The following is a 57,671-nucleotide window of genomic DNA, read 5'->3' as shown; positions in this document are numbered from 1 at the left end:
GAGCGCCTCTCCGACGCCCGCCGCCACGGCCACCGCGTGCTGGCCGTGCTCCGGGGCAGCGCGGTCAACCAGGACGGCGCCTCCAACGGGCTGACCGCCCCCAGCGGGCCGGCCCAGCAGCGGGTCATCCGCCAGGCCCTGGCCGACGCCCGGCTCACCGCCGCCGAGGTGGACGCCGTCGAGGCGCACGGCACCGGCACCTCGCTCGGCGACCCCATCGAGGCCCACGCTCTGCTCGCGACCTACGGCCAGGACCGTCCGGACGGACGGCCGCTGCTGCTGGGCGCGCTCAAGTCGAACATCGGCCACACCCAGGCGGCGGCCGGCGTGGCCGGGGTCATCAAGATGGTGATGGCGATGGAGCACGGCCTGCTGCCCGCCACCCTGCACCTCGACGAGCCGTCCCCGCACGTGGACTGGTCGGCGGGCGCCGTCCGGCTGCTGACCGGGGCCGTCGCCTGGCCGCAGACCGGCGGGCCGCGCCGGGCGGGCGTCTCCTCCTTCGGGGTGAGCGGCACCAACGCCCACGTCATCCTGGAACAGCCGGCCCCCGAACCGGCCCCCGAAACCGTCCTCGAACCGGCCCCCGACGTCGTCCCCGTCCGGCCCCCGCTCCTGTGGCCCCTCTCCGCCCGCACCCCGGAAGCCCTGCCCGAGCAGGCCCGACGGCTCGTGGCGTACGTACGGGAACACCCGCACGCCGAGCCCGCCGACATCGCCCACGCCCTCGCCACCACCCGCGCCCGACTGCCCCACCGCGTGGCCGTGGTGGGCGGCGACCGCGAGGAGCTGCTGGCCGCCCTCGACGCCTTCGCCCGCCGCGAGCCGACGGGCCGTGCCTTCGAGGGCAGGGCCCGCAAGACCAAGACGGCGTTCCTCTTCTCCGGGCAGGGCAGCCAGCGCCTGGGCATGGGCCGTGAACTGCACACCGTCTTCCCGGTGTTCGCCGAAGCCTTCGACAAGGCGTGCGCGGCGCTGGACCCGCATCTCGAACTCCCGCTCCGCGAGGTGGTGTTCGGAGAGGACGCGGAGCTGCTGCAGGAGACGCGGTTCACCCAGCCGGCGCTGTTCGCCGTCGAGGTGGCGCTGTTCCGGCTGGTGGAGTCCTGGGGCGTACGCCCGGACTTCCTCGCCGGGCACTCCATCGGCGAGTTCGCGGCGGCGCACGTCGCGGGCGTGTTCTCCCTCGAGGACGCGGCCAAGCTGGTGGCCGCCCGCGGCCGGCTGATGCAGGAACTGCCCCCGGGCGGCGTGATGGTGGCGGTCCAGGCCTCCGAGGAGGAGGTAGGGGCCCTGCTGCCCGGATTCGAGGACCGGGCCGCCGTCGCCGCCGTCAACGGACCCGCGTCCGTGGTCCTTTCGGGCACCGAGGACGCGGTGGCGGAGCTGGCCGGGAAGCTCGCGGCCGAGGGCCGTAGGACCAAGGCCCTGACGGTTTCGCACGCCTTCCACTCCCCGCTGATGGAACCGATGCTCGACGCCTTCCGCGCGCTCGTCGAGACCGTCCCCTTCGCCGCACCGGCCCTCCCCGTGGTCTCCACCGTCACGGGCCGCCGCCTGACCGCCGCCGAACTGGCCGACCCCGCGTACTGGGTGGACCAGGTGCGCGAGGCGGTCCGGTTCGCGGACGCGGTCCGGTACCTAGCCGACGCCGGGGCCTCGGTGTTCGTCGAGATCGGGCCCGGGGGCGTACTGTCCGGCCTGGCCCAGCCCCTGCTGGACGAGGACTCCGCCCACGCGGTACCGCTGCTGCGCACGGACTCCGCCGAGGAGACGGCCGCCGTCTCCGCGCTGGCCCGGCTGCACGTCCACGGAGTCCCCGTCGACCCGACCGCCCTGTGCGCGGAGCGCGGCGGCCGGCCGGCCCTCCACGACCTGCCCACCTACGCCTTCCAGCGCCGCCGCTACTGGCTGGAGTCCACGGCCTTCTCCGGCCGGACCGCCCCCGACGCCGCCGGGGCCGCCGACCCGGCGGAAGCCGGATTCTGGGACTCCGTGGAACGCGCCGACCTCGCGGCCTTCGCCGAGCGCCTCGGCCTCGCCGACGACGCGCCCCTGAGCTCGGTCCTCCCCGCCCTCTCCCTCTGGCGCCGCGACCACCGGGAGCGGTCCACGCTCGACGGCCGGCGCTACCGCATCGCCTGGCAGCCCGCCACCGCCACCGCCCCCGGCCGTCCCGGCGGCAGCTGGCTGGCCCTCGTCCCCGCCACCCGCCCCGCCGACGACCCGTGGACGGCCCACGTCCTGCGGGCCCTGGAGGAGCACGGCGCGACCGTACGGCCCGTGCCCGTCGCGCCCGGCGCCGGCCGGGAGGAACTCGCGGACCTGCTGCGCACCGCCGCCCACGAGCACACCGCCGACGGGATCCTGTCCCTGCTGGCCCTCGACGAACGGCCGCACCCGGCCCACCCCGTGCTGGCCGAAGGCCTCGCGGCGACCCTCGCGCTGATCCAGGCCCTCGGCGACGCGGGCGTCGACGCCCCCCTGTGGTGTGCCACCCGGGGCGCCGTCTCCACCGGCACCGCCGACCCGCTGCGCAGCCCCCGGCAGGCCGCCGTCTGGGCCCTCGGCCGGACCGCCGCACTCGAACACCCGGGCCGCTGGGGCGGCCTGGTCGACCTCCCCGAGCTGCTCGACGACCGCGCGGCCCGGCGCTTCGCGGCCGTCCTCGCGGGCGCCCACGCGGAAGAGGACCAGCTGGCCGTGCGCGGCGCGGGCGTCTTCGTACGCCGTCTGCTGCGCGCCCCCCAGGGCGGCTCCGGGCGGTCCGCGCCCGCCCCGCAGCCGCACGGCACCGTCCTGATCACCGGCGGCACCGGGGCCCTCGGCGCCCACGTGGCCCGCTGGCTCGCCGGGGCCGGAGCACGGCACCTGGTCCTCACCAGCCGCCGGGGACCGGCGGCGGCCGGCGCCGACGCCCTCCGCGCCGAACTGGAGGAACTCGGCGCCCGCGTCACCATCGAGGCCTGCGACGTCGCCGACCGGGAGGCCGTGGCCCGGCTGCTGGCCGGCCTCCCGGGGGAACACCCCCTCACCGGTGTCGTCCACGCCGCCGGAGTCGGCACTCCGGCCATGCTGGCCGACACGACCGCCGAGGAGTTCGCCGCCGTCCTCGCCGCCAAGGCGGCCGGCGCCCACCACCTCGACGAGCTGCTGGCCGACCGGGACCTGGACGCCTTCGTCCTCTTCTCGTCGATCTCCGGCGTGTGGGGAGCGGCCGGACAGGCCGCGTACGCGGTGGCCAACGCCTCCCTCGACGCCCTCGCCGAACACCGCCGCACCCGCGGCCTCACCGCCACCGCCGTCGCCTGGGGCCCCTGGGCCGGCGGCGGCATGGTCGAGGACGGCGACGCCGAGGACCGGCTCCTCCAGCGCGGACTGCCCGCCCTCACCCCGCCGGCGGCCATCGTCGCCCTGCGCGCCGCCCTCACCGGCGACGAGACGGCGGTGACCGTCGCGGACGTCGCCTGGGAGCGCTTCGCCCCCTCCTTCACCCTGCTGCGGCCCAGCCCGCTGCTGCACGGAGTCCCCGAAGCCGTCGCCGCCCTCGCCGGGGCGGCCGACGGCGAGGCCTCCGACGGCCGGGGCGACGGCGAACCGACCGAGTTCGCCCGCCGGGCCGCCGCCCTCACCGGCTCCGAACGGGCCCGGGCCGTCCTCGCCCTGGTACGGGCCGAGGCCGCCGCCGTACTCGGCCACCCCGACGCCGGCGCGGTCCCGGCCGACCGGGCCTTCCGCGAACTCGGCTTCGACTCCCTCACCGCGGTGGAACTGCGCAACCGCCTCGGCCGGACGACGGGGGTCCGGCTCCCCGCCACCCTCGTCTTCGACCACCCCTCCCCGGCCGCCCTGGCCGCCCACCTCCTGACGGAACTCACCGCGGCCGTCACCGGCCGGACCGCCGCCCCCGCGCCGGCCGCCGCCGCCCGCGCCGCCGCCGACGACGGCGAGCCCATCGCGATCGTCGCCATGAGCTGCCGCTACCCCGGCGAGGTACGCGGCCCCGAAGACCTCTGGCGGCTCGTCGCCGAGGGCCGCGACGCGGTCGGCGGCTTCCCCGCCGACCGGGGCTGGGACCTGGACTCCCTCTACGACCCCGACCCCGACCGGCCCGGCACCACGTACGCCAGGGACGGCGGCTTCCTCTACGACGTCGCCGACTTCGACCCCGCCTTCTTCGGGATCTCCCCGCGCGAGGCCCTCGCCATGGACCCCCAGCAGCGGCTCCTGCTGGAGACCGCCTGGGAGGCCTTCGAACGCGGCGGCCTCGACCCCACCTCCCTGCGCGGCACCGGAACCGGCGTGTTCATCGGCTCCGGCTACCAGGACTACGCCTCGCGCCTGCTGAGCGTCCCGCAGGACCTGGAGGGCTACATCGGCACCGGCAGCTCCGCGAGCGTCGTCTCCGGCCGGATCGCCTACTCCTTCGGCCTGGAGGGGCCGGCGCTGACCGTGGACACGGCCTGCTCCTCCTCCCTCGTCGCCCTCCACCTCGCCGCGCAGGCCCTGCGGCGCGGCGAGTGCGACCTCGCCCTGGCCGGCGGGGTGACCGTGATGTCCAGCCCCAACGCCTTCATCGAGTTCAGCCGCCAGCGCGGGCTGGCCGCCGACGGCCGCTGCAAGTCCTTCGCGGCGGCCGCCGACGGCACCGGCTGGGGCGAGGGCGTCGGCCTGCTCCTGGTGGAGCGGCTCTCCGACGCCCGCCGCCACGGCCACCCCGTGCTCGCCCTCGTACGGGGCTCCGCGATCAACCAGGACGGCGCCTCCAACGGCCTGACCGCCCCCAACGGCCCGGCCCAGCAACGGGTGATCCGCCAGGCCCTCGCCGACGCGGGACTCTCCCCGGCGGACGTCGACGCGGTCGAGGCGCACGGCACCGGCACCACCCTCGGCGACCCGATCGAGGCCCAGGCGCTCCTCGCCACCTACGGTCAGGACCGGCCGGAGGACCGGCCGTTGTGGCTGGGCTCCCTGAAGTCCAACCTCGGCCACACCCAGGCGGCGGCCGGGGTCGGCGGCATCATCAAGATGGTCGAGGCCATGCGCCACGGCCTGCTGCCCAGGACCCTGCACGTGGACGCCCCGACCCCGCACGTGGACTGGTCGGCGGGAGACGTCCGGCTGCTGACCGAGCCCGTCGACTGGACACCCGGCCCGGAACGCGTCCGACGGGCCGGTATCTCCTCGTTCGGGGTGAGCGGCACCAACGCCCACGTCATCATCGAGCAGCCCCCCGTGGAGTCCCCGGCACCCGCCGAGGCCCGGCCCGAACCGCGGCCGGTCCCGTGGCTGATTTCCGCGAGCGGCCCCGAGGCCCTGCGCGAACAGGCCGCACGCCTCCTCGACCACATCGAGCAACACCCCTACCTGGAACCGGCCGACGTGGCACGGTCCTTGGCCACCTCGCGCGCCGCGCTGGAACACCGGGCTGCCGTCCTCGGCACGCTGCGGGAGGACTTCCTGCCCGCCCTCCGCGCCCTGGCCGCGAACGACGCGGCCACGGCGGGGGATTCCGCCATCACGGGCACGGCCGGTTCCCGGTCCGGGACGGCGTTCCTGTTCTCGGGTCAGGGGAGTCAGCGTCTGGGGATGGGGCGTGAGTTGTATGAGGCGTTCCCGGTGTTCGCGGATGCGTTCGATGCGGTGTGTGCGCGGGTGGACGGGTATGTGGACCGGCCGTTGCGGGAGGTGGTGTTCGGCGGGGACGCCGGGTTGCTGGAGCGGACGGAGTTCGCTCAGCCGGCGTTGTTCGCGGTGGAGGTGGCGTTGTTCCGGCTGGTGGAGTCCTGGGGTGTGCGTCCGGACTTCCTGGCGGGGCATTCCGTGGGTGAGTTCGCGGTGGCGCATGTCGCGGGGGTGTTCTCGCTTGAGGACGCGGTGAAGCTGGTGGTCGCGCGTGGCCGGCTGATGCAGGCGCTGCCGGCGGGTGGGGTGATGGTGGCGGTGGAGGCCTCGGAGTCCGAGGTCCGTGAGCTGCTGGCCGGTTCCGAGGGCGAGGCGGGCATCGCGGCCGTCAACGGTCCTTCCTCGGTGGTGCTTTCGGGTGCGGAGGGGGCCGTCTCCCAGGTGGTGGCCAAGCTGGTGGCCGAGGGTCGCAGGACGAAGGCCCTGACGGTTTCCCATGCTTTCCATTCCCCGTTGATGGATCCGATGCTGGGCGATTTCCGTAAGACGCTCGAATCGGTGTCGTTCGGGTCTCCGGCCTTGCCGGTGGTGTCGACGTTGACGGGTGCCGTGGTGTCGGCGGAGGAGTTCTGCTCCGTGGACTACTGGGTGAGTCATGTCCGTGAGGCGGTGCGGTTCGCTGACGCGGTGGAGGCGTTGGCGGTGGAGGGTGCCGGTGCGTTTCTGGAGGTCGGTCCGGGGGGTGTGCTGACGGCGCTGGCCGCATCCGTCCTGGACGGTGACCGGACGGCGGTCGCGGTGCTGCGGGGTGACCGGCCGGAGGAGACGGCGGTCCTGACGGCTGTGGCGCACCTCCACGTTCAGGGGACGCCGGTGGACTGGACGGCCGTCCTGGCCGGCCGGGGTGCCCGCAGGGTCGACCTTCCCACCTACGCCTTCCAGCACGACCGCTACTGGCTCGAAACCGGGACCGCCGCCGGGGACCTCGCCGGCGCCGGCCTGGGCTCCGCCGGGCACCCGCTGCTCGGCGCCGCCGTCGCCCTCGCCGAGGGCGAGGGGCTGGTCCTGACCGGCAGGCTCTCGCTCTCGGCCCAGCCCTGGCTGGCACAGCACCAGGTCATGGGGGCGGCCCTGCTCCCCGGAACGGCCCTGGTGGACCTCGCCATCCGGGCCGCCGACGAGACCGGCTGCGACCGGGTCGAGGAGCTCACCCTCCAGGCCCCGCTGGTCCTGCCCGCCCAGGGCGCCGTGCGGATCCAGGTCACGGTGGCCGGCCCCGACGAGACCGGACGCCGGAACGTCAGCGTCCACTCGCGGCCGGACGGGACCGGCCCCGAAGGGACCGTCCCCGACGGGCCCTGGACGGCCCATGCAACCGGCGTGCTCGCCCCGCCGGCCGGCGCCACGACGGAGGAGGACCTCGCGCAGTGGCCGCCCGCCGATGCCGAGGCCGTCCCCGTGGAGGGCTACTACGAGCGCCTGACCGAACTCGGCTTCGGGTACGGACCCCTCTTCCAGGGGCTGCGGACCCTGTGGCGGCGCGGCGACGAGGTGTACGCGGAGGTCTCCCTCCCGCAGGACACCGAGGCCGAGGCCGAGGCCGCGGGCTTCGGCGTCCACCCGGCGCTGCTGGACAGCGCCCTGCACGCCGTCGGCCTCGGCGGGCTGCTGCCCGACACCGGCCGGGGCCGCATCCCCTTCGCGTGGAGCGGCGTACGGCTTCAGGCGACCGGTGCCACCGAGCTGCGGGTGCGGCTGACCTCGCCCGCCCCGGACACCGTGTCCCTGTTCGCCGCCGACGGCACCGGCCGGGCCGTCGTCACCGTCGACTCCCTCGTCCTGCGGACCGTGACGGCCGATCAGCTGCCCGACGCCGGCCCGGTCGACCACCAGGACACCCTCTACCGGCTGGACTGGCCCGTGCTGCCGCTCGACCCGCAGGAGGACGCCGACCGTACCGCCGGACCCCTCGTCCTGGCCGGGGACCACGCGGGCCTGCTCGCCCTCCTGGACGGCCTCGGCGACCGGGACCGGCTCGCGGACACCGTCCTCGTCCCGGCACCGAGCGGCCCCCTCGGCGCACCCGAGGCGGAGCGGGTCCACACCGTCACCCGGGAGGGCCTCGCGCTCCTGCGGACCTGGCTCGCCGACGAACGGACGGCGGGCTCCCGGCTGGTGCTGCTGACCGGGGGTGCCGTCGCCCCCGAGCCCGGGGCCACCGTCACCGACCCGGCCCACAGCGCCCTGTGGGGGCTGGTCCGCTCCGCGCAGTCGGAGAACCCCGGCCGGCTGGTCCTCGCCGACCTGGCCGCCCCGCAGGCACCCGCTCCCGGCAGCGCGGAGGAACGCCTCCTGGCGGCCGCGCTGGCCACCGGCGAACCGCAGTTCGCCCTGCGCGGCGCCACCGCCCACGTCCCCCGCCTCGCCCGCCGGACCGCCGCCGACGCCCTGCGCCCCGCCCCCGGTGCGGCGGGCTGGCGGCTGACCACCGGCACTGCGGGCACCGCCGCCGGCACCCTCGACGCCCTCGCGCTCACCGAGAACCCGGCCGCCACCGCCCCGCTCGGCCAGGGGCAGGTCCGCATCGCCGTCCGCGCCGCCGGGGTCAACTTCCGGGACGCCCTGATCGCCCTCGGCATGTACCCGGGCGAGGCCACCCTCGGCAGCGAAGCGGCCGGCGTCGTCGTCGAGACCGGGCCGGGCACCTCCGGCCTGGCGGTGGGGGACCGGGTGTTCGGCATGATCCCCGAGTCCTTCGGCCCCCTCGCCGTCGCCGACCACCGGATGGTGGCCCGGATGCCGCACGGCTGGACCTTCACGGAGGCCGCCTCGGTGCCCATCGTCTTCCTGACGGCCTACTACGCGCTGGTCGACCTGGCAGGGCTGCGGGCCGGGCAGACGCTGCTGGTGCACTCGGCGGCGGGCGGCGTCGGCATGGCCGCCACCCAGCTCGCCCGCCACCTCGGTGCCGAGGTCTACGGCACCGCCGGACCCGGCAAGTGGGCGGCCCTGACCGCAGCCGGCGGCCCGGACTCCGACCACCTCGCCTCCTCCCGCGACCTCGGTTTCGAGGAGCGGTTCCGGAGCGCGACGGCCGGCCGGGGCGTGGACCTCGTGCTCAACTCCCTGGCCGGGGAGTACGTGGACGCCTCCCTGCGCACCCTGGCCGACGGCGGCCGCTTCCTCGAAATGGGCAAGACCGACGTCCGCGACCCCCGGCAGGTCGCCCGGGAACACCGGGGCGCCGTCTACACCGCCTTCGACACCATCGAGGCGGGCCCCGACCGGATCGGCGCCATGCTCCACGAGCTCGTCGCCCTGTTCGAAGCCGGGGCCCTGCGGCCCCTGCCCGTCACCTGCTGGGACGTCCGCCGGGCCCCCGAAGCCCTGCGCCACCTGAGCCAGGCCCGGCACATCGGCAAGCTCGTCCTCACCGTCCCCGCCGCACCCGACCCCGAGGGCACCGTCCTCGTCACCGGGGCCACCGGGGCGCTGGGCGGGCTCGTCGCCCGCCACCTGGTCACCGGCCACGGTGCCCGCCACCTGCTGCTCACCAGCCGGCGCGGCGCGGCCGCCGACGGGGCCGCGGCGCTGCGCGAGGAACTCCTCGCGGCCGGCGCGACGACCGTCACCCTCGCGGCCTGTGACACGGCCGACCGGGAGGCGCTCGCCGCCCTGCTGGCCGCCGTCCCCGCCGGCCGGCCGCTGACCGCCGTGGTCCACGCCGCCGGAGTCCTCGACGACGGCCTGGTCACCTCCCTGACCCCCGACCGGCTGGAGGCCGTCCTGCGCCCCAAGGTGGACGCCGCGCTCCACCTGCACGAACTGACCCGGCACACGGACCTGGCCGCCTTCGTGCTGTTCTCCTCGGTCGCCGCGACCCTGGGCAGCGCGGGCCAGGGCAACTACGCCGCCGCCAACGCGTTCCTGGACGCCCTGGCCCAGCGCCGCGCCTCGGCCGGCCTGCCCGCCACCTCCCTGGCCTGGGGGCCCTGGGCCGACGGCGGCATGGCCTCGGGCATGGACGCGTCCGGGCAGGACCGGATGGCCCGCTCCGGCCTGGTCCCCTTCCGCCCGCAGGAGGGCCTCGCGCTCTTCGACGCGGCCCGGGCCGGAGAGCGGGCCGTCGCCGTACCCGTACGGTTCGCCACCGCGGCCCCGGCCGGACCGGGCCCGGATGGGCAGCCGTCCGTACCGGCGGTCCTGCGCGGCCTGCTGCGTCCCGCCGCCCGGCGCACCGTCCGGGAGGCCGTGGCCGGCGGGGGCCCCGACGCCCTGCGCGAGCGGCTGGCCCGCCTGTCCGGGCCCGAACGGGACGGCGCCCTGCTGGACCTGGTGCGCACCCAGGTGGCGGCCGTCCTCGGGCTCGGCGGCCCCCGCGAGGTGGACCGCGACCGGGAGTTCAAGCTGCTGGGCTTCGACTCCCTCACCTCGGTGGAGCTGCGCAACCGGCTGAACTCCGCCACCGGACTGCGGCTCCCGGCCACCCTCGTCTTCGACTGCCCCACCCCCGTGGCGCTCGCCGCCCGCATCGGCGCCGACCTCGCGCCCGAGGCGGCCCCGGCGCCGTCGGCCGCGTCGGTGTTCGGGGAGATCGACCGGCTGGAGCGGGCCCTGGCCGCCGTCGGGGCCGACGACGAACAGGTCCGCTCCCGGATCAGGACCCGCCTGCACGGCGTGCTCGCCGCCCTCGCCGAGGACCCCGCCCCCACCCCCGGCGCGACCTCCGACGAGCGGCTCCGGAGCGCCACCGTCGACGACATCTTCGCGCTCATCGACGAGGAGCTCGACGGCTCCTGAGCACCCGGAAGCGCCCGGACCAGCAGGTGCACACGACCGCGGCCGCACCACCGCACCCCTTCCCGACACTTCTCGACGGGTGAAGAGACATGCAGAGCGAACAGAACGAACAGCACGCGAACGAACAGCGCGCGAACGAACAGAAGCTGCTGGACTACCTCAAGCGGGTGACGGCGGACCTCAAGCAGACCCGGCGCCGGCTCCACGAGGTGGAGGCCAAGGACCAGGAGCCGATCGCCATCGTCGCGATGAGCTGCCGCTACCCCGGCGGCGTCGACAGCCCCGAAGCCCTGTGGCGGCTGGTCGACGGCGGCTCCGACGCGGTCACCGGCTTCCCCGGCAACCGCGGCTGGGACCTGGAAGGGCTCTACGACCCCGACCCGGGCGTCCCCGGCAAGTGCTACACCCGCGAGGGCGGCTTCCTCCACGACGCGGGCCGCTTCGACCCGGGCCTCTTCGGCATGTCCCCCCGCGAGGCGCTGGCCACCGACCCGCAGCAGCGCCTCCTCCTCGAAGTCGCCTGGGAGGCCTTCGAGCGGGCCGGGATCGCCCCCACCTCCGTCAAGGGCTCCCGCACCGGCGTGTTCGTCGGCCTCGCCTACCAGGGGTACGCGGGCAGCGGCGACACCCGGGAGGAGCTGGAGGGCTTCCTGCTCACCGGCACCGCACCCAGCGTCGCCTCCGGCCGCCTCTCCTACACCTTCGGGCTGGAAGGCCCCTCGCTGACCGTCGACACGGCCTGCTCCTCCTCCCTGGTCGCCCTGCACCTGGCCGTCCAGGCCCTGCGCCGGGGCGAATGCTCCATGGCCCTGGCCGGCGGCGCCGCCGTCATGGCCGCCACCGGCATGTTCACCGAGTTCAGCCGCCAGCAGGGCCTGGCCGTCGACGGCCGCTGCAAGTCCTTCGCGGCCGGCGCCGACGGCACCGGCTGGGGTGAGGGCGTCGGCATGCTCCTCGTGGAGCGGCTCTCGGACGCCGTGCGCAACGGGCACCCGGTGCTCGCGGTGGTCCGGGGCTCCGCGATCAACCAGGACGGCGCCTCCAACGGCCTCACCGCCCCCAACGGCCCCGCTCAGCAGCGGGTCATCGAGCAGGCCCTCGCCGGTGCCGGACTCTCGCCGGCCGACGTCGACGTGGTCGAGGCGCACGGCACCGGCACCACCCTCGGCGATCCGATCGAGGCCCAGGCGCTCCTGGCGACGTACGGCCGGAACCGGCCGGAGGAACGACCGTTGTGGCTGGGCTCGTTAAAGTCCAACATCGGCCACACGCAGGCGGCGGCCGGCGTCGGCGGCATCATCAAGATGGTCGAGGCGATGCGCCACGGCGTCCTGCCGAAGACCCTGCACGCGCAGGAGCCCTCCCCGCATGTCGACTGGTCCTCCGGCGCCGTCCGCCTCCTCACCGAGCCCGTGGAGTGGACGGGTGACGGGCGGCTGCGCCGGGCCGCCGTCTCCTCCTTCGGGGTGAGCGGCACCAACGCCCACACCATCATCGAGCAGGCCCCGCCGGTCCCCGAGAGCCCGGAGGAGCCCGCCCAGGCCCCCGCCGAGCCGCTGCCGGTGGCCTGGACCCTCTCCGGCCGCGACACCACCGCCCTGCGCGAACAGGCCGAACGCCTCCTGCGGCACGTCCTCGGCCTCGGCGAGGTCAGTCCTCTGGACGTGGCCCACTCCCTGGCCACCTCCCGGGCCACCCTGGACCACCGTGCCGCCGTAGTCGGCACCGAACTCCCCGACCTCCTCGCCGGAGTCGGCGCCCTGGCCGCCGCCGGGACCGCCCCGCAGCTCGTCGAGGGCGTGAGCGGGCGCGAGGCCGCCACGGCCTTCCTGTTCTCGGGCCAGGGCAGCCAGCGCCTGGGCATGGGGCGTGAACTGTACGAGACCCGGCCGGCGTTCGCCGAAGCCTTCGACGCGGTCTGCGCCGCCGTCGACCCGCACCTCGAACTCCCCCTGAAAGACGTGGTGTTCGGGCAGGACCCGGAGCTGCTGGAGCGCACCGAGTACACCCAGCCGGCGCTGTTCGCCGTCGAAGTGGCCCTGTTCCGGCTGCTGGAGTCGTGGGGAGTGCGCCCCGACTTCCTCGCCGGACACTCCGTCGGCGAGTACGCCGTCGCCCACGCGGCGGGCGTACTGTCGCTGCGGGACGCGGCGAAGCTGGTGGCCGTGCGCGGCCGGCTGATGCAGGCGCTCCCGGCCGGCGGGGCGATGGCCGCCGTCGAGGCCTCCGAGGCGGAGGTGCGGGAGCTGCTGGCGGGCCTGGAGGACCGCGCCGGGATCGCCGCCGTCAACGGGCCGGCGTCCGTGGTCGTCTCGGGCGCCGCCGGCGCCGTGGCCGCCGTCGCGGACCGGCTGTCCGCCCAGGGCCGCAAGACCAAGGCCCTCGCCGTCTCCCACGCCTTCCACTCGCCCCTCATGGACCCGGTGCTGGCCGAATTCCGGGCCGTCGTCGCCGCAGTGGACTTCGCACCGCCACTGCTGCCGGTCGTCTCCACCCTCACCGGAGGCCCGGTCACCGCAGAGGAGTTCTGCTCCGCCGACTACTGGGTGCGCCACGTCCGCGAAGCGGTCCGCTTCGCCGACGCCGTGGGCGCCCTCGCCGCCGAAGGCGCCGGCACCTTCCTGGAGGTGGGGCCCGGCGGCGTCCTGACCGCCCTGGCCCAGCACGTACTCGACGACACCCGCGTCCTCGTCCCCCTGCTGCGCGCCGACCGCCCCGAGGACCTGGCCGTCACCACCGCCCTCGCCCGGGTCCACGTCCACGGCACCCCCGTCGACTGGGCCGCCGTCCACTCCGGACGCGGCGCCCGCCGCGTCGACCTGCCCACGTACGCCTTCCAGCGCCAGGACTACTGGCTCGAACCCGCCGCCCCCGCCTCCCGCCGCTCCGCGGTCGAGGACCGGCCGTACGAGATCACCTGGAAGCGGCTGCCCGTCCCCGCCGCCGGCCCCGCCGACGGGCACTGGCTCCTGCTGGCCCCCGCCGACGGCGCGGACCCCGCCGCCGCGGACCTGACCGCCGCGCTCCGGGACGCGCTCACCGCCCGGGGGGCCGGCGCCACCGTCCTCACCGTGGACGCCGCCGAGGACCGCGAGACCCTCGCCGGCCGGCTGCGGGAGGCCGCCGCCGGCGCCGTCCCCCGTACCGTCGTCTCCCTGCTGGCCCTGGACGAGCGGCCCGCCGCCGGACTGGCCGCCCTCGGCAGCGGCGACGCCGCCACCCTCACCCTCATCCAGGCCCTCGGCGACGCCGGGCTCGAAGCCCCCCTGTGGTGCGCCACCCGGGGCGCCGTCACCACCTCGCCGCAGGACGGGCCGACGGCACCGGCCCAGGCCCGGATCTGGGGCCTCGGCCGGGTCGCCGCGCTGGAACACGCGGCCCGCTGGGGCGGCCTCGTCGACCTGCCGGCGGACTGCGACACCACCGCCCTGGACCGGCTGCTCGGCGTCCTCACCACGGCCGGCCCCGAGGACCAGCTGGCCGTACGCCCGGACGGGGTGTTCGCCCGCCGCCTCACCCGCACCCCCGACGCCGAGGCGCGGCGCGGCGGGACATGGCGGCCGCGCGGCACCGTCCTGATCACCGGCGGCACCGGCGCCCTCGGCGGGCACGTCGCCCGGCTCCTCGCCGCACGCGGCGCCGCCCACCTCGTCCTCGCCGGCCGGCGAGGCCCCGCCGCCGAGGGCGCGGCGGAACTGACCGCCGAACTGGAGGCGCTGGGAGCCCGGGTGACCGTCGCCGCCTGTGACGTGGCCGACCGGGAGGCCCTCGCCCGGCTCCTCGCCGAACTGACCGGACCGGAAGCCGGCCAGCCGCTCACCGCCGTCGTCCACACCGCCGGCGTCGACACCCCCGGACTGCTCGCCGACACCGGCCCGGCCGCCTTCGACGCCGTCCTGGCCGCCAAGGCGGCGGGCGCCGTCCACCTCGACGCCCTGCTGCGCGAACTCCCCGCCGGTCACGAACTCGACGCCTTCGTCCTGTTCTCCTCCATCGCCGGGGTGTGGGGCGCCGGCGGGCAGGCCGCCTACAGCGCCGCCAACGCCCACCTCGACGCCCTCGCCGCCGCCCGGCGCTCCGCCGGCCTGCCCGCCACCGCCGTGGCCTGGGGCCCGTGGGCCGGCTCCGGCATGGCCGCCACCCCCGAGATCGCCGACGGCCTCCGCAAGCGCGGCCTGGAGCCCCTGGACGCCGAAGCGGCGCTCACCGCCCTGGAGCGGGCCGTCGGCCGGGGCGCCGCCGCCGTGACCGTCGCCGACGTCGACTGGGCCCGCTTCGCCCCGACCTTCACCATCGGCCGCCCCAGCCCCCTCCTCGACGGGCTCCCCGAGGTCCGCGACGCCGCGACGGGCCGCCCCGCGGGCTCCGGCGCGACCGGCGACGGGGCCGACGACACCGCCCGCGCGCTGCGCCGCACCCTCGCCGAGGCCGAGCCCGCCGACCGGGACCGCACCCTCGTGGAACTGGTGAGGCGCGAGGCCGCCGCCGTCCTCGGCCACCCGGGCCCCGAGGCCGTCGAACCGGGCCGGGCCTTCCGCGACCTCGGCTTCGACTCCCTCACCGCGGTGGAACTGCGCGGCCGGCTGGTCCGCGCCACCGGCCTGGACCTGCCCACCACCCTCGTCTTCGACCACCCCTGCGCCCTCGACCTCGCCGGCCGCCTCCTCGCCGAACTCCTCGGCTCCCGGGAGCCGGACGCGTCCGCCGCCACCCGCGCCCCCGCCGACGGGGAACCGATCGCGATCGTCGCGATGAGCTGCCGCTACCCCGGCGGCGTCCGAACGCCCGAGGAACTGTGGCGGCTCGTCGAAGAGGGCACCGACGCCATGTCGGTCTTCCCCGACAACCGGGGCTGGGACCTCGACGCCCTCTACCACCCCGACCCCGACCACCCCGGCACCACCTACGCCCGGGCCGGCGGCTTCCTCTACGACCTGGCCGACTTCGACGCCGCCTTCTTCGGCATCTCGCCCCGCGAGGCCACCGCCATGGACCCGCAGCAGCGGCTCCTCCTGGAAACCTCCTGGGAGGCCTTCGAACGGGCCGGCCTGGACCCGGCGACCGTACGCGGCAGCCGCACCGGGGTCTTCGTCGGCTCCGGCTACCAGGACTACCTCCGGCGCGGCCTGGCCGTCCCCGAGGGCGTCGAGGGCTACCTCGGCACCGGCAACGCCGCCAGCGTGGCCTCCGGCCGCATCGCCTACACCCTGGGCCTCGAAGGCCCCGCCGTGACCGTCGACACCGCCTGCTCCTCCTCCCTCGTCGCCCTCCACATGGCCGCCCAGGCCCTGCGCCAGGGCGAATGCGAACTGGCCCTCGCCGGCGGCGTCACCGTCATGTCCAGCTCCGGCGCCTTCATCGAGTTCAGCCGCCAGCGGGCCCTGTCCGCCGACGGCCGCTGCAAGGCCTACGCGGCCGGCGCCGACGGCACCGGCTGGGGCGAGGGCGTCGGCATGCTGCTCGTCGAACGGCTCTCCGACGCCCGCCGCAACGGCCACCCCGTGCTCGCCGTGATCCGCGGCTCCGCCGTGAACCAGGACGGCGCCTCCAACGGCCTCACCGCGCCCAGCGGCCGGGCCCAGCAGCTCGTCATCCGCCAGGCCCTCGCCAACGCCGGCCTGACCACCGACGACGTCGACGCCGTCGAGGGACACGGCACCGGCACCCGCCTCGGCGACCCCATCGAGGCCTCCGCCCTGCTCGCCACCTACGGCCGGGAACGCGAAGCCGGCCGCCCCCTGTGGCTGGGCTCCCTGAAGTCCAACATCGGCCACACCCAGGCCGCCGCCGGCGCCGGCGGCATCATCAAGATGGTCCAGGCGCTGCGCCACGGCCTGCTCCCCAGGACCCTGCACGCCGACGAGCCCACCCCGCACGTCGACTGGAGCGCGGGCGCCGTCCGGCTCCTCACCGAAGCCGTGACCTGGGAGCCCGACGCCGACGGCCGGCCCCGCCGCGCCGGCGTGTCCTCCTTCGGCATGAGCGGCACCAACGCGCACGTCATCATCGAGGAGGCACCCCGCCCGGACCCCGCCCCCGAGACGGACCCCGACCCGGCCGCCCCCGCGCCCCGGCCCCTGAGGTCGCCGGCCACCGCCCTGCCGCTCGCCGCCCGGACCGTCCCCGCCCTGGAGGAACAGGCGGCCCGCATCGCCGCCCTGCTGCGCGAGGACCCCGGCACCGACCCGCGCGAGACCGGCCACGCGCTCGCCACCACCCGCACCCCCTTCGCCGAACGCGCCGTGGCCGTCGGCGAGGACCGCGACGAGCTGATCGCCGCCCTCGACGCGCTCGCCTCCGGCGCCTCCCACACCGGCGCCGTGCGCGGCACCGCCACCGCCCCCGCCCAGCCCGTGTTCGTCTTCCCCGGACAGGGCTCCCAGTGGGCCGGCATGGCCGTCGGACTCCTCGACACCTCCGAGGTCTTCCGCGACCGGATCGCCGCCTGCGGCCGGGCCCTGGCCCCCCACACCCACTGGGACCTCGAAGAGGTCCTGCGCGGCACGGACGGCGCCCCGGCCCTGGAGGCCCCCGACGTCGTCCAGCCCGTGCTCTGGGCCGTCATGGTCTCCCTCGCCGAACTCTGGCGCTCCTGCGGGGTCCGCCCCGCCGCCGTCGTCGGCCACTCACAGGGCGAGATCGCCGCCGCCGTCGTCGCCGGATCCCTCACCCTGGAGGACGGCGCCCGCCTCGTCGCCCGCCGCAGCACCCTCCTGCTGCGCCTGGCCGGACAGGGCGGCATGGTCTCCCTCCCGCTGCCGGAGACCGAGGCCGCCGCACGCATCGCCCCCTGGGACGGCCGCCTCGCCGTGGCCGCCGTCAACGGACCCCGCACCGTCGTCGTCGCCGGGGACCGCGAGGCGCTGGCCGGACTCCTCGCCGCCTGCGCCGCCGACGGCGTCCGCGCCAAGCGGGTCCGGGTGGACCTCGCCTCGCACAGCGCCCAGGTCGAACCCCTGGCCGAGGACCTCGCCGCGGAACTCGCCGCCCTCGCCCCCGCCGCACCCGGGATCCCGTTCTACTCGACGGTCACGGGCGAACCCCTCGACACCCCGCCGGACGCCGCCTACTGGTACGGCAACCTGCGCCGCACCGTCCGCTTCGACCAGGCCGCACGCAGGCTCCTGGCCGACGGGCACCGGGTGTTCATCGAGATCAGCCCGCACCCCGTGCTGGTCTACGGACTCCAGGACACCATCGACGACGCCCCCGGCGAGATCCCGGCCGCCGTCCTGACGACCCTGTCGCGGTCCGAAGGCGGCGCCCGCCGCTTCCTCACCTCCCTCGCGGACGCCCACGCGCACGGCGTCCCCGTCGACTGGCGGACCGTGCTCGGCGACGACGGCGACGGCGCCCGGCGCCCCGGCCCGGCCGTGGCCCTGCCCACCTACCCCTTCCAGCGGCAGCGGTACTGGCTCGACGCACCCGACACGGCCGCCGAACCGGCCCCCACGGCCGCCTCCGAGGCCGACGCGGGCTTCTGGGCGGCCGTGGCCGGCGAGGACCTCCCCACCCTCGCCCGGGAACTGGGCGTCGACGAGGACGCCAGCCTGCGCACCGCGCTCCCGGCCCTGAACGCCTGGCACCGCGGCCGCCGCGACGAGGCCGCCACCGACGCCTGGCGCTACCGCATCACCTGGAAGCCGGTCGCGGATGCGGCGGCGCACCCCGCCCTCACCGGCGCCTGGCTCGCCGTCGTCCCCCGCGACCTGCCCGGCGACCCCGCCGTGGAGCTGGCGCTGGACTCCCTCGCCGCCCACGGCGCCGAGATCATCCGCCTGGACGTGGCGGCCGACGCCGACCGGCACGCCCTCGCCGACGCCCTGCGCGCGGCCGGCCGCGACGCGGCCGGCGTCCTGTCCCTGCTGGCCCTCGACGAACGGACCCACCCCGAACACCCGGCCGTCCCGCTCGGCCTGGCCACCACCCTGCTCCTCGTCCAGGCGCTCGGCGACGCGGGGCTGAACGCCCCCCTGTGGTGCCTGACCCGGGGCGCCGTCTCCACCGGCCCCGCCGACCCCGTCCGCTCCGTCCGGCAGGCAGCCGTGGCCGCCCTGGGCCGGGTCACCGCCCTGGAGCACCCCGGCCGGTGGGGCGGGCACATCGACCTGCCCGACGCGGTACGGGCCACGGACGGCCGCACCGGCCGCAGGCTGGCCGCCGCCCTCACCGGCGCCGGCGGCGAGGACCAGCTCGCCCTGCGCCCCGGCGGAGTCCTCGCCCGCCGGATGCTCCGCGCCACCGGCGACGGGGCGCCCGCCGGCCCCGGCTGGCAGCCGCGCGGCACCGTCCTGGTCACCGGCGGCACCGGCCACATCGGCGGCCACGTCGCCCGCTGGCTCGCCACCGCGGGCGCCGCCCACCTGGTGCTGGCCGGCCGCCGGGGCCCCGACGCCGAGGGAGCCGCGGAACTGGCCGCCGAACTGGAGGCCCTGGGCGCCGGCGTGACACTGGCCGCCTGCGACCTCGCCGACCGCGAGGAGGTGGCCCGGCTCCTGGACTCCCTCGACGCCCTGCCCCCGCTGAGCGCCGTCGTACACGCCGCGGGCACCGGCACGCCCGCCATGCTCGCCGACACCACCGTCGCCGAACTCGCCTCCCTCCTCGGGGCCAAGGCGGCCGGCGCCGCCCACCTCGACGAACTCCTCGGCGACCGGGAACTCGACGCCTTCATCCTGTTCTCCTCCGGAGCCGCCGCCTGGGGCAGCGGCGCCCAGGCCGGTTACGCCGCCGCCAACGCCTGCGTGGACGCCCTCGCCGAGGACCGCCGCGCCCGCGGACTGGCCGCCACCTCCGTCGCCTGGGGCGCCTGGGGCGGCGGAGGCATGGTCGACCGGGCCGCCGAGGAGCGGCTGCGGCTGCGCGGCCTCGACCCCATGGACCCCGGCCTCGGCGTGCTGGCGCTGCGCCGCGCGGTCGAACGGGGTGACACCACCGTGGTCGTCGCCGAGGTCGACTGGGCCCGGTTCGCCCCCGCCTTCACCGCCGCCCGGCCCAGCCCCCTGATCGCCGACCTGCCCGAGGTGCGCCGGCTGACCGCCGCCGAGGAGACCGGTGCGGACGCCCCGGCCGACGGCGAAGCCCCCCTGACGCGCCGCCTCGCCGCGCTCGCCGGGGCCGACCCGGCGCCGGTCGTGCTGGAGTTCGTACGCTCCGAGGCGGCCGCCGTACTCGGCCACCCCACCGCCGACGCGGTGGGGGAGCGGCAGGTCTTCCTGGAACTCGGCTTCGACTCGCTCACCGCCGTCCGCCTGGCCAAGCGGCTCGGCGGGGCCACCGGCCTGAAGCTCCCCGCCACCCTGGTCTTCGACCACGCCACCCCCACCGCCCTGACCGCCCACCTCCTCGGGCTCCTCGCCCGGCGCCCCGGGACCCCGGCCGCGGCCGGTACCACCGCCGAGGAGGCCGGCGAGGACCTGCTCGTCGGCCTCTACCGGCGGGCGGGCGAACTCGGCCGCCTCGGCGACGGCATCGAGATGGTCACCGCCGCCGCCCGGCTGCGGCCCGTCTTCGACGCCGCCGACGCGGACGCCCACCGGCCCGTCCCGGTCCGGCTGGCCCACGGCGACGAAGGCCCCCACCTGGTCTGCTTCGGCCCCTACATGGCCCCCTCCGGAGTCCACCAGTACGCCCGCTTCGCGGCGGCGTTCGGCGGCCGGCGCAGCATCTGGGGGCTGCCCGAACCGGGCTTCGCCCCCGGCGAGGCGCTGCCCCGCGACGTCGAGGCCCTCGTCGAGGTCCACGTCCGGTCCGTCACCGCGTGCGCGGGCGAGGAACCGGTGGTCCTCGTCGGCTACTCCTCGGGCGGCTGGGTGGCGCACGCCGTCGCCTGCCGGCTGGAGCGGCTGGGCCGGCCCGTCGAGGGCATCGTGATGCTCGACAGCTTCACCCGCGCCGAGGGCATGGGCGACCGGTTCCAGGCCGCGGTGGTACGGGAGCAGTCCGACCGCTTCGAGTTCATCTCCGCGCCCGGCACGCAGCTCACCGCGATGGGCGGCTACCTCTCCCTCTTCCAGGACTGGGACGCCCCCGGGACCGCGGTCCCCACCCTCGTCGTCCGCGCCGCCGACGCGATGGCGGACGGCGCGGGCCCGCGGGCCGGCGGGACCGACGACCGGCCGGCGGCCCCCGAGCACGCCCAGACCGTCACCGAAGTCCCCGGAAACCACTACACGCTGATGGAGCGTCACGCCGAGTCCACGGCCACCGCCGTCGACGAGTGGATCCTCAAGCTCCCCTGAACCGCCCCGAGCCCCCTCACCGAAAGGACGCGGTCCGCACCGTGAACACCCCGAACACCACCACCGACGAGAGCCTGTGGATACGCCGGTTCCAGCCGAGGCCGGACGCCTCCGTACGGCTGGTCTGCCTGCCCCACGCGGGCGGATCCGCCAGCTTCTACCTGCCGGTGGCCCGCGCCATGCCCGAGTTCGCCGACGTCCTGTGCGTCCAGTACCCCGGCCGGCAGGACCGGCGCGCCGAACCCCTCGTCGACAGCATCCCCGAACTCGCCGACCGGATCTTCACCGCCCTGCTGCCCTGGGCGGACCGGCCCCTGGCGTTCTTCGGGCACAGCATGGGCGCCTCCGTCGCCTTCGAGGTCGCCCGCCGCTTCGAACGGGACAAGGGCATCGTGGCGGCGGCCCTGTTCGCCTCCGGCCGCCGCGCCCCCTCCGCCCACCGCCACGAGACCGTGCACCTGCGCGACGACGACGGACTGATCGAGGAGGTGAAGAGCCTCAGCGGCACCGACACCCGGTTGCTCGGCGACGAGGAGGTGCTGCGGATGGTCCTCCCGGCCGTCCGGGCCGACTACCGGGCGGCGGAGACCTACGCCCCCGAACCGGGGGAGCGGCTGCGCTGCCCCGTGACGGCCATGATCGGCACCGGCGACCCGAAGGTGACCGAGGCCGAGGCCGCCGCCTGGGCCGAGCACACCGAAGGCCCCTTCGAACTGCGGGTGTTCTCGCCGGGCCACTTCTACCTGGTCCGTGACCACGCCGAGGTCATCGAGGCCATGGCCGGCCGGCTCCGCACCTCCCTGACGGCGAACTGACACCCGGTCACGGAGCGGCGCGCCGCTGGCCGTTCTCGAAGTAGGCGGCCAGCGGCGGATCGAGCGGCGGGACCCTGCGCGGGGTCCCGCCGTCCCGCAGCGACTGCGTCGCCCCGTACCCGGCGGCCACCGCCATCCGGGCGGCGACCGGCGAGGTGTCCGTGGGCCCGCCCTCCCGGACGAACCGCAGGAACTCGTCGATCAGCAGCGGGTCCGCCCCGCCGTGCCCGCCCCCCGACGGGGCCGCCGGTACGGGGTGGCGGGCGTCCGGCTCGGCCCGGTAGCCCGACCTCCGGGCGTTCCAGACCCGGACCTCGCCGCCCGGGCCGTCCCCGAAGTTCTCCAGCCGTCCCGCGTCCCCGATCACGGTGTAGTTGCGCCAGTAGTCGGGGGTGAAGTGGCACTGCTGGTAGGCGGCGAGGACCCCGTTGGCCAGGCGCAGGTTCATCAGGGACACGTCCTCGACGTCGATCACCGGGTTGAGGTCCCGCTGGGTGCCCGGCGGCCAGTGCCCGTCCTCGGTGTACCAGTCGGCGGTCTTGGGTTCGCCCGCCGCCCGCCGGTGCGGGATCCCGCCGTAGACCATCAGGTCGCCCATCGCCTGGACGTCCTCGGTGTAGGAGCCCGCCAGCCAGTGCAGGACGTCCAGGTCGTGGGCGGCCTTCTGGAGCAGCAGCCCGTGGGTGAAACGGCGTTCGGCGTGCCAGTCCTTGAAGTACCAGTCACCGCCGTAGCCCACGAAGTGCCGGATCCACACCGTCTTCACGGTACCCACCGCGCCCTGGGCGATCAGCTCCCGCATCAGCCGGACCACCGGCATGTGGCGCATGTTGTGCCCGACGTACAGCCGGCTGCCCGTCTCGTACGCCGTGCGCAGCACCTCGTCACAGCGCTCCACGCTGATGTCGAGCGGCTTCTCCACGAAGACGGCCTGCCCGGCCCGCAGGGCCTCCCGCGCCAGACCGGCGTGGGTGTGATCGGGGGTGAGGACCAGGACGGCCCCGATCCCCGGGTCCCCGATCACCGCCGTCGGGTCGGCGTGGATCCGCGCCCCCGGGAACGCCCCGGCGGCCCCGGCGCGGGCCCCCGGGTCGGGATCGGCGACCGCGGCCACCACCGCGCCCCGGCCCGGACGGTGCGCCGTGCGCGCCAGGGCCCCGCGCAGCCCGTATCCGAGGACCCCGATCCTGACGTCCGGCACGGCCGTCCCCCCTCTGCTCCGAGGACGCAGGTCTACCACCCCGCGAGGCCCCGGCGACAGACCGCACGCCCCCGCCGGCGCCCTGCGCCCGGAGGCGGTCCGACGTCCACGCGATCGCCGTTCGAGGCGTTCTCCTCTCCTCCCTGACAGCGTCGGTGCTCCAGGCTCCACCGGGACGAAGGGACAGAGGGATGACCAACTCGAGGCGCAGGTTCGGCATCGGCGCCGTGGTGGCCGCGATCGCCGCCACGACGATCGCCGTCACGGGACCGCAGGGCGCCAGCGCGCAGGACCTGGGGCGCCGTGGCTGGGACCACTTCGGGTTCGGGGTGCCGTGGGAGGAGTCCTACGGATACTCGCAGGGCATCCGCGCCGGGGACACGATCTACATCTCGGGCCAGGTGTCCCACGACGCGGCCGGGAACTTCGTGGGCGCCGGGAACTTCGAACTCCAGGTGCGCACCGCGTTCGACAACCTGGACAAGGTGCTCGCGCACTACAAGGTCCCGCGCAGCCAGATCATCAGCATGAAGATCTTCACCAAGGACCTCCGGCAGAACTTCGACACGGCCGCCAGGCTGCACAAGGAGTACGTGGGCAACCACCGCACGACGGACACCATCGTCGGCGTCAGCGACATGTCGGTCCCCGAGCAGCTCGTGGAGATCGAGGCCATCGTCCAGGTCTCGCCGCGCTCCTGACCGTCCCCGGCCGGGCCGCCGGCCTGGCCCCGCCCTCATTGATCACCGGGCGGCGGTGTGCGAAGCTGCCGGTCTCGGGGGAGGGGGCGGTGGTGGAGCGGGAGCGTGGTCGCACCGGTTCCGCACGGGCGGTGCTGGGCACGGCAGTCGTGGGCGGAGCCGCCCTGGGAGCCCTGCTGCTGCACCCCGGCGCGGGTCTGTTCGCCGATGGCCGCGGACCGCTCGGCGGCAACCCCGTCCTCGTGCTCGGCCTGGCCCTGCTCGCCCTCCTCGGCGGGATCGCGCTGCGCGCCGGGTACGTGGAGCGGGTCGGCGCCCAGGAGCTCGACCCGGTGGAGCAGCGGCTGGCGGACGGGGTGCGCCGCGTGCTGACGGCGGCCCCGCTGGTCCTCCCGCTGCTCATCGTGGCCCTGCACCGCTTCGGTTCCCCCGACCCCGACCCCGAACGGGGCGGCGCGGCCGCCGACGGCGGCCCGGGGCCCGCACCGCTTCCCCCCACGGGCCCGGCCCCGGTGCCCACCCTGGCGCCCGCCGCACCGGCCGCCGCCCCGGACCAGGGCACGCCCTCCTGGCTGACATGGACCCTGCTGGTGCTCGGGCTCGCCCTGCTCACCGGGGCAGCCGTCCTCGCCGCCCGGTTCCTGTGGCGGTACCTGAGCCGTCCGGCCGCCCCCGAGGCCGGGGCGGCGCCCGCGACCCCCGAGGGCGAGCGGGGACAGCTGGCCCACGCCGTGGACTCCGGGCGCCGCGCCCTGCTGGACGGAACCGACGTCCGGGCGGCCGTCATCGCCTGCTACCTGGCCATGGAGGAGTCCCTCGCCGCCTCGGGCGTGGCCCGGCACGCCTCGGACAGCCCGCACGACCTCCTGGAACGGGCCCTCGCCGGCGGCCTGCCGGCGGCGGCGGCCGCCACCGAGCTCACCGCCCTGTTCCGTGAGGCCCGTTACTCCACGCACCCGATGCACGGCGGCCACCGCGAGCGGGCGGCGGCCGCGCTGGCCGCGCTCGCCCACGGCCCGCACCCGCAGGCGGACGCACCGCGCACCGGGGCCGGTGCCGGATGAGGGCGGGCATACGCTTCCGGACCCTGACCGGCTCCGTGCGGTGCGCGCCCGGTTCGGTGCGCCACTCGACCGGCGTCCTGGCCGGCCTCGCCCTCGCCGCCGGACTGCTCCTCGCCCTGACCGACGGCGCCGCCGCGGCCGCCACCGGGGCCGCGCTCATCACCGTCGTCGCACTGGCCCTCGGGCGCTACGCCGCCGGCGGCGCCGCCCAGGACACCGGACCGCGCGGGCCCACCCGGGTGCCGGGCAGCCGGGCCCCGGCGCTCGGCCGGTGGCGGCGCACCGTGGCCGACGCCCTCGCCGACGACGGCGGAGAACACCTGCGCACCGTCATGCGCCCCCAGCTCCAGCGGCTGTTCGCGGCCCGGCTGGCCGAACGCCACGGAGTCGCCCTGTACCGGAACCCGGACCGGGCCCGGGCGCTGGTCGGCACCGACCTGTGGCCGTGGATCGACCCCGGGTCGCCCGCCCCGGGGCCCACCCTCCCCGAGGCCGTCCTGCGTGCCCTGCTCGACCGCCTGGAAGCCCTGTGACCGCCGCCGGCACCCGGCCGGCGCCCGCGGCCCCCATCCGACCCCGCCCCGTGAGGACCCGCTCGTGACCAGCACGCGAACCAGCCCGGACCAGGCCGTCCTGACGCCCCGACAGGCCGGCGAGCGCGCGGCGGCCGTGCTCGACGAGATCCGCACCGCCGTGGTCGGCAAGGCCGAACCGCTCGCCCTCGTCATGCTCGGCGTCCTCGCCGGGGGCCACGTCCTCATCGAGGACCTGCCGGGACTCGGCAAGACCCTGCTGGCCCGCTCCTTCGCCACCACCCTCGGACTGGACTTCTCCCGCGTCCAGTTCACCCCCGACCTGCTGCCCTCCGACGTCACCGGCGCCCCGTTCTACGACCAGCGGACCGCCGGCATGGTCTTCCGTCCCGGCCCCGTCTTCACCCACCTGCTGCTCGCCGACGAGATCAACCGCACGCCGCCCAAGACCCAGGCGGCCCTGCTGGAGGCGATGGCCGAGTCCCAGGTGTCCGTCGACGGCACCACCCGGCCCCTGCCGGACCCCTTCGTGGTCGTGGCCACCGCCAACCCCATCGAGTACGAGGGCACCTACACCCTGCCGGAGGCCCAGCTCGACCGCTTCCTGCTGCGCGTGCGGATGGGCTACCTCACGCCCGCCGAGGAAGCCGGCATGCTGCGCGCACGCGTCGACCGTGCCGCGCCCGAAGCGGTGCTGCGCACGCTCAGCGGGCCGGACGAGGTGCTGGCCATGCGGGCCGCCGTCGAGCGCGTCGAGGTGGACGACGACCTGCTGGACTACGCCGTCGCCCTCGTCGGCGCCACCCGCGCCCACCCCCACGTCCAGGTCGGCGCCTCTCCGCGCGGCGGCCTGGCCCTGGTGCAGCTGGCCCGCGCCCGCGCCGTGCTGGACCTGCGGGACTACGTGACACCTGAGGACGTCAAGTCCGTGGCGGTGCCCGCCCTCGCCCACCGGATCACCCTCAAGCCCGAACTGTGGGTCCGCCAGATCGACGCCGACGAGGTGATCCGCGAGATCACCCGGTCGGCCCCCGCCCCGCGGACCCTGCCGCGCACCCCGGCCGGGTCATGACGGAGCCGGTGCCCGCCCGCACGGTGGCCGCCCGCACGGTGCCCGCCCGCACGGCGGCCGCCCGCACGGCGGCCGCCGTCCGGCGGGCCCTCGACGGCCGCCGGGACGCCGCCGGACCCCCGCCACCGCCCCCGCCCGGCCGGCGCCCCGGCGAGCGCGCGCTGCGGCTGGGCACGCTGGCCGTCGTCGCCCTGTCCGCCGCGCTGGTCACCGGCCGCCCCTGGGTCCTCGCCCTGGCCGCCGCACCGCTGGTCCTGCTGGCCCTCGCCCTGCCGGGCGGGCCGCGCCCGGACGGGCTGACGGCCGAGGCGGAGGTGGAGCCCAGGCGGTGCTTCGAGGGCGAGCGGGTGACGGTGCGGATCGCCGTGGCCCACGACGGGGAGCCCGGCCGCCTGGACCCGGGGGTCACCCTCGGCCCCGGGGTCCGGCTCGACCGCGTCGAGACGGGCCCGCACCACGTGGAACTGGTCCTGACCGCACGGCGGTGGGGCCGCTGGACGCTCGGCACGGTCGACGTGGACGTCTACGACCGGGGCGGCCTGGCCCGCCGCACGGTACGGGTGGACCTCGGCGAGGTCTCCGTCTTCCCGGTGCCCGAGCACGCGGGCCTCACGCCCATCCCGGTCCGGCTGCCCCAACGCCTCGGCGAGCACGCCTCCGCGCAGCGCGGCGAGGGGGTCGAGGTCACCGGCGTGCACCCGTACGCGCGCGGCGAGCGCCAGCGCCGGATCCACTGGCCGGCCACCACCCGCCGGGGCAGCCTCCAGGTCCACGGCTTCGCCGCGGAGCGCACGGCGGAGACCGTGGTGCTGCTGGACGTGCTCACCGACGTGGTCGACCCGGTCGCCGGCACCTCCACGCTCGACGCGACCTTCCGGACCGCCGCCGGGCTGGTCCGCGCCTACCTGCGCACCCACGACCGGGTCGGCGTCGTATCGGTCGGCGGCACGACCCGCTGGCTGCGACCGGGCAGCGGCCAGGGGTACTTCTTCCGGATCGCCGAGAGCGTGCTGGCGGTCCGCAAGGACCGCGGCCACCGCTCGGAGGGCCTCGGCCCGCTCCCCCCGCCCGCACTGCCCTCCGGGGCCCTGGTGTACGTCATCACCCCGCTGAGCGACCAGCGGATCTTCGAGGTCCTGCACCAGGTGCGCGGGCGGTCCAACCCGGTGGTCGTGGTCGAGATCCCCACCGGCGACCCGGTCGTGGACCCCGGCGACACCGAGGGCGAACTCGCGCTGCGCCTGTGGCGGGCCGACCGCGACGCCATGCGCTTCTCCCTCGTCGAGAGCGGCATCGCGGTCGTCGCCCACCGGCCCGGCGAGACCCTCGACCTCGCCCTCGCGCCGCTGCTGCGGACCCGTGTCCACGGAGGCACCCGATGACCACCGCCCCCACCCGGTCCGCCCCGGCGGAGGTCCGTCCCGCCCGGCTCGCCACGCGTCTCACCTCCCGCCTCGCCGACCGGCTGCTGGGCGCGGCCCTCGTCGTCGCCGCCTGCGATCCGCCGGCCGCCCTGCACGCCTCGCCGCCGGCCGGGCTGCTGATGACCGGGGCGGCGGGCGCCGCCGCGTGGTGGGCCGCTCCGATGGTCGACGCGCGGCCCGTCCACACCTCCCTGCGCTGGCCGGCCGTGCTGGCGCGCCGCAGGACGACCGTCCTGCCGGCCGCCGCCATCGTGATCGCGGCGGCCACCGGCCCCGCCCTCTGGCTGGTCGTCTGCATCGCCGCCCTGCTGCCGGCCTACCTGCTCGTCACCGACCCCTGGACGGCGGGGGTCACCGCCCCGCCCGGCCGGCCGGACGCGAAACCCGTGCTGGCGGCCGCCGCCGCGACGGCGGTGGTCCTGATCGCGGCCCAGGCACCGGTCGCACCGACCTCGTACGCCAGGCTCCCCGCCGCCCTCGCCATCGCCGCGACGGCGGCCTGCCTGGCGCTGGCCCTGCACGCCCGCCACCGCCCGCCGCACCGCCCGCCCCGGCCGGACGGCGGCGCCGAGGCCCAGCACACGACACCCCGCCGCGCCCCCCGCCACCGCCACTGAGGCGGCCCCCGGTGCCCCCGGGAGGCGCGGGCGGCCCACACGTGAGGTACCTCACCCTCGCGTTTGCTGAGGTGAATGCCGGGCAGGGGGGCCGCTGGAGCGGAACCCTGCACTCCGGACCCTCGGGCCGGCGCGGGGCGCACGCGGGCCGACCCCGTCCCGCTCCACGGCCGCCGCCCCCGGTCCCCCGTGGACCGGGGGCGGCGCGCCGTCCCCGGTACGACCCGTGAGGTGTATGTGTCCACGCTCCAGACCGAGCACGTGTACAAGGTGTTCGGAAGGAACCCCGACGACGCGGCGGCCGCGGTCCGCGCGCTGGAGGAAGGCGCCGACCGCGCGGCCTTGCGCGCCGACGGCGCGACGGCCGCCGTGATCGACGTCTCGTTCAGAGTGGAACCCGGCCAGATCTTCGTCGTCATGGGCCTGTCGGGATCCGGCAAGTCCACCCTCCTGCGCATGCTCAACGGGCTCCTCGAACCCACCTCCGGGCGCGTCCTCTTCGACGGCGAGGACCTCACCGCCCTCGACCCGCGCGCGCTGCGCCGCGTCCGCTCCACCAAGATCAGCATGGTCTTCCAGCACTTCGCGCTGTTCCCGCACCGCAACGTCCTGGAGAACGCCGGCTACGGACTGGAGGTCCAGGGCGTCCCCCGGGCCGAGCGCGAGCGCAGGGCCGCGGAGGCCCTGGAGCTGTGCGGGCTCGGCGGCTGGGAGAAGTCCTGGCCCGACGAGCTCTCCGGCGGCATGCAGCAGCGCGTGGGCCTGGCCCGGGCCCTGGCCACGGACGCCGACCTGCTGCTGATGGACGAGTCCTTCAGCGCCCTCGACCCGCTGATCCGCCGCGACATGCAGGACCAGCTCCTCGAACTCCAGCGCACTCTGAAGAAGACGATCGTCTTCATCACCCACGACCTCAACGAGGCCATGCGCCTGGGGGACGGCATCGCCGTCATGCGCGACGGCCGCGTCGTCCAGCAGGGCACCGCCGAGGACATCCTCACCCGTCCCGCCGACGACTACGTCGCCTCCTTCATCCAGGACGTCGACCGCTCCCGCGTGCTGACCGCCGACGCCGTCATGGCCCCGGCGCCCGCCGGCGCCGACGCGTGCGGCTGCCCCACGGTGAGAGCCGACACCCCGCTCGCCGACGTGTGCGCCGTCAGCGCCCGCGTCCCCCACCCGGTCGCCGTCACCGGAGCGGACGGCTCCGTCGTCGGCTCCGTACCGCAGGGCCGCCTCGTCCGCTTCATCGGCGACGAGCGGCGACCCCCGGTGCGCTGCGCGGAGGTGGCCGCCTGATGCCCCGCCTGCACCTCGGTGCCTGGGTCGACGGTGGCGTCGGCTTCCTCCAGCACCGCCTCTCCTGGCTGTTCGACGCCGTCGGCTCCCTCGTCACCGGTCTCGACAAGGGCATCGACACGGCGCTGTCGGCCCCCGCCCCGCTCCTGCTCGCGGGCATCCTCGCCGTCACCGCCTGGTGGCTGCGCGGCCTGCTCGCCGGCCTGCTCGCCTTCGCCGGCCTCGCGCTCGTCGACTCCCTCGGCCTGTGGCCCGAAGCCATGTCCACGCTCTCCCTGGTCCTGGTCGCCACGCTCATCACCCTGGTGATCGCCGTCCCGCTCGGCCTCCTCGCCGCGCGCTCCGACCGCACCAGCGCGGTGCTGCGCCCGGTGCTGGACTTCATGCAGACCATGCCGGCCATGGTCTACCTGATCCCCGGCGTCGTCTTCTTCGGCGTGGGCGTCGTCCCCGGCATCATCGCCACCATCATCTTCTCGCTGCCGCCCGGCGTGCGGATGACCGAGCTCGGCATCCGCCAGGTCGACGGCGAACTCGTCGAGGCCGCCGAGGCGTTCGGCACCGCCCCGCGTGACATCCTGCTCCGCCTCCAGCTGCCCCTCGCCCTGCCCACGATCATGGCCGGCGTCAACCAGGTCATCATGCTCGGCCTGTCCATGGTCGTCATCGCGGGCATGGTGGGCGGCGGCGGGCTCGGCGGCGCCGTCTACCGGGCCATCGGCAACGTCGACATCGGCCTTGGTTTCGAAGCCGGCGTCTCCATCGTGATCCTGGCCATGTACCTCGACCGGATGACCGGCGCCCTGGGCCGCCAGGTCTCCCCGATCGGCCGGCGCGCCCTCGCCGGGGCCCGGTCCGCCGCCGGCGCGGCGGGCCGGCTCTGGGGCCACCGCCCCCAGCCCGTCCACGCCATCACCGGCGTCGTCGTCCTGGCCCTGGCCGCCGGCGCCCTGAACGCCTTCGGCGGATCCGGCGAAGACCGCGACGGCCCGGCCGGCGCCGCGAACACCGGCAAGGGCCGCACCGTCTCCCTCGGGTACATCCCGTGGGACGAGGGCATCGCCTCCACCTTCCTCTGGAAGGAGCTCCTGGAGCGGGGCGGCTTCAAGGTCGACGCCCGCCAGCTGGAGGCCGGCGCCCTCTACACCGGCCTCGCCGGCGGCGGCATCGACTTCCAGACCGACTCCTGGCTGCCCGTCACCCACGCCCAGTACTGGGAGAAGTACGGGAACAAGCTGGAGGACCTCGGCTCCTGGTACGGCCCGACCTCGCTGGAGGTGTCCGTCCCCTCGTACGTGAAGGACGTGCGCTCCCTCGCCGACCTCAAGGGGAAGTCCGGCCTGTTCAAGGGCAGGATCATCGGCATCGAGCCGAGCGCGGGGGAGATGTCGATCCTGAAGGACAAGGTCCTGGGGGAGTACGGCCTCGACGGCGAGTACCAGGTCGTCGACGGGTCCACGCCCGGCATGCTCGCCGAGCTGAAGCGGGCCTACGCCAAGCACGAGCCCGTCGCCGTCGTGCTGTGGTCCCCGCACTGGGCCTACTCCTCCTACGGGCTGACCAAGCTCGAAGACCCCAAGGGCGCCTGGGGCAAGGGTGACGGCATCCACACGCTCGCCCGCAAGGGGTTCGCGCGGGACGAGCCCGAGGTGGCGCGCTGGCTGCGTGAGTTCAGGCTCACCGAGGAGCAGCTCACGGGGCTGGAGGCGAAGATCCAGCAGACCGGCAAGGGGAAGGAGCAGGAGGCGGTCCGCGCCTGGCTGAAGGAGAACCCGGATGCCGTGAAGCTCGGCTGACACCCGCCGCCGGCGGCCGCCGGCGCACCGAGGGCGCCGCGCGCGTGGACCCGTACGGGATCCACTCGCGCGGCGCCCTCGCGCGTACCGCCCTCAGCGGTCTCCCCTCAGCGGTCCGCCTTCAGCGGTCCCCGGCCCCGTCCCGGCACTGCGGATCGGCGGCCGCCCGGGCGCAGAGCGCGCCCTCCACCTTCCCCAGCAGCCGCAGCAGCTCCGCGCCCTCGGTCTCGTCAAGTCCGGCCAGGGTCTGGCGTTCCAGCTCGGCCCACGCCTCCCGGACCTGCTGGAACAGTCCGCAGCTGGTCTCCGTGGCCTCGACCAGGGACGCCCTGCGGTCGGCCGGGTCGGGGCTCCGGCGGACGTGCCCCGCCTGTTCGAGGCGCTGGAGCATCTTCGTCACGGTGGACGGATCCAGGCCCACGCTCTTGATCAGCTCCGACTGGCGCACGGGCCCGTTGTCCCACAGGTGCATCATCACGAACTCCTGCCCCGGGTGCAGCCCCAGGTCCCGCAGCAGCCGCCCGGCGGCGATGCGGTGCAGCCGGGCCACCCGGCTCACGGCGTGGCTGACCGGGCCGTCCAGCACCGCGCTCGGCGGCCCCGGACAGCCCTGCGGCACCGGGTCGCCCTGCTCCCGGGTGACGTGCGTGGTCATGGTCCGGCTCCTTCGTCCCGTGGTCCGGCCGCCCGCGTTCCGGCCTCCGGCACCCCCTGCGGAAACTTTACCTTGGCCGACCAATGAATGGGTGTACGGTGGGCGGCGAGGCCAATCATTGGCCGACCAAATAAAACTGTGAAGGCAGTCATGACCAGTGCTTTCGACCCGATCAACGTGGGCGCCGCCGCGCTCGCCAACCGCATCGCCATGGCCCCGATGACGCGCAGCCGCGCCGCCGCGGGCGGGGTGCCGACGGAGCTGACGGCCGAGTACTACGCCCAGCGCGCCTCGGCCGGCCTCGTGATCACCGAGGGGATCCAGCCCTCGGTCGTGGGCCAGGGGTACCCGTTCACCCCGGGTCTGCACAGCGCCGAGCAGATCGCCGGCTGGCGCCGGGTCACCGACGCGGTGCACGCCGCCGGCGGCCGGATCTTCGCGCAGCTCATGCACACCGGCCGGATCGGCCACCCGTCCCTGCTCCCCGAGGGTCTGGTCCCGGTGGGCGCCTCGCCCGTCGCCGCCCAGGGCCAGGTCTTCACCGCCGAAGGCCCCCAGGACTTCGTCACCCCGCGCGAGCTGACCGCCGCCGAGATCCGCCAGACCGTCGCCGACTACGCGACCGCCGCCCGCAACGCCGTCGAAGCCGGCTTCGACGGCGTGGAGATCCACGGTGCCAACGGCTACCTGATCCACCAGTTCCTGGCCCCCGGCAGCAACCACCGCACCGACGAGTGGGGCGGCAGCGTCGAGAACCGCGTCCGCTTCGCCGCCGAGGTCGTCAAGGCCGTGGCCGCCGAGATCGGTGCCGACCGCACCGCCCTGCGCATCTCGCCCGGGAACCGCTTCAACGACATCGACGAGCCCGACCCGCGCCCGGCGTACGAGGCGCTGATCAAGGAGATCGACCCGCTCGGCCTCGCGTACCTGCACATCATGGAGCCCGCCGGGACCCGCGAGATCACCCTGGCCCTGCGCGAACGGTTCTCCGGCCGGCTCGTCCTCAACCCCGCCACCGAGGGTCCGACCGACCACCGCGCGCTCGCCCTCGTCGACGAGGGCGTCGCCGACGTCCTCGCCTTCGGCAGCCTCTTCCTCGCCAACCCCGACCTGCCGGCCCGGCTGCGCGCCGAGGGCCCGTACAACACCCCGGACACGGCCACGTTCTACGGCGGCGACGCCCGCGGCTACACCGACTACCCGACGCTGTAGGGCGCGGTCGTCGTCCGTGAAGTCGTACGTCGTCGCCGCGTGCGGGGTGAAGTTCGCGAAGCCTCCCTGGAACAGCTTGCGGCCGGACACCGGGACCACGTAGCGGTCAGATGACCGGCTTGGTCCCGAGCCCCTCGATGACCTCCGCGAGGTGGTCGAAGACCTCGCGCACGCCCAGGCCGGCCAGCGGGGACGGGTCCGCGCGCAGCGCCTCGACGCCGGCGGTACCGGGATCCGAATCCTCGCGGCACGGAGGCGCGGCGGCGCGAGGCTGCCGGCCACTGGCGCGGCTTGCGGACTGCCCGCCCCGCGGCAGCCGGCCGGCGGTTCCACCGGCACCCTCCACGCCAAGCGGGATGCCGTGGCCGGGCCGGGCGGCCGGCCGCCCGATCCGCATGCGACACCGTACGAACAGGTGTCAGGGGGTTAGAGTCGGCCGCATGGCACCTTCACCCGCCCCCGCCCGGCTCGCGTTCCCGTTCATCGGGGGCCGTCCCTGCCTGGACTTCACGGCGACCCTCGGCAAACGGCACACGGAGCCCTTCGAGCGGCTGACCGATCCCGCCGCGCTGGCCCGCTGGATCGGCGAAGCCGGTCTGCGCGGGGCCGGACCGCAGCAGGCCGCCGTCACCGGCCCGCAGCTGACCGCCGCCCGGGAGCTGCGCGAATCGCTGCACCGGGTCCTCATGGCGGCGATGGACGGCCGCGCCCCGGAGGCGGACGATCTCGAACGGGTCAACGCGGCGGCCGCGCGCCCCGACCTCGCCCCGAGGCTCGCCTTCGACCCGCCCGGACGCCCCGTGCTCCACACGGCGGGCGGATCGGCGCGCCACGACGTCAGGGCCGCCCTGTCGACGGTGGCGCGTGACGCGGTGTCGCTGATCGGCGGTCCGCTGCTGGGGCGGGTCAAGGAGTGCGAGAACCCGGAGTGTTCGCTGCTGTTCCTCGACGACTCCCAGGCGCGCCGACGCCGCTGGTGCTCCATGGACCGCTGCGGCAACCTCGCGAAGATCGCCAACTACCGCTCCCGGACCCGGCGCGACACCTGAAAGACCGGGTGACATACGGCCCATGAGGCCCCGGCTGCGCCTACCATCGGTGGTCGTCTGCGAGGGGAGCCGTGCATGAGCACCGCGAAGGACCTGTTCGTCATCGCGATGGACCCGGAGGTGGAACGGCCCGTGGGGCAGGGCGATCTGTCGCTCGCCCTCGCGGGGGCGGAGCTGATCGACCTGATCGCGGCGCGAACCGTCACCCTGGACGGTGACCGCATCGTGCCGGGCGGGGGTCCGGCCCCCGACGACCCACTCCTGGCCGAGGCGGCGTCGGCCCTCACCCGCCGCGCGCCCTACGAGCGGGTCGACGACTGGCTGTGGCGTCGGGGCCGCGACCTCGCCGGCACCTACCTGGCGTCCCTGGAGGAGGAAGGGCTCATCGTCCGCACGCGCGGCGGCCGCTCGCCGTTCGGGACGGCCCGGGTGGAGCCGGCCGACACGCCCGCCCGCCGCCGCGCCCTCGACCGCCGCGAGGCGGACGAACCCGTACTCGCCGTGCTCGCATCGGCCGTGGGCCTCGACGAGGCACGGCCCGGGGCCGAAACGGAGGCGGACCCCGGGGACGAGGCCGTCACCACCGTCCTGGCCGTCGTCCACGACGCGGTGATGGAACTGGAGGCCGTACGCCAGAGGCGCTCGATCGAGAACGCGGCCTTCGCCAACGTCTGGCGCGCCCCCTGACCCGGCGGGGTCAGGGCATACAGCGGACGATGGCGCCCCCCTCCAGGGCGAGGTACAGGGCGCCGTCGCGGCCGAAGGCGAGGCCGTGGGGTTCCGGCGCGGGGGCCGCCGGGGGGCGCCGGTGACCGGCAGCGGATGGCCGGTCACCCGCCCGCCCGGAGTGATCCGTCGCCCATCCGGTGTACCAGCAATCGCCGACGGGCCCGGCGACGACGGCGTACGGGCGGCAGCCGGGGTCGGCGAGGGGCAACTCGGTGCCGGCCCCGTCCGGGAAGATCCGCCCGATGCGGCCGGCCCCGATCCCGGTGAACCACAGCGCCCCGTCCGGGCCCGCCGCGATGCCGACAGGCAGGGGGAACAGGAGCCGGGCCGCCGCACGGGGGACGGCGGAACCGAACACAGCGCCAGCAGCCGGCCAAATCCTGATCAAGGCGGGACGGCCCGGGGCGCCCCGACACGCGGTGGCCGTCCCCGCGCGGCCCTTGCGCGACGGGCGACTTGACGAGGCCTTGGGCGGCGCCGGGGACTGTTCGACCGCCCCGGCCGGCGCCGCACGACGAGTGAACCGGCGACCCCCCGGCGGTATCTGTGCAGGCGTGCGGCAACCTTTCCCCCGGGGCCGGCGAACCGCACACCCCCGCAGCACGTGAAACCGAGGCCCTGCCGATGTCATCCCGCCCTTCCGGCCATCCCCTGCCCCCGCTCCCGGACCCGCGCCGCGGCCGGCCGGACCGCGCCGTACTCCGCGGCGCCCCGGCCCACCCGCCGCGCACCCTCCTCGACGTCTTCGACGCCACCGCCGCCGCGTACCCCGGGTCCCCCGCCCTGGACACCGGCGACCGCGTCCTCGACTACCGCGCCCTCGCCGCCGAGACCGACGCCCTCGCGGCCCGCCTCCGCCGGGCCGGCGCCGGCCCCGGCGACCGGATCGGCGTACGCGTCCCCTCCGGCACGGCGCAGCTGTACGTGGCGGTCCTCGCGGCGCTGCGCTGCGGCGCCGCGTACGTACCGGTGGACGCGGACGACCCCGACGAGCGGGCCGCCACGGTCTTCCGCGAGGCCGGAGTCTGCCTGGTCCTCGGAGCCGGCGGCGAGATCGGACCGGGAGCGGTGCCGCCGCTGGGCGCCGCCGTGGGAGCCGCGCCGCGCCCCGTGGAACCGGGTGACGACGCCTGGATCATCTTCACCTCCGGATCCACCGGCCTGCCCAAGGGCGTGGCGGTCCGCCACCGCAGCGCCGCCGCCTTCGTCGACGCCGAGGCCGCGCTGTTCCTGAGGGACCGTCCGCTCGGCCCCGGGGACCGCGTCCTGGCGGGGCTCTCGGTGGCCTTCGACGCCTCCTGCGAGGAGATGTGGCTGGCCTGGCGGCACGGCGCCTGCCTGGTACCCGCGCCCCGCTCGCTCGTCCGGGCCGGCCACGAACTCGGGCCCTGGCTGGTCGAGCGGGGCATCACCGTCGTCTCCACCGTGCCCACCCTCGCCGCACTGTGGCCGGCCGGCTCCCTGGACCGGGTCCGGCTGCTCATCGTGGGCGGCGAGGCCTGCCCGGCGGAACTCGTGGACCGCTACGCCGTCGACGGCCGCGAGATGTGGAACACCTACGGCCCCACCGAGACCACCGTCGTGGCCTGCGCGGCCCGGCTCCACCCCGGCGAACCCGTGCGGATCGGACTGCCCCTCGACGGCTGGGACCTGGCCGTCGTCGACGAGGCCGGGGAACCGCTCGCGGTGGGGGAGACCGGCGAACTGGTCGTCGCCGGCGCCGGACTGGCCCGCTACCTCGACCCCGGCAAGGACCGCGAGGGCTACCGCCCCTGCCCGGCCCTGGGCACCGACCGGGCCTACCGCACCGGCGACCTCGTCCGGGCCGACCCGCGCGGCCTGGTGTTCGCCGGCCGCGCCGACGACCAGGTCAAGCTCGGCGGCCGGAGAGTGGAGCCGGGCGAGATCGACGCCGCGCTGACCGCCCTGACCGGCGTGCGCGCGGCCGCCACGGTGGTCCGCGAGACCCCGGCGGGCGGCCGGCTCCTCGTCGGATACGTGGTACCCGGCCCCGGCTACGTACGGGACGGCGCGCGCGAGGAGCTCGCCCGGCGGCTGCCCGCCGCACTCGTACCCCTCCTCGCCGAGGTGCCCGAGCTGCCCACCCGCACCTCCGGCAAGGTCGACCGCGACGCCCTGCCCTGGCCGCTGCCCGCCGACCCCGCCACCCGGGCCCCGCTGACCCCGACGCAGGCCCGGCTGGCGGCCCTCTGGGAGGACCAGCTCGGCATCCGGCCGGGCCCCGGCGACGACTTCTTCGCCCTCGGCGGCACCAGCCTGGGCGCGGCCCGGCTCGCCTCCGCTCTGCGCCCGGGCCACCCGGGCATCTCGGTGGCCGACCTCTACCGGCGGCCGGTCCTGCGGGACATGGCGGCCCACGCCGACACGCTCGTCGCCCGCCGCGCCCCACGGCCCCCGGTCCGCCCCGTCCCCCGCCGGGCCGGCCTCGTCCAGCTCCTGACGCAGACGGCCTCGTACACGGTCACCGGCCTGCGCGGGGTGGTCGTCCTGGCCGGCGTCGACAACGTCCTGGGCCTCTCCAGCCCGCACGCCTGGACCCCCCACACCCCCTGGTGGCTCGTCCTGACGGGCTGGCTGCTGCTCTTCACCGCCCCCTCGCGGTTCGTCCTGGGCACCCTCGCCGCACGGCTGCTGACCCGGGGCCTGCGCCCCGGAACGTATCCGCGCGGCGGCCGCACCCACCTGAGGCTGTGGGCGGCCGAACGGGCCGTCGCGGCCTTCGGCGTCCCCGCGCTGCTCGGCACCCCGTGGGCCGCCCGGTACGCCCGCGCGCTCGGCTGCGCCACCGGCCCCGGCGCCGCCCTGCACGCGATGCCGCCGGTCACCGGGCTCGCCGAGTTCGGAGCCGGCTGCGCGGTGGAACCGGAGGCCGACCTGCGGGGGTGGTGGCTCGACGGGGACCGGCTGCTGGTCGGGGCCGTCCGGATCGGCGCGGGCGCACGCGTCGGCCACCGCGCGGTGCTGATGCCCGGCGCCGAGGTCGGCGAGGACGCCGAACTCGCCGCCGGGGCCTGCCTCGACGGCCGGATCCCCCCGGGCGGGAGCTGGCACGGCTCCCCGGCCCGGCCCCGGCCCGACGCCCCCGCCGGCCGGGACGCCGTCCGGCGCGGCCGCGCGGCGCTCCGGCGGCCGCACGGGCGGCTGCGCCGGCGGGCCCCGTACGCGCTCTCGCTGCTCCTGCTGCCCCTGCTGCCGGTCCTCGCGTCGCTGCCCGTGCTGCTCGCCACCTACCGGCTCGTCGAGGACAGCCCCACGCTCGGCGAGGTCGCCCTCCGGCTGGCGCTCGCCGCACCCCTCTCCGTCCTCGTCTGCGCCCTCTGCCGGCTCGCGCTGGTCGCCCTGGTGGTCCGCGTCCTCGGCCGGCGGATCACCCCCGGCAGCCACCCCGCCGACGGCGCCGTGGCCTGGCGGGTATGGCTGGTCCACCGGCTCCTCGACTCCAGCCGCAGCGGCCTGTTCCCGCTGTACGCCAGCCTCGCCACTCCGTTGTGGCTGCGCCTGCTGGGTGCCCGGATCGGCCGGAACACCGAGATCTCCACCGTGCTTCCGCTGCCCTCGCTGCTCCGGGTCGACGACGGGGCCTTCCTCGCCGACGACACCCTCGCCGCCCCCTACGAACTGCGGGACGGCCGGATGCACCTGGGCGCGGTACGGGTCGGACGCCGGGCCTTCGTCGGCAACTCGGGCATCGTGGGGCCCGGCCGCCACGTGCCCGACGGCGCTCTGGTCGGCGTCCTCTCCGACGCCCCGGCGGACCCCGCACCCGGCACCTCCTGGCTGGGCCGCCCCGCCCTCGAACTGCCGCGCGCCGCCGCGTCCGGCGACGCGAGCCGCACCTTCACCCCGCCCCGGCGGCTGGTCGTGGCCCGGGCCGCCGTCGAACTGTGCCGGCTGGTGCCGCCTGTCTGCGGACTGCTGCTGGCCGAAGGCGTGTTCCTCGGCGAGGACGCCGCCCTGCGGGCCGCAGGGCCGCTGTGGGCGGTGGGGGTCGCGGTGCCCCTGCTGCTGGCCGCCGCCATGGCCGCCGGGCTGACGACCACCGCCGCCAAGTGGCTGCTGGTCGGCCGGTTCCGCGCCGCCGAACACCCGCTGTGGAGCCCGTTCGTCTGGCGCAACGAGCTCTACGACACCTTCGTGGAATCCCTCGCCGTCCCCTGGCTCGCCGGCCCCTTCACCGGCACACCGGTCCTCAACTGGTGGCTGCGCACCCTCGGGGCGCGGATCGGCCGGGGCGTGTGGTGCGACACGCACTGGCTCCCGGAGACCGATCTGGTCACCCTGGGGGACGGGGCCACGGTGAACCGGGGCTGCGTGCTCCAGACCCACCTGTTCCACGACCGCATCATGCGGATGGACGCCGTACGCCTCGACGCGGGCGCCTCGCTCGGACCGCACAGCATCGTGCTCCCCGGCAGCACCGTCGGCGCGCACACCTCCGTGGGGCCCGCCTCCCTGGTGATGCGCGGCGAGACCCTCCCGGCCGGCACGGCCTGGGCGGGCAACCCCGTCGCGGGGGCGGTACCGGCGACGGCGGCGGGCGAGGTGTGACGGGCGAACCGGCGCCCCGCATGGCCTGTTCATGACCACACGCGGCCTGATCTAATGCACCGACCGTTCGCCGTCCGCCCACGAAAGGCACCCGGCCGATGCTGCCCACCCCGCTCCACCTCGTCAACGAAGGTCTGGCCTTCCTCATGGAGCTGGCCGGGCTGGCACTGCTCGCCTGGTGGGGGTGGTCCACCGGCCAGAACACCGTGATGCGCATCCTGCTGGCCGTCGGCGCCCCCGCGCTCGCGGCCACCGTCTGGGGCCTGTTCGCCGCGCCGAAGGCCACGTTCGACATCCCGCTGGCGGCGATCCTCGTCGTCAAGGCCCTCTTCTTCGGCGCGGCCGCGGTCGCGCTCCACTCCCTCGGCCGCACCCGGCTCGCCGTCGTGTTCGCCGTGGTGGCCGTCGTCAACACCGGCCTCGCGGAGATGGACCGCCTGCACCGGGGCTGACGCCGGCGGCTACTGGGCCAGGTACCCGCCGTCGACGGGGAGGACGGCGCCGGTGATGAAGGAGGCGGCGTCGGAGGCCAGGAAGGCGATGGCCCGGGCCACCTCCTCGGGCTCGCCGAGCCGGCCCACCGGATGGAGGGCCGTCACGTGGTCGAGGTACTCGGGGCCGCCGGGCTCGTCCGCCAGGCGCCGGACGCGTTCGGTGCGGATGGTGCCGGGGGCCACCGCGTTGACCCTGACGCGGCGGCCCGCCCACTCCACCGCGAGGTGCTTGGTGAGTCCCGAGGCGACGAACTTGGCGGGTCCGTAAGCGGCTTGGCGGGCCTGCCCGGCCAGGCCGGAGATCGAGGAGACGCACACGACGGACCCGCCGTCCTCCTGCCCGGCCATCTGCGTGATGGCGTACTTGCAGCAGAGGAACATCCCGCGCCCGTCGACGGCCATCACCCGGTCCCAGTCCTCGGCGCTGGTCTCCAGCAGGTCCGACAGCGGGAGGATCCCGGCGTTGGCGACCAGCACGTCCAGCCGGCCGCCCGCCGCCACCGCGGCACGGGTCATCCGCTCGGCGTCCTCGGGCCGGGAGACGTCCCCGGTCACCACGGTCACGTCGTACGCGTCACCCCGGTCGGCGCAGTCGCGGCGCAGCGCCGTCAGCCCCGCCGTGTCCAGATCGGCGGCGGTGACGCGGGCGCCGAGCCGGGAGAAGAGGGTCGCGGTGGCCCGCCCGATACCGCTGGCCGCGCCCGTGACCAGGCACGACCTGCCGGTCAGATCGACCAGTCCGCCAGCCCCCACCGCACACCGCCTCCGCTCGCCGGCCGGGTCGCTCGCTCCCGGCCACCGGCCTCCCCAACGAGCGCCGGAGGGCCCCGGTTACGCCGGCCCGGCGGCGGCCGGCTCCGGGGCGAGGGCCAGGAAGTCCTCGTGGGTGCGGACGTGGACCCCGCGCCGGTCCTCGGCCAGCGCGGCGATCATCGCCGCGGCCAGCCGTCCCGCGGGCACCGGCCGGGAGGGACGGGCGGGCCCGGCCAGCAGCGGGGCCAGCACGGTCGCGGCGGAGCCGCCGAGGCCCTCGCCCCGGCGGTGCGAGGGACGGCGGCCGAGGATGAAGGAGGGCCGGAAGAACTCCGTCTGCGGATAGCCCAGCGCCGTCACTTCCGCCTCCATGTCCCCCTTGACCCGCAGGTAGAAGGCCCGGGACCCGGATCCGGCCCCGACCGAGGAGACCACGGCGATCCGCTCGGCGCCCGCCTCCCGGGCCAGAGCGGCCACCCGCACGGTGTGGTGCTGGTCCACCTCACGGAAGGCCTCCTGCGAGCCGGCCTGCCGGATGGTGGTCCCCAGCGCGCCGTACACGTCCGTCACGGCCGGCAGTTCCTCGCCCTTCAGCCCGGCGAAGTCCACCACCCGTGCGTCCAGCCGCGGGTGCCGCACTCCGAGGGGCCGCCGCGTGAGCACGGTGACGCGCTCGTAGAGCGGATCGCGCAACAGCCGCGCCAGCAACTGCCCGCCGACGAGTCCGGTGGCTCCGACCAGGAGCGCGCTACGGGTCACGGGGGTCCCTTCCCACCGCCGGCGGCCGCCCCGCCGGATCCCGGCAGGATCCCACACCCGCACCGGCGCTCCGGCCGGGCCCGGCCGCGACGGCCGGTGCGACGGGCCACGCGGGCGGGGAAAACGCAACTTCGACAGGGCCCGCGCTGACGGCTACCTTCACCGGGTCCCCGGCGATCGCCCACGCTCGCACGGGAGTTGCACGCCCCGACCAGGGAGAGACACATGCCCCATCTCGCGCTGTACACCTTCGGAGTCCTGAAGTCCCCTCTCGCCGACACCGGACCCCTCACGCGCGAGTTCTACGCCAGTGGTGAGGCCGTCTACCGGACGATCAGCGGGCACCCCGGGTACCTGGGGCACGCCGAACCGGCGGACGTGGACCGGGGCGTGCTCTTCGGCGCCGACTGGGGTGCCTGGGGGGAGTTCGCCGTACCGGACTGGTACGACAAGGGCCGCACGGCGCAAACCACCGCCCTGGCCACGACCCTCTCGCTCTGGACCGACCTGCCCTCCGCCTTCGACGCCGTCTACACCGGTCAGCACCGTGCGGCGCTGAACAGGCGTTACGACTGGTTCGAGAGGACGGGACACCCGAGTCACGTGTTCTGGTGGGTGCCCGAAGGCGCGATACCCACCTGGCGGGACGGGGTCAGCGGCCTGGAACACCTCCACACCCACGGCCCCGCCCCGCACGCCTTCACCTTCCACCACCCCTTCACCCCGGACGGCACCCCGGCCGGACCGGAGGGAGCCGGGCCGAAGGACGACCGGGTCCACTGACCGGGCGCCGGGGCGGGACCGCAGAGGGGCGGCGGCGGCCCGAAGGACGGCTGCTCAGCCGCGGTACGCCGCGACGGCGATCCGGACGAACGCCGCGACCAGCGGGTTGGCATCACCCTCCGGCCAGGCCACTACCACGGGGTTCGGGGCCATTCCGGCGAGTGGTACCAGGGCCAGCCCCTCGGGCGGGGCGTGGCCGAGCGGGGCGAGGCCGACGGTGCCGTTCCAGCGGACGGCCTGGAGGCACTCCTGCACCGCGCGGACGACGGGGCCCTCACGGGGCTCGCCACCGTGCCAGTAGGCCTGCCAGAGCGGATCGGTCCCCGGGGGGAAGCGGAACCACCGCCGGCCGGCCAGGTCGGCCAGCTCCAGGAGCTCCCTCCCGGCCAGCGGATCGTCCGTGCGCAGGACCGCCCCCACGGGATCGGCGCGCAGCTCACGCACCGTCAGGCCGCGCTGGTCGAACGGCCCGCGGGTCAGCGCGACGTCGACGAGCCCGGCCCGCAGCCCGCACGCCGGATCGGCCAGGCCGGTCTCGCGGACGCGGACCTCGACGCCCGGATGGCGCCGCCGGTAGGCGGCGGCCAGCCGACGGGCGCCCGCGTCGGCCTGGTCGGACATCATGCCGACGGTCAGGCTCCCGGCCCCTGCCGCGAAGGCCACCCGCACCCGCGCCCGTTCCACCCGCTCCAGCAGCGTGCGCGCCTCGTCCAGCAGCGCGGCCCCGGCCGGGGTGAGCGTGACGCCCGACGCCGAGCGGTCCAGCAGGACGGCACCCAGGTCCGCTTCGAGCCCCTTGACCGCCCGGCTCAGCGGAGGCTGGGTCATGTGCAGCCGGGCGGCGGCCCGGCCGAAATGGAGCTCCTCGGCGACGGCGACGAAGTACCGCAGTGTCCTCAACTCCATGACCGGCCACGATACCCGGGCGGTATCGGGGATCTCCAGGTGGTATTGGACGCTCCCCGGGCCCCGGCGCTGCAGTCGGGACATGACAGAACACTCGACGCCCGGGCACCCCGGAGCCGACCCGGCCGTGTCCGTCGTCCTCCCGGACCAGGGCGAGACGATCGTCCTGGGCACCACCCGGATGCGCATCCTGGAGGACGGCGGCACCACCGGACACCGGATCGGCTTCGCGGAATCCGTCCTCGCCCCGCACACCCCCGGACCGCCGCAGCACCGCCACGCCGAGCACGACGAGGGGTTCTACGTCGTCTCCGGCACCATCCGCTTCACCGTCGGCCACGACAGCCACGACGCGCCCGCCGGAACCCTCGTCGTGGTCCCGCCCGGCGCGCCCCACACCTTCGCCAACGTGACCGACCGGCCGGCCGTCATGCTCAGCACGTTCACCCCGGGCCGGTACGCGCGGTACTTCCGCGACCTCGCGGAGCTGGCCGCCGACGGGCAGCCGCTGCCCCCACAGGCGCACATCGCCGTGATGAGCCGCTACGCCACCCGTCCCGCCACCGACTACGCCGGCCCACCGCCCGCCTGAGACCGCTTCCCGCCCCCTGACCCCGCGTCACGGCCGCCGCCACCCGGGCGACGGCCGTTCCGTCAGCCGTGCCGGCTCATGCCTTCACGCGGTCGAACTCGCCCGCGAAACCGCACCGCTGCGCGATCGTCCGCAGCTGGTCGTCCGGCAGGGCGTCCGGCCGGGCCAGTACGGCGGCCATGCCCTCGGCGGTGAGCCCCAGGTCGGTGAGGATGCCCAGGTCCCCGGCCGGGAGCCCGTCCGGGGCGTCGTCCTCGGGGAGGGCGGCGCCCAGGGCGTCCAGGGCCTGGGCGGCGAGGGTGTGCCGGTGCGCCGCCCGCGCGTCCGACAGCAGCAGGGCGGTGCCGGCCGGTGCGGGGCGCAGGATCAGGAAGAACGCCTCGTCCGCGTTGAAGAGCCCGCACAGGGTGTCCCCGCTCCCCGCGTCCCGCACCGCGCCCACCGCCTCGTCGAGGCCGGTGAGCGCGGTGCGGTCCAGTCGGGTGCACTGCCAGTGGTCGTCCCGGTGGGCTACGGCGACCGCGTACCGGTGGTTCCTTCGTTCCGTCACGGCCCCACACCTGCCCCGTCGGCGCGCCGGATAGCCCTCGGGCGTCCCGGCGTGGCCCGCACGGAGCAAGCCTGCGGACGGGGCGCCCACAGGTGACGGAAGTCTTACGGACCGGTGCGGGAGCCGTCGTCGGGCGGCGGGGGTCCGTAGCGTGCCGGGCATGCGCGTACTCGTTACAGGAGGAGCCGGGTTCATCGGCTCGCACGTCGTGGCCGTCCTGGCGGCCGCAGGACACACGCCGGTGGTGCTGGACGCCTTGCTTCCGGCCGCTCACCCGCAGGCCCCGCAGGAGCCGGACGCCGAGTTCGTCCGGGGCGACGTCCGGGACGCCGGGACGGTGAGGCGGGCGCTGCGGGGCGTGGACGCCGTCTGCCATCAGGCCGCGATGGTGGGGCTGGGGAAGGACTTCGCCGACGCACCGGAGTACGTGGCCTGCAACGACCTGGGGACGGCGGTGCTGCTGGCCTGCATGGCGGAGGCCGGGGTGCCGCGGTTCGTCCAGGCGGGGTCGATGGTGGTGTACGGCGAGGGCCGGTACGAGTGCCGTGAGCACGGGGTGGTGAGCCCCGGGCCGCGGGCGGTCGCGGACCTGGAGGCGGGCCGGTTCGAGCCGCGCTGCCCCCGCTGCGGCTCCGGGCTCGTCCCCGGGCTGGTGGACGAGGACGCGCCGGTCGACCCGCGCAACGTGTACGCGACGACGAAGCTCGCGCAGGAGCACCTGGCCGCCGCCTGGGCCCGCTCCGCCGGCGGTACGGCCGTATCGCTGCGCTACCACAACGTGTACGGGCCGGGCATGCCGAGGGACACCCCGTACGCGGGCGTCGCCTCCTTCTTCCGGTCCGCGCTGGCCCGGGGCGAGGCCCCGAAGGTGTTCGAGGACGGTGCGCAGCGCCGGGACTTCGTGCACGTACGGGACGTCGCGCGGGCCAACGCGGCCGTCCTGGCCGGTGTGGAGGGCCTGCCCTCCGGCGGCCACACGGCGTACAACGTGGGCAGCGGCGACCCGCACACCGTGGGCGAGATGGCCGCCGCCCTCGCGGCGGAGCACGGCGGCCCGGCGCCGGTGGTGACGGGGGAGTTCCGGCTGGGCGACGTCCGCCACATCACGGCCGACTCCTCCCGGCTGCGCCGGGAGCTGGGCTGGCGCCCCGAGGTCGGCTTCGCGCAGGGCATGGCCGAGTTCGCCCGCGCCGGACAGCGGTCCTCGGCCCGGATCGGGTAGGCGCCCGCGCCCGGCCGGGTCAAGCGGCCCGCACCCGGGTGGGCGCCCGCGCCCGGCCCCCTGCGCGGGCGGCCGGGAGCGGCAGGGTGACCTCGAAGCGGCAGCTCCCGGGCCCGTTGTGGACCCGGGCCCGCCCGTCATGGGCCTCGACGATGCCCCGTACGATCGCCAGCCCGAGTCCGGCCCCGGCGGGGGCGTGCGGGCGGGGTTGCCGCGCCAGCCCGTGTCGAAGACCTTCGGCAGGTCCTCCTCGGGGATGCCGCCGCACCCGTCGGTGACGGACAGTACGGCGGTGTCCTCCCGCCGGCCGGCGCGTACGGCCACGGTGCCGTCGGCGGGGGTGTGGAGGATGGCGTTGACGAGGAGGTTGCCCAGGACCCGGGTCATCTCCTTGCCGTCCACCTCCACCGGGACCGGGGCGATGTCGTCGCCGCACAGGCGCACGCCCCGTTCGCGGGCGAGCCGGTCGGCGCCGAGGAGGGCGTCGGCCGCGAGGTCGCGCAGGGAAACCTGGCTGGGGGTCAGCTCCAGGGACCCGGCGTGGATGCGGGAGAGCTCGAACAGGTCACCGACCATGGCGGCGAGCCGTTCCACCTCGGTGGGGATCTGCCGGTGGTAGCGGGCGGGCTCGGCCGCCACCCCGCCCTCCAGGGCCTCGGCCATGGCCCGCAGCCCGGCGAGCGGGGTGCGCAAGGCGACGAGCTCTCGGCGGGAGGACTCCAAGGCCCGCTCGCGCTCCCGGGAGGCGGCGAGCCTGGCGCTGGTGGCGGCCAGCTCACGGGTGACGGCGGCCAGCTCGGCGGTGGCCCGCGCCGGGGCGCGGCGAAGCCGCCGCCCTCACCGAACGCGCGGGCGGCGAGGGCGAGTTCGCGGCCACGGGCCACGACCCAGCGGCCGAGCAGCAGCGCCGTGGCCAGGGACACCACGGCGGCCATGACGGCCACCAGGGTGACGACGCTCAGGTCGTGGGGGGAGAGGAACATCGCCCGGGCGACGGCGAGGGTGCAGGCGAGCATGGCGCACCCGGTCCGTCTGCGGCGGGCGGCCCCCGGGCGGCCGACGTCCGCGTTTCGTAAGGAGTCGATGTCCGCTATGTCCCCGGGGAATTCCTACGGTGGAAGCCGTGAACGAACTGGAAGCCGTGACCGGACCGTCCGTGGACGTCGTCCTGCCCTGCCTGAACGAGGCCGGGGCCCTGCCCTGGGTCCTCGCCCGCATCCCCGCCGGCTGGCGGGCCCTGGTCGTGGACAACGGGTCCACCGACGGATCCGCCGACCTCGCCCGCTCCCTCGGCGCCACCGTCGTCACGGAGCCCCGGCGCGGCTTCGGGGCCGCCTGCCACGCCGGGCTCATGGCCGCCGAAGGCGAGTACGTCTGCTTCTGCGACTGCGACGCCTCCCTCGACCCGGGCCTGCTGGCCGGCTTCGTCCGGGCGGTCGCGGCGGGCGAGGCCGACCTCGTGCTCGGCCGCCGCCGCCCGCAGGGCCGGGGCGCCTGGCCCGCGCACGCCCGCGCCGGCAACCTCGCCCTCTCCCGGATGCTGCGCCGCCGCACCGGTCTGCGCCTGCACGACCTCGGCCCCCTGCGGGCGATGCGCCGCGAGGACCTCCTGCGTCTGGAACTGACCGACCGCCGCTCCGGCTACCCGCTCCAGATGGTCGTGCGGGCGGCCGACACGGGCTGGCGGGTGCGCGAGGAGGACGTGCCCTACCTGCCGCGCGACGGCAGGTCCAAGGTCACCGGCACCTGGCGGGGCACCTGGCACGCCGTCCGCGACATGCGCGCGGTACTCGCCGAGCCCCCCTACGTCCCCGCCGGCGCCGGCGCCGGCCGGGCCGAGCGGTCGGGAGGCGCCCGGTGACCACCCTGCTCGTCATCGCCAAAGCCCCCGTGCCCGGCCGGGTCAAGACCCGCCTCACCCCGCCCTTCACCCCCCGGCAGGCGGCGGAACTGGCCGAGGCCGCGCTCGCCGACACCCTGGCGGCCGTGGCGGCCACACCGGCCGGCCGCCACGTCGTCGTCCTGGACGGCGCCCCGGGCCCGTGGCTGCCGCCCGGCTTCGAGGTGATGCCGCAGAGCGGCGGGGACCTCGACGAACGCCTCGCCGCCGCGTTCGCGGCATGCGCCGGCCCGGCCCTGCTCATCGGCATGGACACCCCGCAGGTCACCCCGCGACTCCTGGCCCCCGCACTGGACTTCGCCGCCCACGACGCCTGGTTCGGCCCGGCCGCCGACGGCGGCTTCTGGGCCCTCGGCCTGGCGGCGCCGGACCCGGCGCTGCTGCTCGGCGTGCCCATGTCCGTACCCGAGACGGGGGCGGTGCAGTACGAGCGGCTGCGCGCGTCCGGCCTGCGCACCGGGCTGCTGCCCCGGCTGCGGGACGTGGACACCGCCGCCGACGCCGCCGAAGTGGCCGCCCTGGCCCCCGGCGGCCGGTTCGCCGCGTGCCACCGCCGGCTCAGCGCCCCTGCCCCGGTGGTCCGATGACCGCCCCCACCACCTCCCGGCCGCCCGCCGGCCCGGTCCCGGCATGGCGGGCCGACCCCTACGCGCTCGCCCTGCGCACCGGGCGCGGCCCCCTCTTCCTGCGGCGCACGGACGGCTGGCTGCTGCCCCTGGAGGTGGAACGCTGGTGCGCCGGTACCGACGCCGCCGACGAGAGCGTGCTCTCCCGCTGCCGCGGGAGCGTCCTCGACATCGGCTGCGGGCCCGGCCGGCTCGTCGCGGCGCTGGCCGGACGCGGCCGCCGCGCGCTCGGCATCGACGTGACCCCGGCCGCCGTGACCCGGACCGTCCGGCGCGGCGGAACGGCCCTGTGCCGCTCCGTCTTCGAGCCCCTGCCCGGCGAACGCCGCTGGGACACCGCCCTGCTGATCGACGGGAACATCGGCATCGGCGGAGACCCCACCGCCCTCCTGGAACGCACCGCGCACCTGCTCGCCCCCGGCGGCCGCCTGCTCGTCGAGGCCGCGGCCGTCGAGGTGGACGAGCGGTGCGAGGTGCGCCTGGACGACGGCCGGGGCACGCTCGGCACCCCCTTCCCATGGGCCCGGGTCGGCCGCCGGGCCCTGCTGCGCCACGCCGAGGCCGCCGGCTGGCGCGCCGCCGGCAGCTGGACGCTGGCAGGCCGGCACTTCGCCGAACTCGCCCCCGCGCCACCGCGCGACCCAGGGGCCCCCGCCACCCTCGGATCGCCGACACCGCTGCTCCCGGGGACACCGCGCGGCCCAGGTGCCCCCGCCACCCCCGGAGCCGCGCCGTGACACGGTCGTCCTCCGAGCCCGTACGGGCCACCGCCGCCACCGCAGTCCTCGTCACCGCCCTGGTCGCGGCGCTGGTCCTCACCGTCCGCAAGGACGGCTACTTCACGGACCCCGCCGGCCTGTCCTGGCTGTACGCCGCCTGCTGGACCCTGTTCGCGGCCGCCGTGTGGTCCCTGCGCCGGGTACCCGCCCGGCACGCCGCCGCCCTCGTCCTCGCCGGCGGCGTCGCCGTCGCCCTGACGGGCCTGGTCGCCCCGCCGCGCACCAGCACCGACTCGTTCCGCTACGCCTGGGACGGCCGCGTCCAGGCGGCCGGCGTCTCCCCCTACGACCACGCCCCGGCCGACACCGCCCTGCTGCGGTACCGCGACGACTGGCTGTTCCCCACCGGGAAGGCGTGCGGCGCCCCGGACCTCGCCCCGGTGTCCGAAGGCGTCTGCACCCGCATCAACCGCCCCGGCGTCCACACCGTCTACCCCCCAGCCGGTGAGCTGTACTTCCTCCTCGTCCACGCCCTCTCGCCCGGCGGGGTCCGCCACAAGGCCTTCCAGGCGGGCGGCGCCGTCCTGGCCCTGGCCACCACCCTGGCGCTGCTGCGGCTCCTGCGCCGCCGTGGCGACCCCCGTGCCGCGGCCTACTGGGCCTGGTGCCCGGCGATCGCCGTCGAGGCCGTCAACAACGCCCACGCCGACACCCTCGCCGTCCTGCTGTCGGTCCTCGCCCTGGGCCTGACGGTCCGCCACCGGGCCTGGGGCGGAGCGCTGCTCGGCCTGGCCACGGCGGCCAAGCTCCTGCCGGCCGTCCTGCTCCCCGGCGCCCTGTCCGGCGTACGCCGGCCGAGGGACGCCGCCGCCACCCTGCTCCCCGCCGCCGCGGTCCTCACCGCCCTCTACCTGCCGTACGTGCTGCTCTCCCACTCCTCCGTCCTCGGCTACCTCGGCGGGTACGCCGGCGAGGAGGGCTACCAGGACGCCTCCACCGGAGACCGCTACGCCCTCCTGCGCCTGCTCCTGCCCGACTCCTGGGCCCTGCCCGCCGTCCTCGCCGGCATGGCGGCCGTCAGCGTGCACGTGATCCGGCGCGGCGACCCCGACCGCCCCTGGAGCGGTGCTCTCCTGGTCACCGGTACCGCCTTCCTGCTGACCACTCCCGGGTACTCCTGGTACGCCCTCCTCCTGATCGCCCTGGTGGCGCTCGACGGGCGCTGGGAATGGCTCTCCGTCGCCGTCGCGGGCGCGGCCGCCTACCTGACGGGCCGTGCCGTCCCGCACGCGGGCACGGCCGCCTACGCGGTGGCGGCGCTGGCCGTCCTCTGCGGCTGGGCTGCGCGCCGGCGGGCGGCGGCGGGGGACCGTACGGACCCGGGGCGGCACAGGTCCCTTTCACCGGGGGAGAGCCGGTGAACCCACACGAGCGCGAGTCCCGGAGGGACCCCATGGACGCGAACCACCACCGCCCCGCCGCATCCGACGGCCCGGCCCGCACGCAAACGGGGCCGGATGCCGACGGCCCGTCACGGCCCGCCCGGCTCCGGGCGGCCCTGGCGTCCGCCTGGGCGGCCGGCCCGCCGAGGGGCCCGTCCCGCCCCGAGTTCTGGCGCAGCCCGCTGCGCGGCCCGTGGCTGACGGCGGTGTTCGGGATCGCCCTGCTCCTCGGCGTCACGGTCCTGTTCGTCACCGGCCTGCTCTCGTACGCCGCGTACGAGCCGGACCTCGCGGCCGTCAACGACCAGACCCCCGGCAAGGGCCTGCTCGGCTTCTACCTCTTCTCCTGGCCGACCTCCCCCTACTGGCTCTACCGGGTCACCCAGGGCGTCCACGTCACGCTCGGCGTCGTACTCGTGCCCGTCCTCCTGGCCAAGCTGTGGTCGGTGATCCCGAAGCTGTTCGCCTGGCCCCCCGTGCGTTCGCCCGCCCAGGCCCTCGAGCGCGTCTCCCTGCTCCTGCTGGTGGGCGGCGCCGGATTCGAGTTCGCCACCGGCATCCTCAACGTGCAGCTCCACTACGTCTTCCCCGGCTCCTTCTACACCCTCCACTTCTACGGGGCCTGGGTGTTCATCGGCGCCTTCGCCGTCCACGTGGCCCTGCGGCTGCGCCGGGCCGTGCGGGCCCTGCGCGCCGGGCCCCGGCAGCCGGCCCCCGACAGCGAGGAGGCGGCCGGTCTCGTCTCGCCCGCTCCGGCCGCCCCCACGATCTCCCGGCGCGGCGCGCTGGGCATGGTCGGCCTCGGCTCCCTCGCGCTGCTCGTCGTGACCGCCGGACAGAGCATCGGCGGCCGGTTCCGCCGGACGGCGGTCCTCGCACCCCACGGACAGGAGCCGGACGCCGGCCCCAACGGGTTCCAGATCAACAAGACGGCCGCCTCCGTCGGCATCCGCCCCAGCGACACCGGCCCGGCCTGGCGGCTGACGGTCCGGGGCGCGGGCCGCCAGACCGACCTCACCTACGCCCGGCTGCTGGAGCTCCCGCAGAACGAGGCGCTGCTCCCGATCGCCTGCGTGGAGGGCTGGTCGACCGCCGACCAGCACTGGAGCGGCGTCCGCCTCACCGACCTGGCCGCACTCGTCGGCCTGGGCGCGGACACCCCGCAGGTCCTGGTCGAGTCCGTCCAGCGGGGCGGTTCGTTCAGCTCGGTCGTCCTGAGCGGCCCTCAGGTCCGCGACCCCCGCTCGCTGCTGGCCGTACGGGTCAACGGGGCCGTCCTCTCCCTCGACCACGGCCACCCGGCCCGGGTGATCGTCCCGGGCGCCCCCGGCGTGCACAACACCAAGTGGGTCACCCGCCTCACCTTCGGGGAAACCTCATGAACACACCACGCCCCACCGGCACCGCCGGGCCCGCCTTCCGCCGGCGCTACGGCGCCTCTCCGCTCCACCTGCTGCTCGTCCTCGCCTCCTTCGCCCTCGCCTGCTACGCGGGCCTGCGCCTGTTCGAAGGCGACCCCCTCGGCGTGGCCGTGTGGTTCGTCGGGGCCGCGCTCCTGCACGACCTGGTCCTCCTGCCGCTGTACGCGGTCACCGACCTGGCCGTCGGCCGGCTCTTCGCGCACGGTACGGCGGAAGGCGCCCGTGCGGGCCGCCGGCCCGGCGTCAACCACGTCCGGGTGCCCGCGTTCGTCTCCGGTGTCCTGCTCCTCGTCTACTGGCCCCTGGTGCTCGGCAGGGTGGACCACTACACCGTCAGCACCGGCCTGCCGTCCGGCGTCTTCCTCGGCAGGTGGCTGCTGATCACCGCCTGCCTGTTCGCCGCCTCGGCGGCCGTCCTCGCCGTGCGCCTGTGGCACCGGAGCCGGGACGCGCGCAGGTCCCGTGCCCGGGCCCGCGCGCGGGCGCGCGCCCGGACGCGCGGATCCGGCGGGTGACCCCGTCCCGCCGCTCCGGGCCCCCGGGGCGGCGCACAGGTAGGCGTCCGGGCGCGGGCGTCCGGGCGTGACGCCGGTCCGGCCACCCCACGAGACCCGGGGCGGACCGCCGCACCCGCTCCGGGCCGCCCGGACGGCGGGCCGCCCCGCCTGTCACACCGTCAGGGACCACTACGCCGGTCGGCCGACGCCCGGCTGCGAACCCGGCGCACCCTTCCTACCGTGGCGGAATGACCCTCAGCCCGTCAGTGCGCAGGCTCCTCTCCTGTGCGGCCGCCATGGCCGCGGGGATGAGCGTCGTCGTCGTGCCGGCGCCCGCCGCCGCGGCCCCGGCCGAACCCGCGCCCCCGAGGGCGGCCGCCCCGCCGGACCCGGCCCTCCTGCACCGCCCCGGCGTGCAGCTGCGTCCGCGCGAGGGCGCCCCCGCGCTGCCCGACGACCTCTCCGCGCTGTCCTGGCTGGTGGCCGACGCCGGCAGCGGGGAGGTGCTCGCCGCCCACAACGCCCACCTGGGGCTGCCGCCCGCCAGCACCATGAAGACGCTCTTCGCGCTCACGGCCCTGCCCGCGCTGCCGCGTACCGGGACCCACACCGTCACCGACGCCGAACTCGCGGACGTGGGCGCGGGGAGCAGTCTGGTCGGCCTCGACGCCGGCCTCACGTACCGGATCGCGGACCTCTGGAAGGGCGTCTTCCTCAGCTCCGGCAACGACGCCGTGCACGTCCTCGCCGCCATGAACGGCGGCTGGGAGCAGACCGCCGCCCGGATGCAGGCCAGGGCCCGCGCCCTGGGAGCGACCGACACGCACGTGGTCTCACCGGACGGCTACGACGCCGAAGGCCAGGTGTCCTCCGCCTACGACCTGGCCGTCTTCGGCCGCGCCGGCCTCGCCGACCCCGACTTCGCCCGCTACGCGGCCCTCACCGACGCCCCCTTCCCCGGGGACACGGACGCCGAGGGGCGGCCGACCTGGACGTACGGCATCGAGAACACCAACCGGCTGCTGACCGGCGAGGACGGCGTCGGGCGCTACCCGGGCATCGTCGGCATCAAGAACGGCTACACCTCCGAGGCCGGATACACCCTGATCACGGCCGCACGCCGGGACGGCCGCACCCTCCTGGCGACCGTCATGAACCCCCAGCGGGGCGGCGCCTTCGCGGTCTACGAGGAGACGCGCGCCCTGCTGGACTGGGGCTTCGCCGCCGCCGGGCACGTGGACCCGGTCGGCTCCCTCCAGCCCCCGCCGAAGAAGCCAGCACGGCCCGCCGCCGCCCCCGCCCCCGTCGCAGCGGCCTCCTCGGCCCCCGAAGAGCCCGACTACGGCTACGTCTGGCCGACCGCGGCCCTCCTCACGGGCGCGGCCACCACGGCGACGGCCCTCCACCGCCTCCGCCGCCGCTCATGACCGCCGCTTGCCGCCGTCGCACCGGGCGACGCGTTTCCCGATCGCGTCGACGGTACGAGCGTCCGGGCCAGGACGACGCGAGATGAACCCGGGGCCGGATCAGTGGGCCCAGGGCAGTCGTACGGCCTCGGCCTCCGGGTCGCAGAGGAGGGCCTCGATGAGCGGGACCGGCCCGGCGAGCTTGGTGGCCCACAGGTCGTAGTCCGTGCACAGGACCCAGGACCGGTCCTCCGCCCAGAGGTTGGACGGTGTCCACCACTCTTCCTCGGGGTGGTCGTACAGGGCCTTGGCGTCCGCGAGCCGGCCTCTCCGGACGAGGGGCGTGTCGAAGTCCTCCGCCCTCTGGCCCAGCGGGGTGTAGTAGGCGAGGCAGCGGGTGTTCGCCCCCTGCGGGCTGTGCTCGGTGAGGATCTCGGCCAGCCGGTCCCAGTCGGCACGGTCCAGACTGCCCTCGGCAGCCCCGGTGATGCCGACCGGCCAGCCGCCCGCCTGACGGAGCGAGGGGAACGACCTGTGGCAGGGCAGGCCGCCCTCCACGGCCACGGGATCCCCCGTCCGCCGGGCGAGCTCCGCCCAGCGCAACCGGCGCCAGCGCGGCCCGGGGTGCTCGCCCCGGGACGGGACGAAGGCGTCGCAGCGATCGGCGAACACCTCGGCGGGGCCGAGCTCGTGCTCGTACATGCGGTGCAGCACCGGCGAGGTGACGCACGACACCCCCGCCGAAAGGTGACGTGTTCTGTCGGGATTGGCGTGAACGATGGAGGACATGAGCAACGAGGACAGCACCACTCAGACCACTCCGGCCACTCAGAACACCGCACAGCCCGCCCCGGCGGGGCCGCTCGCGGGGCGGATCGCGCTCGTGGCGGGGGCCACCCGGGGGGCGGGGCGGGCGCAGGCCGTGGAGTTGGGGCGGGCCGGGGCGACCGTGTACGTCACCGGTCGCACCACCCGGACCCGGGCCAGCGAGGTCGGCCGGACCACCGAGACCATCGAGGAGACCGCCGAGCTCGTCACCGCCGTGGGCGGCACCGGCATCGCGGTGCCCACCGACCACCTCGACGAGACCCAGGTGCGCGCCCTCGCCGAGCGGATCGACCGTGACCACGGGCGGCTCGACATCCTCGTCAACGACCTGTGGGGCGGCGAACACCTCCTGGCCACCTCGGTGTTCGGGAAGAAGAGCTGGGAGACCCCGCTCGCCGACGGCCTGCGCATCCTGGAACTCGGCGCGCGCTCGCACGTGATCACGGCGGCGCTCCTGCTCCCGCTGCTGATCCGCTCCGACGCGCCGCTGCACGTCGAGGTCACCGACGGCACCGCGCGCTCCAACCGCCGCTACCGGGAGAACATGTACTACGACCTCGCCAAGAACGCCCCGATCCGCCTCGCGTTCGGACTGGGGCAGGAGCTGGCCGAGTACAACGGCACGGCGGTCGCGGTCTCGCCGGGCTTCCTGCGCTCGGAGCAGATGCTCGCCCACTTCGGTGTGACCGAGGAGAACTGGCGTGACGCGATCGCCCGGGAGCCGTCGTTCGCGATCGCGGAGTCCCCGCGCTACCTGGCCCGTACGGTCGCGGCACTGGCCGCCGACCCGGACCGTGCGAAGCGGTGGAACGGCAAGTCCACCTCCAGCGCCGAACTCGCCCGGGCGTACGGGGTGACGGACGTGGACGGCAGCAGGCCGGACGCCTGGGCCTACTTCGAGGACGTCGTCTACGGAGGCAAGGAGGGCTCCCCCGAGGACTACCGCTGATCCTCCGCATCCCCGGAGTAGAGGGCGGCCAGGGCCGCGGCCTGTTCACGGAAGCGGGCGCGCAGCCCGGCCGGCGCCAGCACCTCGGCGTCGGCGCCGAGCCGGGCCAGCTGGTCGAAGGCGACGTCCTCGGACTCCGCCGGCAGGTCCAGGGTGACCAGGCCGGCGGAGTCCGGGGCGCTCGCCGAGGCGAGGGCGTCCGCGACGGCCGCCCCGTCCACGACGGCGGGCAGCCGCCGCAGCCCCCCGGCCGTCAGCCGGACCGTGACGGTGGTGCGCAGCAGGGTACGGGCGAAGGCGGCCGAGCGGGCCTCCCAGTGCGCGGCCAGCTCGAACGCCGGATCACGCGCGAACGGCCCCTGCGTCCCGGGAGCGGGGCCGAGCGCGGTGATCCGGTCGACGCGGTAGGTGCGCCAGCCGCCGTCGCGATCCGCGCCTTCCGACCCGGGGACGCGGACCACCGCGTACCAGGTGCCCGCCTTCAGCACGAGCCCGTACGGTTCCACCACCCGTGTCACGGCGGAGGACGGCGCGCCCTCCCGGCCCGGACGCGCGTACGACAGCTCGACGGCCCGGTCCGACCACACCGCGCGGGCCAGCTCCGGCAGCAGCACCGGGGTGGCGGGCTCCCGGAACCAGGCCGGGGCGTCGAGGTGGAAACGGCGCACCGAGGACTCGGCGGCCTGGCGCACCGACGGGAGCAGCGTCGCGGTCAGCTTCAGCCGGGCGGTCTGCGCCGCCTCCGACAGCCCCAGGTCCCGCAGGGCCGAGGGCAGACCGGACAGGAAAAGCGTCTCCGCCTCGCTGGGATGGAGGGTGGCGAGCCGGGTCCGGTACCCCGGCGCCAGGAAGTACCCGCCCACCCGGCCCCGTTCCGACCGGACGGGCACGCCGGCCTCCTGGAGCGCCTGGGCGTCCCGGATCACGGTCCGCTCGGAGACCTCCAGCTCCCGGGCGAGCGCGGCCGCGGTCAGACCGGGGTTCGACTGGATCAGGAGGGCCATGCGGATCAGGCGGGCGGCGCGCATCGTCCCATGATCACCGACCTGGCGGGCGGACGGGACCCCCTACGCGAGCGGGCAGCTCGTGAGCGGGTTCTCGCCGGGGGCGGGGAACGGCAGCGTACGGCCGGCCGGTGGCGGGACCCCGCGGCCGAGCCAGGTCTCCAGGGCGGTCATCGCGGAGCGGTGGCAGGGCAGGAGGGGGCGGAGCCTGTCGGGGAAGGCGTCGGACAGGGAGTCGACGTGCGTTCCGCCCTCGACCCGGTAGTAGCGCAGGAGACGGCCGCGCCCCGCGTCGGCGACCATCCGCGCGTACACGTCCGAGTCCTGGCTGATGGGCAGGAGGACGTCCAGCGTGCCGTGCAGCGTGATGAGGGGTTTGCCGATCCGGCCTGTCAGCGCGATCTTCGCCACGGCGTCGTGGACGCTCCGCGGCCTCAGGCCGTAGGCGTAGTCCGCGTCGCAGGCGGGGGTGCCCGGCGCGCAGAACGGGGTGCCCGCCTCCTGCGCGCCGTCGTAGCCGGGGTCCAGCTCCTCGCGGTAGATGCGCTGGGTCAGGTCCCAGTAGTAGCGGTGGTGGAAGGGCCACAGGAACTCCGAGCCGGCCGGGAAGCCGGCCGCGATCATCTCCTGCCGCGCCCGCTCCGCGCCCGCGCCCCCGGCGGCGTAGCGGGGGTAGGCAGCGAGGGCCGGCGGCAGGAAGGTGAGCAGGTTCGGCCCCTGCTCCCGCCAGAGGGTGCCTTCCCAGTCGACGCCGCCGTCGTACAGCTCGGGATGGTTCTCCAACTGCCAGCGCACCAGGTAGCCGCCGTTGGACATGCCGGTGGCCAGGGTGCGGGAGGGTGGCCGCCGGTAGCGCTGGGCGACGACGGCGCGGGCGGCGCGGGCCAGCTGGGTGACGCGTACGTTCCACTCGGCGATCGCGTCCCCCGGCGTCCGGCCGTCGCGGTGGAAGGCGGTGCCCGTGTTGCCCTTGTCGGTCGCCGCGAAGGCGTAGCCGCGGGACAGGACCCAGTCGCCGATGGCCCGGTCGTTGGCGTACTGCGCGCGCACTCCGGGGGAGCCGGTGATGACCAGTCCGCCGTTCCAGTGGTCCGGCAGGCGGATCACGAACTGGGCGTCGTGGTTCCAGCCGTGGTGGGCGTTGGTGGTGGAGGAGTCGGGGAAATACCCGTCGATCTGGACGCCGGGCACACCGCTCGGCACGCTCAGGCCGGCCGGGGTCAGCCCGGCCCAGTCGGCCTGGTCCGTGTGCCCCGAGGCGACGGTCCCGGCCGTGGTCAGCTCGTCCAGGCAGGACGGGGCCTGGAGTTCGGCTCCGGGCACCTTCAGCCGTGACAGGCCGGCACAGTGCCCGTCCGGCGTGGCCGGTCCGCCCCGGGGCTCGGCGGCGGCGGGCGCCGCGGCGAGGGCGACGAACG

Annotated in this window: 38 protein-coding genes and 1 pseudogene (1 of these 39 running past the window's edge); 27 read left to right on the top strand and 12 right to left on the bottom strand. The window is 76.2% G+C overall.

The genetic code is table 11. From position 1 onward, the window contains the following. The 3 genes from ABT403_RS25065 to ABT403_RS25055 all read left to right on the top strand — a co-directional run. Nucleotides 1-10,425: the 3' portion of a type I polyketide synthase gene (locus ABT403_RS25065; protein WP_502966015.1), read on the top strand. The gene continues 864 nt to the left of window position 1, outside the view; only the last 10,425 of its 11,289 coding nucleotides appear in the window; its start codon lies off the left edge, out of view; it ends in the stop codon at nucleotides 10,423-10,425. A gap of 89 nt (nucleotides 10,426-10,514) precedes the next feature. Beyond that, a complete protein-coding gene (locus ABT403_RS25060) occupies nucleotides 10,515-20,666 on the top strand; it encodes a type I polyketide synthase (RefSeq protein ID WP_344158459.1) in 10,152 nt (3,383 codons plus the stop codon). A 41-nt stretch (nucleotides 20,667-20,707) separates the two neighbouring features. Further along, nucleotides 20,708-21,481, top strand: coding sequence for a thioesterase II family protein (locus tag ABT403_RS25055; RefSeq protein ID WP_344158461.1), 774 nt, complete (start codon nucleotides 20,708-20,710; stop codon nucleotides 21,479-21,481). A gap of 7 nt (nucleotides 21,482-21,488) precedes the next feature. Here ABT403_RS25055 and ABT403_RS25050 read toward each other — a convergent pair whose 3' ends face one another. Further along, nucleotides 21,489-22,682 (bottom strand): Gfo/Idh/MocA family protein, encoded by a 1,194-nt coding sequence (locus tag ABT403_RS25050; protein WP_344158463.1) that lies wholly within the window; start codon nucleotides 22,680-22,682, stop codon nucleotides 21,489-21,491. Between the two features lie 191 nt (nucleotides 22,683-22,873). Here ABT403_RS25050 and ABT403_RS25045 point away from each other — a divergent pair, with 191 nt between their 5' ends. From ABT403_RS25045 to ABT403_RS25010, 8 genes are all read left to right on the top strand, one after another. Next, nucleotides 22,874-23,383: a RidA family protein gene (locus ABT403_RS25045; protein WP_344158465.1), complete on the top strand. Its 510-nt coding sequence runs from the start codon at nucleotides 22,874-22,876 to the stop codon at nucleotides 23,381-23,383. Between the two features lie 89 nt (nucleotides 23,384-23,472). Then, nucleotides 23,473-24,447, top strand: coding sequence for a DUF4129 domain-containing protein (locus ABT403_RS25040; RefSeq protein ID WP_344158467.1), 975 nt, complete (start codon nucleotides 23,473-23,475; stop codon nucleotides 24,445-24,447). Beyond that, nucleotides 24,444-24,980 (top strand): hypothetical protein, encoded by a 537-nt coding sequence (locus ABT403_RS25035; RefSeq protein ID WP_344158469.1) that lies wholly within the window; start codon nucleotides 24,444-24,446, stop codon nucleotides 24,978-24,980. The genes ABT403_RS25040 and ABT403_RS25035 overlap by 4 nt, the downstream gene beginning before the upstream one ends. Before the next feature lie 64 nt (nucleotides 24,981-25,044). Further along, nucleotides 25,045-26,052 carry an AAA family ATPase gene (locus tag ABT403_RS25030; RefSeq protein ID WP_344158471.1) on the top strand — a complete coding sequence of 336 codons (1,008 nt, stop codon included), beginning with the start codon at nucleotides 25,045-25,047 and terminating at the stop codon, nucleotides 26,050-26,052. Then, a complete protein-coding gene (locus tag ABT403_RS25025) occupies nucleotides 26,049-27,434 on the top strand; it encodes a DUF58 domain-containing protein (RefSeq protein ID WP_344158473.1) in 1,386 nt (461 codons plus the stop codon). The genes ABT403_RS25030 and ABT403_RS25025 overlap by 4 nt, the downstream gene beginning before the upstream one ends. After that, nucleotides 27,431-28,093 (top strand): hypothetical protein, encoded by a 663-nt coding sequence (locus ABT403_RS25020; RefSeq protein WP_344158475.1) that lies wholly within the window; start codon nucleotides 27,431-27,433, stop codon nucleotides 28,091-28,093. The genes ABT403_RS25025 and ABT403_RS25020 overlap by 4 nt, the downstream gene beginning before the upstream one ends. A gap of 237 nt (nucleotides 28,094-28,330) precedes the next feature. Next, complete coding sequence (locus tag ABT403_RS25015; RefSeq protein ID WP_344158477.1) at nucleotides 28,331-29,392, top strand: quaternary amine ABC transporter ATP-binding protein; 1,062 nt, start codon at nucleotides 28,331-28,333, stop codon at nucleotides 29,390-29,392. Then, nucleotides 29,392-31,188, top strand: a complete 1,797-nt coding sequence (locus tag ABT403_RS25010; protein ID WP_344158479.1) for an ABC transporter permease/substrate binding protein — start codon at nucleotides 29,392-29,394, stop codon at nucleotides 31,186-31,188. Before ABT403_RS25015 ends, ABT403_RS25010 begins: the two co-directional genes overlap by 1 nt. 121 nt (nucleotides 31,189-31,309) lie before the next feature. Here ABT403_RS25010 and ABT403_RS25005 read toward each other — a convergent pair whose 3' ends face one another. Then, the gene (locus ABT403_RS25005) at nucleotides 31,310-31,843 is read right to left on the bottom strand and encodes a MarR family winged helix-turn-helix transcriptional regulator (protein ID WP_344158481.1); all 534 of its coding nucleotides are present in this window, start codon (nucleotides 31,841-31,843) and stop codon (nucleotides 31,310-31,312) included. A 150-nt stretch (nucleotides 31,844-31,993) separates the two neighbouring features. On the opposite strand from ABT403_RS25005, the gene ABT403_RS25000 reads away from it, so the two are divergent. After that, nucleotides 31,994-33,055, top strand: a complete 1,062-nt coding sequence (locus ABT403_RS25000; RefSeq protein WP_344158483.1) for an alkene reductase — start codon at nucleotides 31,994-31,996, stop codon at nucleotides 33,053-33,055. A 106-nt stretch (nucleotides 33,056-33,161) separates the two neighbouring features. Here ABT403_RS25000 and ABT403_RS24995 read toward each other — a convergent pair whose 3' ends face one another. Then, entirely contained in the window at nucleotides 33,162-33,452 is a 291-nt protein-coding gene (locus ABT403_RS24995; RefSeq protein WP_344158485.1) for a hypothetical protein, read from the bottom strand. 43 nt (nucleotides 33,453-33,495) lie between these two features. Between ABT403_RS24995 and ABT403_RS24990 the strand changes: the two genes are divergently transcribed. Beyond that, nucleotides 33,496-34,104, top strand: coding sequence for a CGNR zinc finger domain-containing protein (locus ABT403_RS24990; RefSeq protein WP_344158487.1), 609 nt, complete (start codon nucleotides 33,496-33,498; stop codon nucleotides 34,102-34,104). Between the two features lie 75 nt (nucleotides 34,105-34,179). Beyond that, on the top strand, nucleotides 34,180-34,791 hold the full coding sequence (locus ABT403_RS24985) for a GOLPH3/VPS74 family protein (RefSeq protein WP_344158489.1): 612 nt from the start codon (nucleotides 34,180-34,182) through the stop codon (nucleotides 34,789-34,791). 10 nt (nucleotides 34,792-34,801) lie between these two features. On the opposite strand, the gene ABT403_RS24980 is transcribed toward ABT403_RS24985, so the two are convergent. Then, the gene (locus ABT403_RS24980) at nucleotides 34,802-35,191 is read right to left on the bottom strand and encodes a virginiamycin B lyase family protein (protein WP_344158491.1); all 390 of its coding nucleotides are present in this window, start codon (nucleotides 35,189-35,191) and stop codon (nucleotides 34,802-34,804) included. Nucleotides 35,192-35,457: 266 nt separating this feature from the next. On the opposite strand from ABT403_RS24980, the gene ABT403_RS24975 reads away from it, so the two are divergent. Continuing rightward, the gene (locus tag ABT403_RS24975; RefSeq protein WP_344158493.1) at nucleotides 35,458-39,402 is read left to right on the top strand and encodes a Pls/PosA family non-ribosomal peptide synthetase; all 3,945 of its coding nucleotides are present in this window, start codon (nucleotides 35,458-35,460) and stop codon (nucleotides 39,400-39,402) included. 98 nt (nucleotides 39,403-39,500) lie between these two features. After that, nucleotides 39,501-39,854, top strand: coding sequence for a YrdB family protein (locus tag ABT403_RS24970; RefSeq protein ID WP_344158495.1), 354 nt, complete (start codon nucleotides 39,501-39,503; stop codon nucleotides 39,852-39,854). A gap of 9 nt (nucleotides 39,855-39,863) precedes the next feature. Here ABT403_RS24970 and ABT403_RS24965 read toward each other — a convergent pair whose 3' ends face one another. Next, a complete protein-coding gene (locus ABT403_RS24965; protein ID WP_344158497.1) occupies nucleotides 39,864-40,649 on the bottom strand; it encodes an SDR family NAD(P)-dependent oxidoreductase in 786 nt (261 codons plus the stop codon). Between the two features lie 78 nt (nucleotides 40,650-40,727). Beyond that, nucleotides 40,728-41,408: an NAD(P)H-binding protein gene (locus tag ABT403_RS24960; RefSeq protein WP_344158499.1), complete on the bottom strand. Its 681-nt coding sequence runs from the start codon at nucleotides 41,406-41,408 to the stop codon at nucleotides 40,728-40,730. A gap of 225 nt (nucleotides 41,409-41,633) precedes the next feature. On the opposite strand from ABT403_RS24960, the gene ABT403_RS24955 reads away from it, so the two are divergent. Then, the gene (locus ABT403_RS24955; RefSeq protein ID WP_344158501.1) at nucleotides 41,634-42,191 is read left to right on the top strand and encodes a DUF3291 domain-containing protein; all 558 of its coding nucleotides are present in this window, start codon (nucleotides 41,634-41,636) and stop codon (nucleotides 42,189-42,191) included. Nucleotides 42,192-42,245: 54 nt separating this feature from the next. Here ABT403_RS24955 and ABT403_RS24950 read toward each other — a convergent pair whose 3' ends face one another. Then, a complete protein-coding gene (locus ABT403_RS24950) occupies nucleotides 42,246-43,097 on the bottom strand; it encodes a LysR family transcriptional regulator (protein WP_344158503.1) in 852 nt (283 codons plus the stop codon). An 82-nt stretch (nucleotides 43,098-43,179) separates the two neighbouring features. Between ABT403_RS24950 and ABT403_RS24945 the strand changes: the two genes are divergently transcribed. Beyond that, a complete protein-coding gene (locus ABT403_RS24945; protein WP_344158505.1) occupies nucleotides 43,180-43,689 on the top strand; it encodes a cupin domain-containing protein in 510 nt (169 codons plus the stop codon). A gap of 76 nt (nucleotides 43,690-43,765) precedes the next feature. On the opposite strand, the gene ABT403_RS24940 is transcribed toward ABT403_RS24945, so the two are convergent. Beyond that, a complete protein-coding gene (locus tag ABT403_RS24940; protein WP_344158507.1) occupies nucleotides 43,766-44,239 on the bottom strand; it encodes a tRNA adenosine deaminase-associated protein in 474 nt (157 codons plus the stop codon). A gap of 160 nt (nucleotides 44,240-44,399) precedes the next feature. Between ABT403_RS24940 and ABT403_RS24935 the strand changes: the two genes are divergently transcribed. Then, nucleotides 44,400-45,461, top strand: a complete 1,062-nt coding sequence (locus ABT403_RS24935) for an NAD-dependent epimerase/dehydratase family protein (protein WP_344158509.1) — start codon at nucleotides 44,400-44,402, stop codon at nucleotides 45,459-45,461. Nucleotides 45,462-45,480: 19 nt separating this feature from the next. Here the strand turns inward: ABT403_RS24935 and ABT403_RS24930 are convergent. Further along, nucleotides 45,481-46,480 (bottom strand): annotated as a pseudogene (locus ABT403_RS24930) (sensor histidine kinase); the annotation flags it as partial. 104 nt (nucleotides 46,481-46,584) lie between these two features. Between ABT403_RS24930 and ABT403_RS24925 the strand changes: the two are divergent. The 7 genes from ABT403_RS24925 (at nucleotide 46,585) to ABT403_RS24895 (ending at nucleotide 53,493) form a co-directional block, all read left to right on the top strand. Beyond that, nucleotides 46,585-47,322, top strand: coding sequence for a glycosyltransferase family 2 protein (locus tag ABT403_RS24925; RefSeq protein WP_344158511.1), 738 nt, complete (start codon nucleotides 46,585-46,587; stop codon nucleotides 47,320-47,322). Next, the gene (locus tag ABT403_RS24920; protein ID WP_344158513.1) at nucleotides 47,319-47,948 is read left to right on the top strand and encodes a TIGR04282 family arsenosugar biosynthesis glycosyltransferase; all 630 of its coding nucleotides are present in this window, start codon (nucleotides 47,319-47,321) and stop codon (nucleotides 47,946-47,948) included. Before ABT403_RS24925 ends, ABT403_RS24920 begins: the two co-directional genes overlap by 4 nt. Next, nucleotides 47,945-48,724 carry a class I SAM-dependent methyltransferase gene (locus ABT403_RS24915; RefSeq protein WP_344158515.1) on the top strand — a complete coding sequence of 260 codons (780 nt, stop codon included), beginning with the start codon at nucleotides 47,945-47,947 and terminating at the stop codon, nucleotides 48,722-48,724. The genes ABT403_RS24920 and ABT403_RS24915 overlap by 4 nt, the downstream gene beginning before the upstream one ends. Next, nucleotides 48,721-50,127, top strand: a complete 1,407-nt coding sequence (locus ABT403_RS24910; RefSeq protein ID WP_344158517.1) for a glycosyltransferase 87 family protein — start codon at nucleotides 48,721-48,723, stop codon at nucleotides 50,125-50,127. Before ABT403_RS24915 ends, ABT403_RS24910 begins: the two co-directional genes overlap by 4 nt. 32 nt (nucleotides 50,128-50,159) lie before the next feature. Further along, nucleotides 50,160-51,530: a molybdopterin-dependent oxidoreductase gene (locus ABT403_RS24905; RefSeq protein ID WP_344158519.1), complete on the top strand. Its 1,371-nt coding sequence runs from the start codon at nucleotides 50,160-50,162 to the stop codon at nucleotides 51,528-51,530. Further along, nucleotides 51,527-52,084: a hypothetical protein gene (locus ABT403_RS24900; protein WP_344158521.1), complete on the top strand. Its 558-nt coding sequence runs from the start codon at nucleotides 51,527-51,529 to the stop codon at nucleotides 52,082-52,084. The genes ABT403_RS24905 and ABT403_RS24900 overlap by 4 nt, the downstream gene beginning before the upstream one ends. A gap of 230 nt (nucleotides 52,085-52,314) precedes the next feature. After that, entirely contained in the window at nucleotides 52,315-53,493 is a 1,179-nt protein-coding gene (locus ABT403_RS24895; RefSeq protein ID WP_344158523.1) for a D-alanyl-D-alanine carboxypeptidase family protein, read from the top strand. Between the two features lie 99 nt (nucleotides 53,494-53,592). Here the strand turns inward: ABT403_RS24895 and ABT403_RS24890 are convergent, their stop codons facing one another. Further along, entirely contained in the window at nucleotides 53,593-54,261 is a 669-nt protein-coding gene (locus ABT403_RS24890) for a hypothetical protein (protein ID WP_344158525.1), read from the bottom strand. Here ABT403_RS24890 and ABT403_RS24885 point away from each other — a divergent pair. Continuing rightward, on the top strand, nucleotides 54,260-55,249 hold the full coding sequence (locus ABT403_RS24885) for an SDR family oxidoreductase (protein WP_344158527.1): 990 nt from the start codon (nucleotides 54,260-54,262) through the stop codon (nucleotides 55,247-55,249). The genes ABT403_RS24890 and ABT403_RS24885 overlap by 2 nt on opposite strands. Here the strand turns inward: ABT403_RS24885 and ABT403_RS24880 are convergent. Together ABT403_RS24880 and ABT403_RS24875 are read right to left on the bottom strand one after the other, a co-directional pair. Then, nucleotides 55,240-56,277, bottom strand: coding sequence for a helix-turn-helix transcriptional regulator (locus ABT403_RS24880; protein ID WP_344158529.1), 1,038 nt, complete (start codon nucleotides 56,275-56,277; stop codon nucleotides 55,240-55,242). The genes ABT403_RS24885 and ABT403_RS24880 overlap by 10 nt on opposite strands. Nucleotides 56,278-56,316: 39 nt before the next feature. Next, a partial coding sequence (locus tag ABT403_RS24875; protein WP_351649863.1) for a 3-hydroxybutyrate oligomer hydrolase family protein occupies nucleotides 56,317-57,671 on the bottom strand: 1,355 nt, incomplete at its 5' end.

Origin of the sequence: Streptomyces sp. NPDC000075, from assembly GCF_040301925.1 — a bacterium.
GTDB lineage: Bacteria > Actinomycetota > Actinomycetes > Streptomycetales > Streptomycetaceae > Streptomyces > Streptomyces polychromogenes.
The sequence above is the reverse complement of the archived record's forward strand: the minus strand, read 5'-3'. Positions and strand labels throughout refer to the sequence as shown.

Coding starts and splice junctions, on each gene's coding strand:
- ABT403_RS25060 (WP_344158459.1), top strand. CDS start 10,515: ATGCAGAGCGAACAGAACGAACAGCACGCGAACGAACAGCGCGCGAAC.
- ABT403_RS25045 (WP_344158465.1), top strand. CDS start 22,874: ATGACCAACTCGAGGCGCAGGTTCGGCATCGGCGCCGTGGTGGCCGCG.
- ABT403_RS25035 (WP_344158469.1), top strand. CDS start 24,444: ATGAGGGCGGGCATACGCTTCCGGACCCTGACCGGCTCCGTGCGGTGC.
- ABT403_RS25025 (WP_344158473.1), top strand. CDS start 26,049: ATGACGGAGCCGGTGCCCGCCCGCACGGTGGCCGCCCGCACGGTGCCC.
- ABT403_RS25020 (WP_344158475.1), top strand. CDS start 27,431: ATGACCACCGCCCCCACCCGGTCCGCCCCGGCGGAGGTCCGTCCCGCC.
- ABT403_RS25010 (WP_344158479.1), top strand. CDS start 29,392: ATGCCCCGCCTGCACCTCGGTGCCTGGGTCGACGGTGGCGTCGGCTTC.
- ABT403_RS25005 (WP_344158481.1), bottom strand. CDS start 31,843: ATGACCACGCACGTCACCCGGGAGCAGGGCGACCCGGTGCCGCAGGGC.
- ABT403_RS25000 (WP_344158483.1), top strand. CDS start 31,994: ATGACCAGTGCTTTCGACCCGATCAACGTGGGCGCCGCCGCGCTCGCC.
- ABT403_RS24995 (WP_344158485.1), bottom strand. CDS start 33,452: ATGCGGATCGGGCGGCCGGCCGCCCGGCCCGGCCACGGCATCCCGCTT.
- ABT403_RS24990 (WP_344158487.1), top strand. CDS start 33,496: ATGGCACCTTCACCCGCCCCCGCCCGGCTCGCGTTCCCGTTCATCGGG.
- ABT403_RS24985 (WP_344158489.1), top strand. CDS start 34,180: ATGAGCACCGCGAAGGACCTGTTCGTCATCGCGATGGACCCGGAGGTG.
- ABT403_RS24975 (WP_344158493.1), top strand. CDS start 35,458: ATGTCATCCCGCCCTTCCGGCCATCCCCTGCCCCCGCTCCCGGACCCG.
- ABT403_RS24970 (WP_344158495.1), top strand. CDS start 39,501: ATGCTGCCCACCCCGCTCCACCTCGTCAACGAAGGTCTGGCCTTCCTC.
- ABT403_RS24955 (WP_344158501.1), top strand. CDS start 41,634: ATGCCCCATCTCGCGCTGTACACCTTCGGAGTCCTGAAGTCCCCTCTC.
- ABT403_RS24950 (WP_344158503.1), bottom strand. CDS start 43,097: ATGGAGTTGAGGACACTGCGGTACTTCGTCGCCGTCGCCGAGGAGCTC.
- ABT403_RS24945 (WP_344158505.1), top strand. CDS start 43,180: ATGACAGAACACTCGACGCCCGGGCACCCCGGAGCCGACCCGGCCGTG.
- ABT403_RS24935 (WP_344158509.1), top strand. CDS start 44,400: ATGCGCGTACTCGTTACAGGAGGAGCCGGGTTCATCGGCTCGCACGTC.
- ABT403_RS24915 (WP_344158515.1), top strand. CDS start 47,945: ATGACCGCCCCCACCACCTCCCGGCCGCCCGCCGGCCCGGTCCCGGCA.
- ABT403_RS24905 (WP_344158519.1), top strand. CDS start 50,160: ATGGACGCGAACCACCACCGCCCCGCCGCATCCGACGGCCCGGCCCGC.
- ABT403_RS24900 (WP_344158521.1), top strand. CDS start 51,527: ATGAACACACCACGCCCCACCGGCACCGCCGGGCCCGCCTTCCGCCGG.
- ABT403_RS24895 (WP_344158523.1), top strand. CDS start 52,315: ATGACCCTCAGCCCGTCAGTGCGCAGGCTCCTCTCCTGTGCGGCCGCC.
- ABT403_RS24885 (WP_344158527.1), top strand. CDS start 54,260: ATGAGCAACGAGGACAGCACCACTCAGACCACTCCGGCCACTCAGAAC.
- ABT403_RS24890 (WP_344158525.1), bottom strand. CDS start 54,261: ATGTCCTCCATCGTTCACGCCAATCCCGACAGAACACGTCACCTTTCG.
- ABT403_RS24880 (WP_344158529.1), bottom strand. CDS start 56,277: ATGCGCGCCGCCCGCCTGATCCGCATGGCCCTCCTGATCCAGTCGAAC.